This is a genomic window from Perspicuibacillus lycopersici, assembly GCF_025660475.1.
In the GTDB taxonomy this organism is placed as follows: domain Bacteria; phylum Bacillota; class Bacilli; order Bacillales; family Caldibacillaceae; genus Perspicuibacillus; species Perspicuibacillus lycopersici.
In genome coordinates, this window is record NZ_JAOUSF010000009.1 from 1 (window position 1) to 40,940 (window position 40,940).

35 protein-coding genes, 1 tRNA gene, 1 rRNA gene, 1 pseudogene and 2 riboswitches are annotated in these 40,940 nt (G+C 36.5%); of the genes and pseudogenes, 30 read left to right on the forward strand and 8 right to left on the reverse strand.

Going from position 1 to position 40,940, the window contains the following annotated elements; translation table 11 throughout:
* Positions 1-43 precede the first annotated feature (43 nt).
* The 5 genes from OEV98_RS17440 (at position 44) to tsaD (ending at position 2,919) form a co-directional block, all read left to right on the forward strand.
* Positions 44-120, forward strand: a tRNA-Asp gene (locus OEV98_RS17440).
* Between the two features lie 169 nt (positions 121-289).
* The gene (tsaE, locus tag OEV98_RS17445) at positions 290-760 is read left to right on the forward strand and encodes a tRNA (adenosine(37)-N6)-threonylcarbamoyltransferase complex ATPase subunit type 1 TsaE (protein WP_263074635.1); all 471 of its coding nucleotides are present in this window, start codon (positions 290-292) and stop codon (positions 758-760) included.
* A complete protein-coding gene (gene tsaB, locus OEV98_RS17450; protein ID WP_263074636.1) occupies positions 741-1,433 on the forward strand; it encodes a tRNA (adenosine(37)-N6)-threonylcarbamoyltransferase complex dimerization subunit type 1 TsaB in 693 nt (230 codons plus the stop codon). The genes tsaE and tsaB overlap by 20 nt, the downstream gene beginning before the upstream one ends.
* Before the next feature lie 15 nt (positions 1,434-1,448).
* A complete protein-coding gene (gene rimI / locus OEV98_RS17455) occupies positions 1,449-1,904 on the forward strand; it encodes a ribosomal protein S18-alanine N-acetyltransferase (RefSeq protein WP_263074637.1) in 456 nt (151 codons plus the stop codon).
* On the forward strand, positions 1,897-2,919 hold the full coding sequence (gene tsaD / locus OEV98_RS17460) for a tRNA (adenosine(37)-N6)-threonylcarbamoyltransferase complex transferase subunit TsaD (RefSeq protein WP_263074638.1): 1,023 nt from the start codon (positions 1,897-1,899) through the stop codon (positions 2,917-2,919). The genes rimI and tsaD overlap by 8 nt, the downstream gene beginning before the upstream one ends.
* Positions 2,920-3,266: 347 nt before the next feature.
* On the opposite strand, the gene OEV98_RS17465 is transcribed toward tsaD, so the two are convergent.
* Positions 3,267-5,204: an ABC-F family ATP-binding cassette domain-containing protein gene (locus OEV98_RS17465; RefSeq protein ID WP_263074639.1), complete on the reverse strand. Its 1,938-nt coding sequence runs from the start codon at positions 5,202-5,204 to the stop codon at positions 3,267-3,269.
* A gap of 362 nt (positions 5,205-5,566) precedes the next feature.
* Between OEV98_RS17465 and OEV98_RS17470 the strand changes: the two genes are divergently transcribed.
* The 3 genes from OEV98_RS17470 to tatC all read left to right on the forward strand — a co-directional run bounded on the left by OEV98_RS17470 (position 5,567) and on the right by tatC (position 7,296).
* Positions 5,567-6,256 carry a redox-sensing transcriptional repressor Rex gene (locus tag OEV98_RS17470; RefSeq protein ID WP_263074640.1) on the forward strand — a complete coding sequence of 230 codons (690 nt, stop codon included), beginning with the start codon at positions 5,567-5,569 and terminating at the stop codon, positions 6,254-6,256.
* A gap of 89 nt (positions 6,257-6,345) precedes the next feature.
* Entirely contained in the window at positions 6,346-6,525 is a 180-nt protein-coding gene (locus OEV98_RS17475; RefSeq protein ID WP_263074641.1) for a twin-arginine translocase TatA/TatE family subunit, read from the forward strand.
* A gap of 15 nt (positions 6,526-6,540) precedes the next feature.
* A complete protein-coding gene (gene tatC / locus OEV98_RS17480) occupies positions 6,541-7,296 on the forward strand; it encodes a twin-arginine translocase subunit TatC (RefSeq protein WP_407676529.1) in 756 nt (251 codons plus the stop codon).
* 46 nt (positions 7,297-7,342) lie between these two features.
* Here tatC and OEV98_RS17485 read toward each other — a convergent pair whose 3' ends face one another.
* The gene (locus OEV98_RS17485; protein ID WP_263074642.1) at positions 7,343-7,534 is read right to left on the reverse strand and encodes a YdiK family protein; all 192 of its coding nucleotides are present in this window, start codon (positions 7,532-7,534) and stop codon (positions 7,343-7,345) included.
* A gap of 31 nt (positions 7,535-7,565) precedes the next feature.
* Positions 7,566-8,303, reverse strand: coding sequence for a CPBP family intramembrane glutamic endopeptidase (locus OEV98_RS17490; RefSeq protein WP_263074643.1), 738 nt, complete (start codon positions 8,301-8,303; stop codon positions 7,566-7,568).
* 295 nt (positions 8,304-8,598) lie between these two features.
* Between OEV98_RS17490 and groES the strand changes: the two genes are divergently transcribed.
* The 3 genes and pseudogenes from groES to OEV98_RS17505 all read left to right on the forward strand — a co-directional run.
* Positions 8,599-8,883 carry a co-chaperone GroES gene (groES, locus tag OEV98_RS17495; protein ID WP_263074644.1) on the forward strand — a complete coding sequence of 95 codons (285 nt, stop codon included), beginning with the start codon at positions 8,599-8,601 and terminating at the stop codon, positions 8,881-8,883.
* Positions 8,884-8,962: 79 nt separating this feature from the next.
* Complete coding sequence (gene groL, locus OEV98_RS17500) at positions 8,963-10,591, forward strand: chaperonin GroEL (RefSeq protein WP_263074645.1); 1,629 nt, start codon at positions 8,963-8,965, stop codon at positions 10,589-10,591.
* Between the two features lie 561 nt (positions 10,592-11,152).
* Positions 11,153-11,418, forward strand: a pseudogene (locus OEV98_RS17505) (transposase); the annotation flags it as partial.
* Positions 11,419-11,486: 68 nt separating this feature from the next.
* Here OEV98_RS17505 and OEV98_RS17510 read toward each other — a convergent pair.
* Entirely contained in the window at positions 11,487-12,062 is a 576-nt protein-coding gene (locus OEV98_RS17510) for a nucleotidyltransferase family protein (protein WP_263074646.1), read from the reverse strand.
* Positions 12,063-12,540: 478 nt separating this feature from the next.
* On the opposite strand from OEV98_RS17510, the gene OEV98_RS17515 reads away from it, so the two are divergent.
* From OEV98_RS17515 to OEV98_RS17525, 3 genes are all read left to right on the forward strand, one after another.
* A complete protein-coding gene (locus OEV98_RS17515) occupies positions 12,541-13,080 on the forward strand; it encodes an NADPH-dependent FMN reductase (protein ID WP_263074647.1) in 540 nt (179 codons plus the stop codon).
* Between the two features lie 337 nt (positions 13,081-13,417).
* The gene (locus OEV98_RS17520) at positions 13,418-14,476 is read left to right on the forward strand and encodes an LLM class flavin-dependent oxidoreductase (protein WP_263074648.1); all 1,059 of its coding nucleotides are present in this window, start codon (positions 13,418-13,420) and stop codon (positions 14,474-14,476) included.
* Between the two features lie 11 nt (positions 14,477-14,487).
* Positions 14,488-15,054 (forward strand): NADPH-dependent FMN reductase, encoded by a 567-nt coding sequence (locus OEV98_RS17525; protein WP_263074649.1) that lies wholly within the window; start codon positions 14,488-14,490, stop codon positions 15,052-15,054.
* A 77-nt stretch (positions 15,055-15,131) separates the two neighbouring features.
* Here OEV98_RS17525 and OEV98_RS17530 read toward each other — a convergent pair whose 3' ends face one another.
* The 3 genes from OEV98_RS17530 to OEV98_RS17540 all read right to left on the reverse strand — a co-directional run bounded on the left by OEV98_RS17530 (position 15,132) and on the right by OEV98_RS17540 (position 17,758).
* Complete coding sequence (locus OEV98_RS17530) at positions 15,132-15,485, reverse strand: winged helix-turn-helix transcriptional regulator (protein WP_263074650.1); 354 nt, start codon at positions 15,483-15,485, stop codon at positions 15,132-15,134.
* Positions 15,486-15,657: 172 nt separating this feature from the next.
* Positions 15,658-16,953: a UDP-N-acetylglucosamine 1-carboxyvinyltransferase gene (gene murA / locus OEV98_RS17535; RefSeq protein WP_263074651.1), complete on the reverse strand. Its 1,296-nt coding sequence runs from the start codon at positions 16,951-16,953 to the stop codon at positions 15,658-15,660.
* Complete coding sequence (locus OEV98_RS17540) at positions 16,940-17,758, reverse strand: DeoR/GlpR family DNA-binding transcription regulator (protein WP_263074652.1); 819 nt, start codon at positions 17,756-17,758, stop codon at positions 16,940-16,942. Before OEV98_RS17540 ends, murA begins: the two co-directional genes overlap by 14 nt.
* Positions 17,759-17,990: 232 nt before the next feature.
* Here OEV98_RS17540 and OEV98_RS17545 point away from each other — a divergent pair, with 232 nt between their 5' ends.
* From OEV98_RS17545 to OEV98_RS17570, 6 genes are all read left to right on the forward strand, one after another.
* Positions 17,991-18,671 (forward strand): PspA/IM30 family protein, encoded by a 681-nt coding sequence (locus OEV98_RS17545; protein ID WP_263074653.1) that lies wholly within the window; start codon positions 17,991-17,993, stop codon positions 18,669-18,671.
* Between the two features lie 184 nt (positions 18,672-18,855).
* On the forward strand, positions 18,856-19,884 hold the full coding sequence (locus OEV98_RS17550; RefSeq protein WP_263074654.1) for a TFIIB-type zinc ribbon-containing protein: 1,029 nt from the start codon (positions 18,856-18,858) through the stop codon (positions 19,882-19,884).
* Entirely contained in the window at positions 19,884-20,651 is a 768-nt protein-coding gene (locus OEV98_RS17555) for a TPM domain-containing protein (protein WP_263074655.1), read from the forward strand. Before OEV98_RS17550 ends, OEV98_RS17555 begins: the two co-directional genes overlap by 1 nt.
* A gap of 53 nt (positions 20,652-20,704) precedes the next feature.
* A complete protein-coding gene (locus OEV98_RS17560) occupies positions 20,705-21,700 on the forward strand; it encodes an SPFH domain-containing protein (RefSeq protein ID WP_263074656.1) in 996 nt (331 codons plus the stop codon).
* Between the two features lie 199 nt (positions 21,701-21,899).
* Positions 21,900-23,285 carry a class II fumarate hydratase gene (gene fumC, locus OEV98_RS17565; RefSeq protein ID WP_263074657.1) on the forward strand — a complete coding sequence of 462 codons (1,386 nt, stop codon included), beginning with the start codon at positions 21,900-21,902 and terminating at the stop codon, positions 23,283-23,285.
* Positions 23,286-23,531: 246 nt separating this feature from the next.
* Positions 23,532-25,193 (forward strand): peptide ABC transporter substrate-binding protein, encoded by a 1,662-nt coding sequence (locus tag OEV98_RS17570; RefSeq protein ID WP_263074658.1) that lies wholly within the window; start codon positions 23,532-23,534, stop codon positions 25,191-25,193.
* A gap of 141 nt (positions 25,194-25,334) precedes the next feature.
* Here the strand turns inward: OEV98_RS17570 and OEV98_RS17575 are convergent, their stop codons facing one another.
* Entirely contained in the window at positions 25,335-26,633 is a 1,299-nt protein-coding gene (locus OEV98_RS17575) for an MFS transporter (RefSeq protein WP_263074659.1), read from the reverse strand.
* 183 nt (positions 26,634-26,816) lie between these two features.
* Between OEV98_RS17575 and OEV98_RS17580 the strand changes: the two genes are divergently transcribed.
* The 10 genes from OEV98_RS17580 to OEV98_RS17625 all read left to right on the forward strand — a co-directional run.
* On the forward strand, positions 26,817-28,064 hold the full coding sequence (locus OEV98_RS17580) for a helix-turn-helix domain-containing protein (RefSeq protein WP_263074669.1): 1,248 nt from the start codon (positions 26,817-26,819) through the stop codon (positions 28,062-28,064).
* A 268-nt stretch (positions 28,065-28,332) separates the two neighbouring features.
* The gene (locus OEV98_RS17585; RefSeq protein ID WP_263074660.1) at positions 28,333-28,935 is read left to right on the forward strand and encodes a hypothetical protein; all 603 of its coding nucleotides are present in this window, start codon (positions 28,333-28,335) and stop codon (positions 28,933-28,935) included.
* A gap of 326 nt (positions 28,936-29,261) precedes the next feature.
* Positions 29,262-30,221, forward strand: a complete 960-nt coding sequence (locus OEV98_RS17590) for an AAA family ATPase (protein ID WP_263074661.1) — start codon at positions 29,262-29,264, stop codon at positions 30,219-30,221.
* The gene (locus OEV98_RS17595) at positions 30,218-31,429 is read left to right on the forward strand and encodes a DUF58 domain-containing protein (protein WP_263074662.1); all 1,212 of its coding nucleotides are present in this window, start codon (positions 30,218-30,220) and stop codon (positions 31,427-31,429) included. The genes OEV98_RS17590 and OEV98_RS17595 overlap by 4 nt, the downstream gene beginning before the upstream one ends.
* Entirely contained in the window at positions 31,423-33,621 is a 2,199-nt protein-coding gene (locus OEV98_RS17600; protein ID WP_263074663.1) for a transglutaminase TgpA family protein, read from the forward strand. The genes OEV98_RS17595 and OEV98_RS17600 overlap by 7 nt, the downstream gene beginning before the upstream one ends.
* Before the next feature lie 55 nt (positions 33,622-33,676).
* Positions 33,677-33,778, forward strand: a riboswitch (purine riboswitch).
* A gap of 125 nt (positions 33,779-33,903) precedes the next feature.
* Positions 33,904-35,451: a glutamine-hydrolyzing GMP synthase gene (gene guaA, locus OEV98_RS17605; RefSeq protein WP_263074664.1), complete on the forward strand. Its 1,548-nt coding sequence runs from the start codon at positions 33,904-33,906 to the stop codon at positions 35,449-35,451.
* Positions 35,452-35,536: 85 nt separating this feature from the next.
* Positions 35,537-35,638, forward strand: a riboswitch (purine riboswitch).
* A gap of 159 nt (positions 35,639-35,797) precedes the next feature.
* The gene (locus OEV98_RS17610) at positions 35,798-37,096 is read left to right on the forward strand and encodes an NCS2 family permease (RefSeq protein ID WP_263074665.1); all 1,299 of its coding nucleotides are present in this window, start codon (positions 35,798-35,800) and stop codon (positions 37,094-37,096) included.
* 181 nt (positions 37,097-37,277) lie between these two features.
* Entirely contained in the window at positions 37,278-38,117 is an 840-nt protein-coding gene (gene glcT / locus OEV98_RS17615; protein WP_263074666.1) for a glucose PTS transporter transcription antiterminator GlcT, read from the forward strand.
* A 233-nt stretch (positions 38,118-38,350) separates the two neighbouring features.
* Positions 38,351-40,408 carry a glucose-specific PTS transporter subunit IIBC gene (ptsG, locus tag OEV98_RS17620; protein ID WP_263074667.1) on the forward strand — a complete coding sequence of 686 codons (2,058 nt, stop codon included), beginning with the start codon at positions 38,351-38,353 and terminating at the stop codon, positions 40,406-40,408.
* 434 nt (positions 40,409-40,842) lie between these two features.
* Positions 40,843-40,940 (forward strand): 16S ribosomal RNA (locus OEV98_RS17625); the annotation flags it as partial.

The window sequence follows — 40,940 nt, forward strand, 5'->3', positions numbered from 1 at the left end:
TAACCCGAAGGTCATAGGTTCAAATCCTATCCCCGCAATATATGGTCCGGTAGTTCAGTTGGTTAGAATGCCTGCCTGTCACGCAGGAGGTCGCGGGTTCGAGTCCCGTCCGGACCGCCATTAAAATATTTACTACATATCATTAGATAATCAAACCTTAGGAAGCACTCCTAAGGTTTTTTATATATTTATAGAAGGTCTTTAACAAAGTGAAGAAATATACGACGGTTGATATTCTATTGTGTTTTCGTTACATTTAATTAGAGTAAATTGTGAAAAGGTGACGATAATGAACCAAATGGAAGTAAATGTACATAGTTTTGAGGATACATTTCAGCTTGCAGAAAAACTAAGTAAATTTTTAAAAGCAGGAGATGTGATTGCATTAGAAGGGGACTTAGGAGCTGGCAAAACCTCTTTTACGAAAGGCTTAGCGAAAGGGTTAGGAATTCAAAGAAATGTTAATAGCCCTACTTTCACGATAATTAAGGAATACCACGGGAGATTACCTTTATATCATATGGATGTTTATCGAATGAAAGACTCTATGGAAGATTTAGGATTTGATGAGTATTTCCATGGAGATGGAATATGTGTAGTGGAATGGGCACACATCATAGAAGATCAGCTACCAAATAATTTATTAATCATTGAGATTCAATATGTAGATGAAACATCGAGGAAAATACAATTACGACCAATTGGCGAGCGTTATAAACAAGTATGTGAGGAGTTTTTTCATGAATATTTTAGCGATTGATACTTCAACCGATGTATTAGGAATCGGTTTAGTTAGTGACGAAAAAGTAATTGGTGAATATATAACTAATATAAAAAGAAATCACTCGACTCGCGTCCTACCTGCAATAGAGTATTTGTTAAAAGACTGTGGAATTCAGACGAAGGATATTAATAAAATCGTTGTAGCGGAGGGCCCAGGTTCTTATACAGGATTACGAATTGGTGTAACGATTGGAAAGACACTCGCGTGGACGTTAAAGATTCCGCTAGTTGGGGTATCCAGTCTGAAGGTGATGGCAGCTTCGGGAAGATATTTCGATGGATATATATCACCAATCATTGATGCAAGAAGAGGGAATATTTATACTGGCTTATATAAGTTTGAGAATGGAGAAATAATAGAAGTTCTCGAAGACCAGCACATTTCCACAGAAGATTGGGTGTTAAAGCTAAACGCTATGGAAAAGCCAATTTTAGTTTTAGGTAGTGATGTACCTCAGCATAAAGAAATATTTACAGTACGTTTGAATGAATTTGCATGTTTTGCTCCAATTACTGATAATATACCAAGACCAGGGGAACTAGCACTTTTAGGGAGGCAGCTAGTAGAAGAGAATATCCATTCATTTGTACCAAACTATACACGTCTGGCAGAAGCAGAAGCGAAGTGGAGAGAACAAAACCGGAGATAAATGAGAGGATAGCTTATGGAGAATAAACCATTATTTCGGATTTTAACTATTAATGATTTAGATGCAATCTTAGCGATTGATCATGCTTCTTTTTCTGCTCCATGGAGTAGCGAGGCATTTATTCGGGAGCTTACGATGAATCCGTATGCACTTTATATCGGATGTGAGTTAAATGGGAAAATTGTCGCGTATGGTGGCGTGTGGATTATAGCAGATGAAGCACATATTACAAATATTGCGGTATTACCTGAGTATCGTGGGCGGAAATTAGGCGAACAATTGATGATGAAAATGATGGAAACACTTATTGTAAAAGGTGCCAAAAAGGCAACACTAGAAGTACGTGTTTCAAATATTGTAGCGCAAAATCTTTATCGTAAATTTGGCTTTATGAACGGTGGTATTCGGAAAGGCTACTATTCGGATAATCACGAAGATGCTTTAATAATGTGGGTGAATTTATATGAATGATCTATATATATTAGGAATTGAAACAAGCTGTGATGAAACAGCAGTTGCTATCATAAAAAATGGTACAGAAATTATTTCCAATGTCGTAGCTTCCCAAATTGAAAGTCATAAACGCTTTGGTGGGGTGGTACCAGAAATTGCGTCGCGCCATCATGTGGAGCAAATGACAATTGTCTTGGAAGAAGCAATGAATGAATCGAAATTAACTTTTCAAGATTTAAGTGCGATTGCGGTAACTGCTGGACCAGGTTTAGTAGGTGCGTTATTAATTGGAGTTGAAGCAGCAAAATCATTAAGCTTTGCACATTCTCTCCCATTAGTGCCAGTTCACCATATTGCCGGCCATATTTATGCAAATCGTCTTGTAAAAGAAATGCAATTTCCATTGCTAGCACTTGTAGTTTCAGGTGGTCATACCGAGTTAATATATATGAAGGAGCACGGCCACTTCGAAGTGATTGGTGAGACAAGGGATGATGCAGCTGGAGAAGCGTATGATAAAGTTGCAAGAACATTAAATCTTCCGTATCCTGGTGGTCCACATATTGATCGTTTAGCCCAAGAGGGTGAGGCAACAATAGACCTACCAAGAGCGTGGTTAGAAGAGGGCTCGTATGATTTTAGTTTTAGTGGACTGAAATCTGCGGTAATAAATACCGTACATAATGCCGAGCAACGAGGTGAAACCATTAAGCCAGAGGCATTAGCTGCAAGCTTTCAAGCGAGTGTAGTGGATGTCCTTGTGGAAAAAACAATTCGCGCTGCTAAACAATATAATGTAAAACAAGTATTATTAGCAGGTGGCGTTGCAGCCAATCAAGGCTTACGCGTCCGTTTAGAACAAGCTATTGGTACATTGGACAATGTGGATTTAATCATTCCTCCATTAAAGCTTTGTACGGATAACGCTGCGATGATTGCAGCTGCAGGGAGTATTTTTTACGAAAAAGGAATCCGTGCAGACCTTTCATTAAATGCAAATCCAGGGTTAGATTTAGAGGCATTTAGTAGATAATGCGAGCAAAAATCATGACTCCTGCTTAGTCAAGGACTGGCAGGAGTTTTTTTGTAGTAAAAAGGGAATACGAAAAAACGTAACAATATTAAAGCAGAGGAAAATGTATATAGTTAATATGTGGATAACTTTGTGGATAAAAAACTATAAATGGTTAATTAGTAATTGATATATACAGGTATTACGCAAATATGCACAACTTGTTAATAACTTGATTGTATTTTGTGGATAATGTGGAAAAAACGCTTTAAATATGATAAAAGTCATGTGTATACTGTGGGTAATGTTGTGGATAAAAAATGTGGATAAAAAAGGGGAAGCAATTTTGCCCCCCTATCTACAAACTATTAACTCATTTCTTCCTCGAGTAATGTCCATTCCTCTAATAATGCTTCTATTTCTTCTATAGCTTGATTAATTTCAGTTGTTAACGCAGCGACCTTTGTATGATCTGTGTATACTTCTGGATCCACTAATTGCAGTTCTTTATTTGCTACCTCAACCTCTAGTGTTTCAATCATTAATTGAATTTCATCAATGCGACGTTTCCGTTGCCTTTCTAGTTTCTTTAATTCTTTATCCTGTTCATAACTATTTTTCCGTTGCTTTGATTCCTGCTCACGAGCTGCCAGGCTCTTTTGTTCTGTCGTTCCTTTTTGTAATTCCAATAGTTCTTCTTTTTTCTCTAAATAGTAATCGTAGTCCCCTAAATATTCTACGATTCCATGATTGGAGAGCTCAAATACTTTTGAGGCAAGGCGATTAATGAAATAGCGGTCATGTGATACAAATAAAATTGTACCAGGATAATCAATCAATGCGTTTTCTAATATTTCCTTACTATCTAAATCTAGATGGTTGGTTGGTTCATCTAATATTAGGAAATTAGCATTTTTCATCATTAGCTTTGCTAGCGATAGTCTAGCTTTTTCCCCACCACTAAGAGTAGAAACTGGCTTTAGCACATCATCCCCGGAAAATAGAAAATTACCTAATATGTTTCTTATTTCCTTTTCCGGCATTGTCGGATAATCGTCCCAAAGCTCGTTCAATACACGCTTATTGGAAGTTAGATTTGCTTGCTCCTGATCGTAATAAGCAACCGATACGTTTGTACCAAAGCGAATGCTGCCGTTTAATGATGGAAGCATTTGAACAATTGTTTTTAATAGCGTCGATTTTCCGACGCCATTAGGACCAAGGAGCGCGACACTATCAGCTCTTGTAATACGAAAATTAATATTTTTTGAAATAGGCTCTGATTGATAGCCAATTGTTAAATCGGAGGCACTTAATACTTCGTTCCCACTTTGTTTTTCAATGGTAAAGGAGAAGGAGGCTGATTTTTCATCCCCTTGTGGCCGATCCATCACATGAATTTTATCTAAAGCTTTTCTCCGACTTTGAGCTCGTTTCGTAGTAGAGGCACGAGCTAAATTTTTCTGAATAAAATCTTTCATTTTTGCGATTTCATCCTGTTGTTTCTCATACATCTTTAATTCTCGTTCATAGTTTTCTGCCTTTTGGATTAAGTATTGGCTATAATTACCGGTAAACTTTGTGAGCGTGCGCTGGGAGCATTCGTATACTTGATTTACGACTTTATCTAAAAAGTAACGATCATGGGATACGATTAATATTGCCCCATCATACATTTGCAAATATTGCTCGAGCCATGTTAATGTCTCAATATCTAAATGGTTGGTTGGCTCGTCCAAAATTAATAAATCAGGTTTGGATAATAATAATTTACCAAGTGCTAAACGGGTCTTTTGCCCACCACTAAGTGTCGATATTTTTGTACTATAGTCAAAGTCATGAAAATTTAATCCATGGAGCACGGAGCGAATATCTGCCTCATACTGATAGCCACCTTTATCTTTAAAGTCAATTTGCAATTGATCATATTCAGATAAGATTTTTTGATAGCGGACTTCATCAGCGTAATTTGCCTCATCTGCCATTTGAAGTTCTAAAGAACGTAGCTTTTTTTCCATTACAAGTAGATCCGCAAAGACGGTTAGCATTTCATCCCAAATTGAGCTATCTGATTGTAATCCCGTATGCTGGTCTAAATAACCAATCGTAATATCCTTTGGTTTAATTATGTCTCCAGAATCGTAGGATAATTGACCAGAGATTACCTTAAGCAGCGTAGATTTCCCGGCACCGTTACGACCAACAAGTGCCACGCGGTCTCTTGTTTGAATTTCTAATTTTATATTCGATAAAATAAGTTCCGCTCCAAAATATTTTGTGAGCTGGTTCACTTGTAGTAAAATCATGTTATACACCTCAATTAAATGACAAAAAACATCAAAAAAGTTGTTATTCCTATTCTAACAGAAATAGAATTACCCTATAGTAAAATAGTACATGATAGCGGGGAAAAATAGCAACTGCATGGATTCGATTAAAAAGGAGACAATTTCGGAAAAATCGTGTATGATAAAAAGGGAGTAAAAAAGTTAATACTTACCAATCTTTGCAATAATCAATCATGTAAGTTTTTTTATGTAATGAATCTTGGAAGCGTTAACACAGGGATGGGATGAATTTTTACCTATGCTATTATGGATGAATAAGCAATAACTTGTGCTTATCATGATAATTGCAAAATAACATTATCAACGTTGGAGGAAGAAACATGTCTACAGATCAATTAAAAATACCAAAAGCCACAGCGAAGAGACTTCCGTTGTATTATAGATTTTTGCAAAATTTATATCAATCTGGAAAACAACGCGTTTCTTCTGCAGAGCTAAGTGAAGCTGTAAAAGTAGATTCCGCTACCATTCGCCGCGATTTTTCGTATTTTGGTGCCTTGGGGAAAAAAGGCTATGGGTATAATGTGCAGTATTTATTATCATTTTTTCGTAAAACATTAGATCAAGATGAGTTAACGAAAGTTGCCTTAATTGGTGTCGGTAATCTTGGTACGGCATTATTGCATTATAATTTTACGAAAAATAATAATACAAAAATTGTCATTGGCTTTGATGTAAATAAAGAAAAGATTGGTAGTAATATTGGAGAAATTCTCATTTATAGTATGGATGAATTAGAAGAAAGACTTATCTCAGAAAATATTCAAGTTGTTATATTAACGGTTCCGGCTGTCGTTGCACAACAAATTACGGACCGTCTATTAAAAACAAATGTTAAGGGAATTTTGAACTTTACGCCTGCTCGTTTAACAGTACCTTCATCTATTAGTGTACATCATATTGATTTAGCAGTGGAATTGCAATCATTTGTTTATTTTATTAAGCATTATTCGGAAGAAGAAACAGATATGGAAATAGTAGAAGAAAACGGTGTTGTTATCGAGGACTAAGGGTTCTTTGGGATGATAAAATGAATTTGCAATAATATTTAAAATTATGCTAAAGTACGTTATGATAGTTTGAAGGGGGTGGTCGTAGGATGATAGGTCCTATGAGTTTGATTATTATCTTAATCGTAGCTTTATTAATTTTCGGTCCGAAAAAACTACCTGAATTAGGGAAAGCGGCAGGAAATACGTTACGAGAATTTAAAAATGCGACAAAAGGTTTGGCTGATGAAGATGAGGAGCCAGCGAAAAAAAATAATGATGTAAACTAGTTAGGATGAAGCAGTGTGAATCAGGATAACATGACTATTTTTGAACATATTGCAGAGATAAGAAAACGGCTGATTTATATCGTCGTTTTTTTCGTCCTTGCCATGGTTGGTTCCCTGTTTATAGCGGAGCCAGTTATCGTTTTTTTGCAGCATACCGAGGAGGCAGCCGTTCTGCAATTAAATGCTTTTCGCCTTTCCGATCCGTTAAAAATTTATATGCAAATGGCATTTGTTATTTCATGTGTGATTACCGCACCAGTTATTTTATATAATATTTGGGCATTTATTGCTCCAGGGTTATATGAAAAGGAGCGGAAAGTAACATTATCCTATATTCCAATATCGGTTTTGCTTTTTATCGGAGGAATATCTTTTTCCTACTTTATTCTTTTTCCTTTTGTCATTCAATTTATGACAAATTTAGGAGAACATATGCATATTCAGCAAGTAATTGGTATTAATGAATATTTTGAATTTCTCTTTCAAATTACGATACCATTTGGATTATTGTTCCAAATGCCTGTTATTATCTTATTTTTAACGAGATTAGGTATTATTAGCCCAGCATTTCTATCAAAAATAAGAAAATATGCTTATTTCGTCTTATTAGTAATTGCTGCGCTCATTACACCACCTGATCTACTATCCCATATGATGGTAACTGTCCCATTACTGCTTCTATATGAAATTAGTATAGGAATTTCGAAAATTGCTTATCGAAAAGCAATGAAGGAACAAGAATTACAGGAGCAATTGGAAACAAGTCAATAAAAAAATAGAAGAGGCTGTCATTACGACAGCCTCTTTGTTTTACCGCTTATTTTTTTCGTTTTTGAAATAAAGTGAGAAACAACATCCGGATGCCTGAGCCAAAATCTAATGTTGCCAAAAAAATAAGTACAAAGGCAAAAAAGCCCCATCCGTTCATTTGGACTTGTTGGATTGCAAAATATGTAAATACGATTCCTAATATCATATATATTATTGCAAGGGAAAGGGGTGATCTCATTAAATAGTGTCCTCCAGTATTACTAGCAAATTTAATTGGAAAAAAGATTATTCAGTATATGTATCAAAAAGCCCCCGATAAAGTGAATCGATTCTGCTTGTTGATCGTGATAAGAAAGCTGAATAATAACTACATATGTATTCATTAAAATATGTGTTAGTATCGGTACAATAATCCTTTTAGTTTTAACATATAAAAAGGCAAATGTAAAACCAATTGCCGCATATAACAACGTATGCTCTAATTCCAAATGGGCAACGGAAAAAAGAAGTGCGCTAACTAGTGCGGACACAAAAAAATTAAAGTACTTATACAATGTGCCAAAAATTATTTTCCGAAAGACAATTTCTTCTAAAATTGGACCGACAACGGAGCTGACAATAATGATGATTGGCGCTTTATTGATTAGCTCTAAAATATTTTGTGTGTTTTCTGATCCCGGACGTACTCCAAATAAATATTCAATTTGTGCCGCGATAGCTTGTGCGAAGAGTGCCAAAAAAACGCCAAAAATAGCCCATAGTAACGATTTCGGTAATGATGTGGCAAATTTATCACGTAAATAGAACTCGTCTCGTAAAAGGAGTAAAATAATGATAAGCGTGGCACCAAAGCTAAAAACGAGCCAAACGGCAAGTGCGGTAAGCTTTAAATTTTCATCAGCAATCCCAAAACCTTGCAATATAGCCGCAGTCAATTGGACGCCAAAGCCAGAAAATAGTTGCATGGCGATATACGTATATACAATTAATTGATAGTTTCTTTTCAAATGGTTTCCCTCCACCTTTTTTGGCAGAAATATTTATCAGAAAATAATTTTCCCAATCTTACCGTAACATGTTATAAGTTTCTTCTCAAAGAATATGAATAGAAGGTAGAATATTTTTAGACAATCCTGCCATAATATATTTGTTTTGAAGCTATGAAAAAAAATTACTAAATTTTAATGGTTGAGACTTGAAAAAAGAATCTCGATTCATTATTATAATAATTGGAATTAGCACTCAAGTATAGAGAGTGCTAACAAAAATATTTTAGGAAAAATATTGAGGAGGTTGTTCATTGTGTTAAAACCACTAGGTGATCGCGTCGTCATTGAACTTGTAGAAACTGAAGAAAAAACAGCAAGCGGTATTGTATTACCAGATACTGCGAAAGAAAAACCTCAAGAAGGTAAAATCGTTGCTGTTGGAACTGGCCGTGTACTAGAAAGCGGTGAAAGAGTTGCATTGGAAGTGAGCGTTAACGATCGCATTATCTTCTCAAAATATGCTGGAACAGAAGTTAAATACGAAGGTAAAGAATACTTAGTTTTACGTGAAAGTGACATTCTAGCGATTGTTCAATAATCTTAGTTTTTTAGTCACTATATATCATAATCTCAAAAAGTAAAATCTATGCAAAAATGATGTAAGGGGGCTTTTAAAAATGGCAAAACAAATTAAATTTAGTGAAGAAGCTCGTCGTGCAATGCTTCGCGGTGTAGACCAATTAGCAGATGCAGTTAAAGTAACTTTAGGACCAAAAGGACGTAACGTTGTTCTTGAGAAAAAATATGGTTCTCCGTTAATTACAAATGATGGTGTTACTATTGCTAAAGAAATCGAATTAGAAGATGCATTCGAAAACATGGGTGCAAAACTAGTTGCTGAAGTTGCAAGCAAAACAAATGATGTTGCTGGCGACGGTACAACAACAGCAACAGTTCTAGCACAAGCGATGATTCGTGAAGGCTTGAAAAACGTAACTGCTGGCGCAAACCCAATGGGTATCCGCAAAGGTATGGAAAAAGCAGTTCTAACTGCTATTGAAGAATTACAAGCAATTTCTAAACCAATTGAAGGCACTGCTTCTATCGCACAAGTTGCATCTATTTCTGCAGCAGACGAAGAAGTTGGACAATTAATTGCGCAAGCAATGGAACGCGTTGGAAACGACGGTGTAATCACAATCGAAGAATCTAAAGGATTCACTACAGAATTAGATGTAGTAGAAGGTATGCAATTTGACCGTGGATATGTTTCTGCATACATGGTAACAGATTCCGATAAAATGGAAGCTGTTCTAGAAAATCCATACATCTTAATTACTGACAAAAAGATTACTAACATTCAAGAAGTATTACCAGTGTTAGAACAAGTTGTTCAACAAGGTAAACCATTACTTCTAGTTGCAGAAGATATCGAAGGGGAAGCTCTTACTACCCTAATCGTGAACAAACTACGTGGAACATTCAATGCAGTAGCTGTTAAAGCTCCTGGATTTGGTGATCGTCGTAAAGCAATGCTAGAAGATATTGCTGTCCTAACTGGTGGAGAAGTAATCACAGAAGATTTAGGATTAGACTTAAAAACTGCTAGCCTTGGACAACTAGGCCGCGCTGCAAAAGTTGTTGTAACAAAAGAAAATACAACAATTGTTGAAGGTGCTGGCGAATCTAGCAAAATTGCAGCTCGCGTAAATCAAATTAAAGCACAAATCGAAGAAACTACTTCTGAATTTGATAAAGAAAAATTACAAGAACGCTTAGCAAAATTAGCTGGTGGTGTAGCAGTTATTAAAGTTGGTGCAGCTACTGAAACTGAGCTTAAAGAACGCAAGCTTCGTATTGAAGACGCATTGAACTCTACTCGTGCAGCAGTAGAAGAAGGTATTGTTTCTGGTGGTGGTACTGCACTAGTGAACGTATACAACAAAGTTGCTGCAATTGATGCAGAAGGTGACACACGTACAGGTGTAAACATCGTTCTTCGCGCATTAGAAGAACCAATCCGTCAAATCGCGCACAATGCAGGTCTTGAAGGTTCTGTTATTGTAGAACGCTTGAAAAAAGAAGAAGTTGGAGTTGGATTCAACGCAGCTACTGGCGAATGGGTAAATATGATCGAAGCTGGTATCGTAGACCCTACAAAAGTAACTCGCTCCGCACTTCAAAACGCTGCATCTGTTGCTGCAATGTTCTTAACAACAGAAGCTGTTGTAGCTGACCTACCTGAAGAAAACAAAGGTGGCATGCCAGACATGAGTGGCATGGGCGGAATGGGCGGCATGATGTAATAAGCCGCTTCACCCCTTGATATATAAGGGTTTTATGTAAGATGAGAGTGGAATGTTAACATTGTTGTTAACATGAGGTTCTTAACGGAGGCTTCTCATGAGTTCAGCAAACTTGTGGGAAGCTTCTTTTTTCATTTCTTGTGCGACGTGGTGAAAGACATTTTTTTGTGATTTGGGTATCTGTTTGACCGAAGCGATTCATAATTTATTCAAGCGTGCAAGCTATTCTTCTACTTTTAAATCATTTTCTTATCAATTCTCGTCACTATCAAGCCAAGCTAGAACATCTTCTATATAGTCCCATTTTTTTGTTAAGCCTTTTTTTATCTTCTTCAGCTTCTTTTTCTCCTTGATGCCATTCTTTGCTCCAAAACCATTCTTGATCCTTTGGAACTTGAATCCATCCTTTTTTATTTTTAATATAGACTCAAACATATTCCATTGTTTTCACTTCCTTATAAATTATGTTGTCTTAATAAAAGGCTCTTTTCGTATAGATTGTTGCTTTTTTAACCAAACTCTTTAGAGGTGGTAATACATCTCTCAGGAGGTATATAGAATGTGGGAAGACGTTTCGTTTATACCGCCTTTTCGGACTTACCTAAACACGAGCAAATAAAGCTATTTAAACTTCTAAAAGAAAATTTCTTTTCAGATGAAGAGGAAATAATGAGAGATGCTTTTACGACCATCAGGGAAACACGCTTTAAAGAAGGGTTAGGTTATATTCATTGTGGAAGTGTAAAGGTAAAACAAAACGGACATATAGAGCTAGACAAAGATATCTCTGTCGTGACTGTGGGAAGTCTTTCAACGATTTAACAAATTTTCTCCACAAATTTTCTCCGTGATGTATAAAAAGCCATTTCATAAAATGAAACGGCTTATTTCCTAATCAGTTTTTTAATATGTGCTGGACTTTAATTTTATGCCAAATAGCCTTCCAATTCTTTTTTATAATTCGCTCCTCATAAATTGCACCAAGTTCTTCTGTTTCGATAAAATGGGAAGTCGGTTTCAGTTCTAAATTAATGACATCATCTATTCCACAAGGAGAAGTAAGAACTAAATTGTTATCCTTGTCTAGCTTTACTCCGAGAGCAGTTGCAGTTTCTGGAAACTTTGAAATAGCATCTTCCGAAGAAGTATAAGGAGGAAGATTATTAATGACGTGCATCCTTGCTTCATTTTTAACAGACCAAGGTATATTAGGCATTATGCTTTTCAACTTATTCTCTAATTCCTTTTCAAAATTCTCATCAATGTTTGCGTTATCAAAATAAATAACATCTACATCCGGGGTCTCAGTTCTTTCATTAAACCCGTGCAATGTGTCCCAGATTTTTGAACGTACAAATCCTGCACATATCCACCAATCAGGCAAATTTAATGTACTCGCTACCTTTATAATCTCCATCATTTTTTCATCGCTTTGGATTAGCTTTATTACATCTTCTTTATTCTTTAACATCTTAACGTTATCCCCCTTTTGATATCCGAACGTATATTCCTATTCTAACACAACAAAATGTGAAGGGAGAATATACCAATAAGATTTTTAAACATACTTAATCCTTAATTTTTAGGTTATTAAGCTCTAAGTTTATATGAACAAAAATTGCTTATAGTTCTATAGGCAATGAGCCCGTGCTATAAATAAATGATTTATATATTTTTCCCTTTTCACAATCTTGTATTTTACAATCATCTCCCATTCACACAATTTAAATAAAAATTTTATATGGTTTGAACTTTATTCACTCAAAATAGATAAATAATAAAAGTTAAAAACTTTTTACTGTTTGTCTTCGATGCCCTAAAACTTGTCACCTTTTCCTAACTTTTGGTAAGGTAGAGATAGAAAGAGGTTCGGAAAAACTCATGAACTTGGGAGAAATGTAAGTTCCACCTCAAGTATATGGATTCAACGTGAAAGGGGGCTTTTTTTAGTGAAAATAGTGGGTGTTTCAGGGACATTAGCTGGTGGAAAGACGTCACAAATGGTATATGATGTTTTACATGCAGCAAAGCTAGTAGACACTTCTGTCGAAACAGAATTAATGGATATAAAGGATTATGATATCGAGTTTATGCGAGGGGTACCATTATCGTATTACAATGACGAAACGGTTGAGGTAGTTAATAAAATTTTAAATGCCGATTGCATTGTTATTGGTACACCGGTTTATCAGGCTTCGATTGCTGGTGCTTTAAAAAATTTATTGGACTTAATGCCGGAGCATGCCTTTCGAAATAAGGTAGTTGGCTATATATCTACTGCAGGGTCTGAAAAGCATTTTCTCGTGGCAGAGTATAATTTACGGCCGATTTTGCAATTTTTAGGAGCGACCGTCCCTTCACGAAATGTTTTTGTACCTGATGATCATTTTGATGAGGAAAATGTGATTGTAGATAAATGGACGAAAGACCGAATCCAGAAAATGGCAAAAGAAATGGTTCAACTGACAAAGAGTGTAAAGGATTTCTAATGTCGTTCAATGCTCAACGTAGCTCAGCTAAACAAAACGAAAGAAACAAACGAGAATGAGTTGATTCTCGTTTTTTGTAATTGTAAGGAAAAAGCATATGTTACATCTTCCATATTTGATAGGGAATTATAACAAATATGATTTTCAAACGCTTGCCTACATTTCACTAGCATTTTCTCTTTAGTATCTTTTTGTATACTAGAGCACTTATAAGTAAGTACTTATATTATTTTCAGTCCCATTCTATAATAACGATGAAGCATGAAAATGAATAATCGATCCATAAAGGCAAGCTAATATAAATTAAATAAAAATGAGCATTGGGAGGAATTTTATCTTGGAAAAATATCGAATCGATCCTAGTGAAGGATTAGAATTTGGATTATATACATTAGGGGATCATTTAGCGAATCCAGCTACAGGCGAACGGATTTCCGCCCAGCAGCGAATTAAAGAAATAATTGAGCTTGCAAAGCTAGCGGAGCAAGCTGGCATCCATTTCTTTAGTGTCGGGGAAAGCCATCAGGACTATTTTGCAACACAGGCACATTCTGTTGTTTTAGCAGCCATTGCACAAGCAACAGAGAAAATTAAAATTGGTAGCTCCTCTACGATTATTAGTACGTCCGATCCAGTTCGTGTGTATGAGGATTTTGCAACCATTGATTTAATTTCCGGTGGTCGCGCTGAAATTATTGCTGGTCGTGCATCACGTGTTGGGCTTTTTGAATTACTTGGCTATAATCTTCGTGATTATGAAGAATTATTTGAGGAAAAATTTGATCTGTTACTACAAATTAATGAAAATGAAGTTGTCAATTGGAACGGCGAATTCCGTGCACCATTAAGAAATGCCAAAGTATTGCCACGTCCAACAGGTGGATCGATGCCAATTTGGCGAGCGGTTGGTGGAACTCCAGCAAGTGCGATGAAAGCTGGTTTCCAAGGAGTGCCAATGGCGTTAGCAATGTTAGGTGGGCCAGTTTCCCACTTTAAATTAACGATTGATGCTTATCGCCAAGCACTCAAGCAAGGTGGACATAATCCAGAAGAATTTCCAGTCGCAACAACCGGCTTCTTCTATGTAGCGGAGACAACACAACAAGCATTGCGAGAATACTATCCACACATCAATGAAGGCATGAAGCTTACAAATGGCGGTGGATTTCCGAAACAGCTATTTGCACAAGGAGCGGATCCGCGCAGTGTCATGAATGTCGGCAGTCCACAGGAAGTAATCGAAAAAATTCTTTATCAGCATGAGCAATTTGGTAACCAACGCTACATGGCGCAATTAGAATTCGGTGGAGTACCATTTGAAAAAGTAATGAAAAATATTGAAATCATTGGTACGGAGATTTTACCAGCAATCAAAAAATATACAGCGAAAAAATGAGGGGGAGCGTCATGAAAATTGTCGGATTGTCTGGTTCCAAGGTAGGCTCGAAAACGAGAACAGCAATGAACTATACGATAAAGGAAATAAACGGAAAATATCCTGACATTGAAGTCGATTTAATCGATTTAGCGGATTATGATGTGCAATTCAGTGATGGACGCTCCTATTGGGAATACACAGGGGATACGAAATATGTTGCGGAAACATTAATGGGAGCAGATGCAATAATTATTGGAACGCCAATTTTCCAAGCATCAATTCCAGCAACATTAAAAAATATTTTTGATTTACTACCAGAAAAGGCATTACGTGACAAAGTCGTCAGCATTTTAGTGACAGCTGGATCTGCTAAGCATTTCTTAATTGTCGAGCAACAATTAAAACCAATCTTATCCTATATGAAGGCACAAGTTGTTCAAACGTATGTGTTTATTGAAGAGAAGGATTTTTATCGAAAAGAAATTATCAATAATGATATCATTTTCCGAATTCAACGATTAGTGGAGGACACGGTAGTTTTAGCTGAAACGTATGCGAAGGTTCGTGAGGCAAAAGAAGCGGAATATGGATTTTAATATGATCTCAAAAAGATGACCTCGGTACAATTGCCGAGGTCATCTATTGTGGTTAAAATGTATATTCAACTATGGAATTAAATGGTTTTCGTTTGATTCACTAGTTTTTGTTTTTTATGAACGGTATGCTTTGTTCCCCATTCATGCATTGCTGCTAAAATTGGCTCCAAGCTTTTACCGTATTCGGTAATCGAATATTCTACCTTTGGTGGAACCTGTGGATAAACAACTCGCTCAATAATATCTTCTTCCTCTAATTCCCGTAAATGCTTCGTTAACATTTTTTGCGTAATTTCCGGGACACTCCGTTTAATTTCACTAAATCGCATCGTCCCATTTTTCAAAAGGTGCAATAAAATGATGGGCTTCCATTTACCGACAATAATTTCTAGTGCATCCTCCACCCGACATAAATCTGGTTCAATATTCATGATTAATGCCTCCTTAGTATCTTTTAGTATACTATAGAAAATAAAGGGAGTACATTAATTACTCGCTATATAGAACTGTAAAAATAGACAAACATCCAAATTGGTATAGAAAAAACTCTTCGATAACACGAAGTACTGTTTTTAGAAACAATACTTCGCATTACCTAAGAGTTTATAACACATCACGTAACAAATCCTCTGTACTAACATCGTCAGATTCCAGTACATTTATCTTAACCCCTATGGATCGAAATGCTGCTACAGCATCTTCATATCCTCGTTCGATATGTTCGATTCCGGTAATGGTAGTTTTTCCTTCTGCGGTAATACCAGCGAGAATTAAAGAAATACCTGCGCGAATATCTGATACATGGACATTCGTTCCTTTTAGCGGTGTTTTCCCTTTTATAAAGGCAACCCCATTGCGGACATCGATATCTGCTCCCATGCGTGCTAATTGCTGTACATGATTGAAACGATTCGGATAAACTTGCTCATTAATAATACTTTTTCCTGGCGCTTGTGTTAACAAGGAAGTCAGTGGTTGCTGTAAATCGGTAGCAAATCCAGGATACATGCCTGTTCTAACACGAGTAGCTTTTAATTTTCCAGTAGCGTAAGCGGTAATGGATTGGTCACCTTCGACAATGGCAATTCCGATTTCTTGTAACTTCGAAATACAGGAGCCTAAATGTTCGGGAATTACATTGTTCACCGTTACCGAACCAGTTGCTAGTCCGGCAGCCATTAGGAAGCTTCCAGCAATTAACCGGTCGGGAATTACTTGATGGGTACAGCCGGTTAAATGGGTTACACCAACAATTTTTATTGTACTTGTTCCTGCACCGGTTATTTTTGCCCCCATTTTATTTAAAAGAATGGCGGTATCACTCACTTCAGGGTCGCAAGCAGCATTAAGCAGCACGGTAGTACCTTTGGCGCGAGCGGCTGCTAACATAATGTTAATTGTGCCCCCAGAGGTAATTTTGTCAAAATAAATTGTTTCTCCTCTTAATTCTGTTGCTTCGACCTCGTAATAGTCCTCATGAAAGGTAAATGTTGCCCCTAACATTTGCAATGCTTTAATATGTTGGTCAATTGGCCGACTGACAAAATTATCCCCACCAGGATACCCGACAGAAACTTTTCCGAATTTCGCCAGCAATGCCCCAACGAAATAATAGCCAGTTCGGATAGATGAAGATTTTTTTGGATCGAAACTCGTATGATTAATTGAATTTGGGTTAATATGAACGGCGCCAGCATCATCTATCGTAATGTGACAGCCTATTTCTTTTTCCATTTGGCAAATTACCCGGAAGTCAGATATATTCGGAATGCCTAATAATGTAACAGATTCATCTGTTAATAGGGCAGCAGCGAGTAATGCTAACGAACTATTTTTTGATCCAGGGATAGTAACATTCCCTTTAATTTCGGGGGTATGCTCGACATTAATCCATCTCATTTCGTACACTCCTATTCGTTTCTATTTCATCTGCATAAATTATTTCGATTTGTTTGTTTTCCATTTCCTTCATGACTGCAGCAGGTGCGGCTGAATCGGTTATAACTAAATCAATGCTATCCATTGGAACGGAGGTTACAAACATTTGATGGCCGACTTTTTCATGAGGGGCTAAGCAAATATTTTTCCGAGATGATTGTGCTACTGTCCGTGCGAAAGCGGCTCCTTCTGGAGTAGCAGTGCTAATCCCAGTGGATGTCAACCCGCCCCCAGTTAAAAAACTAATATCTAATGTAAACTTTCGTATCATTTCAATGGCTAAAATATCGATCATGCTGCCTGCGGATTCTGCTTTTCGTAATTTTCCACCGATGAGGTATGCAGTTATATTTTCTTTCCTTCGAATTGATTCGGCAATTTTAATCGAATTAGTGATGACAGTAAAGGGTATGTCTGTTGGAAGATATTTAAGCATTCCAAATTGAATTCCAGCTCCACCAATATACACGGTATCATCTGACTGAATGTAGGAGGCAGCTATCCTAGAGATAGCATTTTGGTGTGGCGCTCCTTCACCATAGCGTTTTGCCTCAGGCTGAGGTAACGAACGAACTTTTGGCTTTGGAGAAACTAAAATTGCACCACCATACGTTTTTTGTAGTAATCCTTGTTCCTCCATTATCGTTAAATCTCTTCGAATCGAGTCAATGGACATTTGAAATAAATCCGAGAGGTCTTTGGCGATAACACGACCTTCCCTTTGAATCATTTCCAATATTTTTTTGCGACGTTCTTCGGCTAACATGACTGACTTCCATCCTCTCAATCGTCGATACGATTATAAATCATTACTAACATGTTATTCTGTATCCTTCGTCTTTGTCAAATAAATAATTCATGTTCTTTCAATTTTATTCATGTTCTTTCAGTTTTTTGGAAAAGTCTATGGAATTGCTAAAATTTACATTAGAAAATGAATCCTTTTGATACAATAAACAGTATATAAGGTATGGAAAAAAACGAAGGAGGATCTGTAAATGAGTATATTGGCAAGATTTAAAGATATTATGGCTAGTAATATTAATGCGTTATTGGATAAGGCGGAAGATCCTGAGAAAATGATTGATCAGTATATACGAAATATCAATAGAGATTTAGGAAAAGTGAAAGCAGAAACAGCATCGGTAATGGCGGAGGAGCAACGGGCAAAGCGTGTATTAAATGAGTGCCAATCAGATATGGAAAAAATGGAAAATTATGCGATAAAAGCGTTAGAAGCTGGAAATGAAGCAGATGCCCGTGAATTTTTAGCAAGAAAAACGACAATAGCTACGAAAGAGGCAGAGCTACAACAAGCATATGACCTTGCTTCTGCTAATGCACAGCAAATGAGACAAATGCATGATAAATTAGTTGCAGATATTCAAGAGCTAGAATCACGAAAAACAATGCTAAAAGCAAAATGGTCGGTTGCAAAAACACAGGAGCGAATCAATAAAATTGGCTCTGGTGTAAATGATGCAAGTAATTCGATGTCTGCATTTGGACGAATGGAGGATAAGATTAATCAAGCCATGGATCGCGCTAATGCTATGGCAGAACTAAATGCACGTCCAAAAGATGACATAGAAGAGCTTACGGCAAAATATGATAAAAAAGTAGATGTCGAGGATGAGCTAGCAGCGCTAAAGGAAAAGTTAAAAAACAAACAATCGTAAGGAACCCTGTAAAAAAGAGGATGGGACATAACAATTGATGTTTAAATGTAAGACGAACAATACTTCGGATAGCGAAGTATATTTCCGGAGCGAATTTACCTACTTAACTTTGTTCGGATTCTCTTACATAAAAATACTTTTGTCCCAGCCTCTTTTTCAAGGATAGAAGGATGAGGTGAGCCGGATGGTAATCCATTATAAATGTCCGAACTGTGGGGACGATATGGTTTTCGATAGTGAATCGGGAATGTTATCGTGTCATTCCTGTGGTAGAAAGGATAATATTGAAAATTTTTCTGAGGAATATATTACTACCGCATTTTCTGATGGGGAGGCAAAGGAATATCAATGTGAAAACTGTGGTGCGGTGTTAATTACGGATGCCGATACAACAGCCACGACTTGTAGCTTTTGTGGTGCAGGGGTAGTGCTTGCAGATCGGTTATCTGGAACGCTCGCTCCGACTAAGGTTATACCTTTTTCCATTAGTAAAGAAGAGGCAATTCAAGCATTTCATGCATGGTGTAAAAAGGGATTGTTAACGCCAAAAGGCTTTATGTCGGCTGATCGGATTAAGAGCATCACCGGAATGTACGTTCCTTTTTGGTTTTATGATTTAAATAGTGATATTAAAGTACAAGCGGTTGGAACGAAAGTACGCCACTATTCGCGTGGTGAGTATGACTATACAGAAACATTGTATTTTGAAGTGTTTCGTGATATTACATTAGATTACGTAAAGGTACCTGTTGATGCTTCAGAAAAAATGCATGATGAATTAATGGATCGATTGGAACCATATCATTATGATCAATTAAAGGATTTTAAGACACCCTATTTAGCTGGATATATTGCGGAAAAATATAATTATGATGCAAATGAATTGCTTCCGAGAGCAAAAGCAAAGGTGGCGGATTATATCGAGTCATTTATACAATCAACGATGGCTGGGTATACAGGAGTAAATTATCGTAAAAAAGAGATCTCGACAGAAAAAACACAGAGCTTCTATGTATTGCTGCCAGTTTGGATGGTTAGTTATGATTATCAAAAGGCAGAGCATATTTTTGCGATGAACGGGCAAACAGGTAAGGTCGTCGGAAAACCACCAATTAGTGCAGGGAAAGTGGCAGCTTGGTTTGGTGGTATTGCTGGAACCTCCTTTATTGCGCTGAAGCTAATCCAATTTTTACTTGGAGGAGGAATCTGGTGATGAGAAAACGTTTATTAACAGGTATCATAATGGTTATCTCCCTTTTTACCTTTGGTTTTTTCCAAAGCCATGTATTCGCAAGTACCCAGCATGTATATGATTATGCGAACCTTTTAACAAGTACAGAAGTAAAGCAACTGGAGAATTTAGCGGCAGAACTTGGCGCGGAGCGGGAAACGGATTTTATTATATTAACGACGGATAATACGGATGGAAAAGACGTCGTGCAATATATGGAAGATTTTTATGATGATATGGCTCCTGGGTATGATAAGCCGCATGGTAATACGGCGATATTAACTGTTGACATGGAGCATCGCGATGTTTATTTAGCGGGTTTTTATAAAGCAAAGGAATATTTGGATGACAGTCGTCTAGAATCCATTCGAGAAAAAATCACCCCTGATTTAACGGAAGGCAATTATTATGATGCTTTTGCCTCTTTTATGGAGCTATCACACGACTACATGGGCTATCCACCTGGGGTAAATCCAAATAATATTTTCTTTCAATGGTGGTTTCAGATTGGTGTCTCCCTGATTATTGCAGCAGGAGTAGTAGGAATGATGCTCTATAATTCTGGTGGCAAGGTTACGGTAAATGAACGGACATATTTAAATTCGAAAGCCTCAAAAATCAATCAGCAACGAGATCAATATATTCGAAAAACTGTAACGAAGCATAAACGCCCATCATCCAATAATGGTGGTGGCGGTGGTGTCACTGGTGGCGGACACTCACATAGTGGCAGTCGCGGTAGCTTTTAGACGCCAGATTTTGCTAGTAGCTTGATATTATTTCGAAAGGACTGGAAAACAATATGGCATTTTTTAAAAATCAATTTGCGAATGTAGTGGAATGGGAAGAATTTAGAGATGATATGATTTTCTGGAAGTGGAGTAATCGCGAAATTAAAAAGGGGAGTAAATTGATTATTCGACCTGGTCAGGATGCTGTCTTTTTATATAATGGGAAAATAGAGGGAATTTTTACCGATGAAGGAGACTACAATATAGAATCCGAAATCATCCCATTTTTATCTACCTTAAAAGGCTTTAAATTTGGTTTTAATAGCGGGATGCGGGTAGAGGTTTTATTTGTAAACACTAAGGAATTTACCGTGAAATGGGGAACGAAAAATGCCATTTTGATTCCGACACTAGGGCTTCCAGGCGGATTGCCGATTCGTGCAAACGGTACGTTTCAATTTAAAGTAAATGATTATATTGCTTTAATCGATAAAATAGCAGGTGTAAAGCAAAGCTATGTAGTAGAGGATATACAAATCCGGATAACCTCAATTCTTGATCAGTTACTTATGAAGTGGATTTCCAAAGAAGGAAAGGACATGTTCAATCTGCAAGCTAATGCCTATGATATTGCGAAAGGTATTAAAGAAGACCTCGATATGGAAATACTCCAAGATGGCATGACAATTACGGGCTTTAACATTATGAGCTTTAATTATCCAAAAGAAGTTCAAGATATGATAAACAAAACAGCGTCACATGGAATGATTGGTGATTTGAAGAAATATCAGCAAGTTTCCATGACCGACGGAATGGCTTCTGGAAAAATGAGCGGTAGTGGCGCGGCATCTGATATGGCAGGAATGATGATGGGAATGAACATCGCTAAAGAAATGATGAAAAATATAAACGACGATGATGCTCAGCAAGCTGCTCCCAGCCATGCAAATCAACCAAAACAAGAAGCAGCTCCAGGAGGGAAAAAACTCCCCAACTTCTGCCCGAACTGTGGGGAAAAAACAACTGGCTCCAATTTCTGTCCTAATTGTGGTCATAAATTAGTATAAGAAGTAAAAAAGAGTTCCATCTTGCAATTGAACAGGTGCGAACTCTTTATTTATGAAAAACAACAAAAAAAGTGTTAAAAAACCGAAGTATGCACGAAAAAAGATTTTTCCCGTTAAATTAATAGATTAATAAAAATAAATTTAATATAATAAAAGTGTTTGAAAACGCTTTTTGCGATATAAACAGGAGGGGATTTGCGTGGAATACCGGATTGAGAAAGACACAATGGGAGAAATTAAAGTTCCTGCGGATAAATATTGGGGTGCACAAACGCAAAGAAGTTTAGAAAACTTTGCAATTAGCAATATTACAATGCCTGTGGATCTAATTGATGCATTTGCTATTTTAAAAAGAAGCTGTGCGATTGTAAATAACAAGCTTGGCAAATTAAATCAAGAAAAAACGGAGGCAATTGTTCAATCCGCTGATGAAATATTAGAGGGCAAGTTCGCGGATAATTTTCCGTTAAAGGTTTGGCAAACAGGAAGCGGTACGCAATCAAACATGAATTTAAATGAGGTTATCGCAAATCGGGGAAATGAAATATTACGGGAAAAAGGTTCGGAAGAAAAGCTTCACCCAAATGATGATGTTAATATGGGACAAAGCTCTAATGATACCTTCCCGACAGCAATGCATGTGGCTGCCGTCGTATATGTAAAGACAAAATTAGTTCCGGAAATTGAACGATTAAAAGCTGTTCTTGAGGAAAAATCAAATCAATTTATGGATATCGTAAAAATTGGCAGAACCCATCTTCAAGATGCTACTCCGTTAACACTTGGCCAAGAAATCAGTGGTTGGGTACATATGCTGTCCCGTTCATTAACCTTTATTACGGAAAGTACAGATAAAGTAAAGGCATTAGCAATTGGTGGAACAGCAGTGGGAACAGGAATCAATACACATAAGGATTTTGGTGCAATGGTTTCGAGTGAAATTGAAGCATATACCGGGATTGATTTTTATTCCTCTCCAAATAAGTTCCATGGGTTAACTAGCCATGATGAAATCACATATGCACATGGTGCGTTAAAGGCACTGGCTGCTGATTTAATGAAAATTGCCAATGATGTTCGTTGGCTAGCTTCTGGTCCAAGATGTGGCATTGGGGAGCTAACAATACCTGAAAATGAACCAGGCTCATCCATTATGCCAGGAAAGGTGAATCCGACACAAAGTGAGGCAATTACGATGATTGCAGCACAAGTGATGGGCAATGATGCTACGATTGGATTTGCTGCCAGCCAAGGGAATTTTGAGTTGAATGTATTTAAACCGGTCATTATTTATAATTTCCTTCAAAGTGCAGAGCTGCTTGCTGATGGTATCCGTTCCTTTACGGATAATTGTGCAGTCGGAATAGAGCCGAATTATGAAGTCATTACAAAGTATTTAAATGAATCATTGATGCTCGTGACCGCATTAAATCCACATATCGGTTATGAAAAAGCAGCAAAAATTGCGAAATTGGCACATAAAGAAGGTTCAACATTGAAAGAGGCGGCATTACAATTAGGCTACTTAACGAGCGAAGAATTTGATCGAATGGTAAAACCTGAAGAAATGGTAACACCAAAATAAGCAACATAATGGTAAAGGGAAGAGCTGTGTTCCTATAGGAGCACAGTTTTTTATTTTGCCAAATTAGTTTCCTAAAATAGTAACCGCTTACAATGTTATAACCACAAGAAAAGGAAACGTGACAAAAAATTAAATTAATAGAATTATGAGAAAACAGTTTACATATAATATTCTAATAGATTATAATATTCTATAATTTAGCTATTCTAGAATAATATAGGAATAGATTAAAAGGGGGAAAAGAATATGAAGCTGAAGAGATTAGTGTTCTTATTAGTACTAGCATTTGTTCTAACATTTGTAGCAGCTTGCTCAGAGAAAGGGACAGAACAGTCTAGTGGAACAGAAACACCGAAGGACGAAGAAAAGGTGCTGAACTTTACGAATCTAGAAGCAATCCCATCTATGGATCCTTCACTTGCAACGGATGAATCTTCCTTTGTATATTTAGCAGCTACTATGGAAGGTCTTTATCGATTAGATGCAAGTGCAAAACCAGTTGAAGGTATAGCTCTGAATCATGAAGTTAGCGAAGATGGACTTACATGGACATTTCATTTGCGTGAGGATGCTTTTTGGGAGAACGGCGATCCTGTAACTGCTAATGATTTCGTATATGCTTGGAGACGTGCCGTTGATCCAGCAACAGGATCTGAATATGGCCCCTATATGATGAATGGTGTGATTAAAAATGCCTCCAAAGTAAGTGCAGGGGAGCTTGCTCCGGAGGAATTAGGGGTATATGCAGATGGTGATTATACTTTAGTAGTAGAATTAGAAAATCCAACAGCATATTTTGAATCATTGACCACTTTTGGCACATTTTTACCATTAAACGAAGCTTTTGTTGAGGAACAAGGAGATAAATTTGCAACAAGTTCTGATACATTATTAGCAAATGGTCCATATACAATGGAAAACTGGGAGAGCACAAGCAACTCTTGGGAACTTGTAAAAAATGATAAATATTGGGATGCGAGTACTGTCCAAATGGATAAGTTAACATTCCAAGTAGTAAAAGAAGTGCAAACAGCCGTTGATTTATATGAAGAGGGTACAGTGGATCGTGTAGATTTAACCTCAGATTTAGTAGATTTATATTCAACAGATGATAATTATCAAATTACACCAGATACATTTGTTTACTACATTAAATTTAACCAAACAACAAACGAAGCGCTAGCGAATAAAAATATTCGTGCAGCCTTAAGTCGGGCATATGATAAAGAAGCGTTAGTGGATGAAATCTTAAATAATGGTTCACTTGTGGCAAATGGTATTGTTCCTGCTGACTTCACTCCACTACCAGATACCGGAGAAGATTTCCGAGAGGTTAGCGGAGATTTAGTAACATATGATTTAGAAAAAGCAAAAGAATTTTGGCAAAAAGGTTTAGATGAGCTAGGTACAGATGCGGTGGAAATTGAATTATTAACTGATGACGATGATACTACAAAATTGATGGTGGAATATATCGCGAATCAGCTTGAAACAAATCTTACAGGATTATCCGTCAATATTAAACAAGTGCCAAAAGAACAACGACTTGATTTAGATAGTAAGATGGATTTTGAAGCACAAGTAACTCGCTGGGGACCAGATTTCCTTGATCCGTACACATACATGAATTTATTCGTAACAGACAGTGGAAACAATAAGATGGGCTATTCTAATCCAAAGTATGATGAACTTGTATTTGCAACAGCTTCTGAGCTTGCAACAGATAATGCTGCAAGATATCAAAACTTTTTACAAGCAGAGAAAATCTTATTCGAGGATGCAGCAATTGCACCAATTTATCAGTCCTCCAGAGCACAATTAGTTTCTCCAAAAGTGCAAGGTGTGCATATTAACCCATTTGGCCCAACATATGAATATAAATGGGCATATGTAGGATCAGAGGAGTAAATTTTCATAACAGAAGAAAAATAAAAATGGCCATTCCTAATAAAAGGAATGGCTATTTTTCATGAAGGAAAGCGATGAATATATTCCCTTCCTTGCACCATGTAATCTTTAGAAAGGAGTACATGGTTATCGAATGATTAGTTAAGAAATCGTCTCTGCTTCTACTTTCACACGCTTCTTATCCAGCTCTGGGTATGCCATCCGGACGATGGAAGGTCTTGCAAGATATAGTACGACAATGATTAAAATGACGGAGGAAATGATTAATACCCATTGCGCAGGGAAGTAATCATACAAGAAGCCGTATAGGACAGTACCTAATGGCATAAGTGCCATTGCCATCGTTTCTAAGACAGAAAATACCCGACCTTTATAATCGTCATCAATCGTCTTTTGCATCATTACGCCAATTGGTGTATTTACTAGCATACCAAGACAGCCAAAAGTAAACATAATAGCGATGTAGAAAATAAACATCATATTATAAGAAAGCTCTACTAAAAGTGGAAGCGCCACTGCCCCCATTGTAATTCCCATGCAAATAATGCCCCGTTTGGATGTTAATAATGGATATTTCACTTCTTTTCCCATCGAGAAATACAAGGATAGTAATAGCATGCCAATTGCCCAAGCCCCTTCTGTCAAGCCATAATGCTCGGAAGGCATTTTTAGCTTTTCTATTAAAATAAAGGAATAGCCGACCTGAAATGCTCCGAATAGGAAATTGATAATTAAGGAAATCGAAATTATAATCATAAGAATTTGTTGCATTTTTATATAGGAAAATCCTGCCTTCATGCTTTGCCACATCGATTCCTTTTGTTCATCAACAGCTACTTTCTTACGTTTAGCATATAATTTGAAGTTCATCGTCGATTCAAGAATGACTGCAATAATAGATGCACTTAAATAAATGGTAAGAAATACTGGCATGGATACTGTTCCATATAGAATACCGCCAATTGCAGGACTACCAATGGAAGCGAACGAAAGGGACATCTGGTTAAGGGACATCGCACGTTGAATACGCTTTTCATCAATTAGACCACTTATGGAAGAGGTAAAGGTAACTGTCGTAAAGGTAGATGCTAAAGATAATAAACAAGTAGTAATATAAATTGCCGGTAAAGATAGCCCAAATGACAAGCTATACAGTAAAAGTCCAGCAATCGCTAATGAAGAGCCAATTTGTGAAAAAATAATTATTCGTTTTCGAGAAAAATTATCTGCTAAATAACCAACAAATGGTGCAACAATGGTTCGCGGTAAAATACTGCAAATTAAGTTCATAGCAAAATTCGTAGCAGAACCTGTTAACTCTAAAATATAAAAACTAATTGCAAATGCATACACTTGTGCACCGAAGGAAGAAATTAGCTTACTAGTGAAAAACGTCCATAAATGGTAGGTGGCACGCTTTAATTTTAGTTGTTCATCCATTTTTTTATCCCCTTTGTTTTGGAAAAGTTTAATTTAATTAAACAAATCATAACATAGCGATGGATAGAACACAATAATTAAGTTTAATTTAATTAAACTTTTTTTAAGGTAGTGGCTGAGACCCTTTTCTTTTTTGTGTATGTTTAATATAATTAAACACAAAGATTGACCAAAAAGTTGGAGGTGTCTCCTATTACTACGGTTGGAGAACGAATTCGCAAAATCCGCAAGGAAAAAAAACTAACACTCGAGGCATTGGCTGGAGAAAAGATAACAAAGGGGATGCTGAGTTTAATTGAAAATAATAAAGCAAATCCTTCGATGGAAAGCTTAACCTATATTGCAGAGCAGCTTGGAGTTGCAGTAGCAGAGCTTTTAGAAGAGGTAAGCAGTCAGGAGCTGCAAGGACTTCTAGAGGAAGCGGAAAGGCTTTTTAATGAGGACTTTGAGGAATATCCAAATAAATATAAAGATATTGTTTCAATAATTCGTCCAATTTCAGATAAATTAGTGCAAGGCTATGAATCCGCCAGATTATTAGATATTTATTGCCGCTGTATTTATCAGGAGGAAAAAACGGGATGGGAAGAATATGCCGAACGAGCTGCGCAAATATATGATGAAATGAATTTAACTACAAGGCGTGGAAATCTAGGTCGGTTCCGTGCGATTGTAAAGTTTATGGAGCATGACTACGAAAAAGCACTACAAATCCTCATTCGCGAGCGAGAGTACGTAGAATCGCATCATGCGTATATCGATCCGATTACTCGGCTAGATTTTGACTATCATGAAGCGATTCTCCACTTTGCCGTTGGTGATACGGAATCTGCTATACGTGTGATGGAAAGTGCCATTGACTTTTCTAAAAAGCATCGTATCTTTTACTTAATTGATGATTTGTATCGATTGGCTGCTGGATATGCAATGCTCTCAAACGATAAAGAGAAAATGATTGAATACTCCAATAAGCTAAAGCTATATGGAGAATTTGCAGATGATGAAAACTCGATCCTTTTTTATCACTTAATTAGGACGCAAATATTAATTGTTCTAGAAAAACGGTATTTAGATGCAATCCAAATTATTGATGAAATACTACAAGCACATTCTTCTTTTATATGGCCATATTTTGCATTACAAAAAGGAGCGGCACTTTATTTGTTAGGTCGTTATGAGGAAACGATTCAAGTGTTAGGGAAAGTAGAAATTTCATCGTATGTACATCATCCTTTTGATTTATCGATGTTATATGCAAAGGATGCCTATATTGCATTAAGCTATTGGAAGCTTGGAGAGGAAGAGGCAGCATTGCAGCATGCAAAGCAAGCAGTAGATAATATTTCTCCACTCCCACATTCTGTAAATACGGATTTCGTTTTAGAAACGTATAATGAAGTGAAAAACAAAATGACAAAAAATCGCTCATGATGGATGAGCGATTTTTTTATATGCTGTTATTTAAATGGTTGTATATATTAAATGAGATAGAAAATTTGTCTAATAGCTTTTACTAAAGCAACAAACTAACGATAACAGTATTTTAAGAAAACGGTACAAATTAACTAACAAATTGCTGAAACGTATCTCATATAATTTACACAAGACAAAAAATGCCCGTTGTATAATCGATAGAAACTATGCTCTCCTTAGTATCAATAGTGTAGGAAGTGTTAAAAAATACCAAAGGAGGAGACTAATGCAGGAATACTACTATGGTGGTCAATACAAAGGACAAACAAAAGTTAGCTTTTACGTGGAAGATGGCGTGGAGCGTATTGTCATTCGGTGGCTAAGTCAGAACAAACATACGAAACTATCATTTGTTGGACCAAATGGACAATCATCGATAGGCTTCTCAACGACAAAAGATTCCACGCTTTTTGAAGGGGGATACCTGCACCGCACTACAATTGACGAACCAGAAGCAGGAAAGTGGTCCGTCCAAGCTAAAAGTCCTAAGGAGCAATACATTCTAAATGTCACCTTCCAAAGCCCGGTGAATGAGCATCTAATGATGAATTTAGAAAAAGAAGATAACATCCAGCTCTCCTTTTCCGGAAATGAACACTATGTAATGCAGGACAATATCACAGCAACCGTAGCGGTAGAATTTTTAGATGTGAAAAATAAAATTATTAAAAAACTATCGATAACAAAAAGTCGTGATACGAACACTCTTACCATTCCAAATTTAGGCGCAGGAATTTATAACGTAACAATCAACATAAAAGGAGAAACAAAAAACGGACAAATCTACAACCGCACGATTTTAGATTCTATTTATCTAGGAAATCAATGACAGAAATATAGACGAATGAAAGGCAAGCTATCGAGCAGATGCTTGCTTTTTATTTTTTGAAAGAGATACTGGAAGATTAGATTAGTGGGGAGGAGATTGCTTACGTTCGTTGGAATCATTACTACGAAAATGCATTAACCTCTAATGCACTTTCGTTAAAAAAATACTGTTAATAAATTGTGAAACTACTAGAAAAATCCATTTGTCGAATGGTAAAATTTATTATCATATTATAACAAATAATGATACAATTAAAATGAATCTGTCAATTTATTGATAGATTCTGAATCTATCCTACCTAGGATATCAGCATAAGGAGGCGTCGTATGATAGCAGAAGCACTACAACCTAAATTGGCGAAAGTTTTAGAAAATATGGATAAAGTGATGATCGGAAAACGTAAAGAAGCGACATTAAGCTTAACTGCATTATTAGCAGGTGGCCATGTATTACTTGAGGATGTACCAGGTGTCGGAAAAACGATGCTAGTAAAAACCCTTGCGAAATCCGTAAGCTCATCCTTTAAACGAATACAGTTTACACCAGATTTATTACCATCAGATGTTCTTGGGGTTTCCATTTATAATCCGAAGGAAATGGAATTTGAGTTCCGCCCAGGTCCTATTATGGGAAATATCGTTTTAGCTGATGAAATCAATCGAACATCTCCGAAAACACAATCCGCATTATTGGAAGGAATGGAAGAAGGAAATGTAACGATAGACGGGTTCACCTATCAGTTACCAAAGCCTTTTTTCGTTATGGCTACGCAAAACCCCATTGAATACGAAGGTACTTATCCATTACCTGAAGCACAATTGGACCGTTTTCTATTAAAGCTAAAAATGGGTTATCCATCGTCAGAAGAGGAAATGGAAATTTTAACTCGAGCACAAAACCGAACAACTGTAGAAGAACTTGAATCGGTAATTACAGTTCAAGAATTGGTTCAGCTACAGGATGATGTGAAAAATGTCTTCGTCGACACTACAATTAAAGAATACATAATTAATATTGTGCTTCGTACAAGACAGCATTCCCAAGTATATCTAGGCGTGAGTCCACGTGGTTCGATCGCGCTGCTTAAAGCAGCACAAGCTTATGCATTTTTACGAGGTCGTGACTTCGTTATTCCAGATGATGTACAATTTTTAGCACCATATATTTTTGCTCATCGATTAATTTTACGATCGGAAGCTAAATATGAAGGTGTAGCAGCAGAGGATATTATTCTCTCAATTTTATCGAATATGCAAGTTCCTATTCAAAGGTTTGTGAAAAAATGAAAAAGCTAAAAGGTCGTACAAGAAATATTTTTCGTTTTATCTTCCTCTGTACATTATTATTAGGTTCCTTTTCTTATGCAATGTTTCAGGGAGGATTTGTTAGTTGGTTCCTATTTGGCAGCTTTCTGCCACTTGCATGTTATTCGGTCATTTTGTTGTTCTACCCACTTTTCGATCTATCGGTTCATCGAGAGTTTAAGCAAAAAGAATTTAATGCTGGTGAAAAAGTGGAAGTAACATTAAAGGTTACGAGAAGAAATCGATTTCCACTATTTTTTTTACTAGTGGAGGACGAGGTTTCGGAAAACTTAAAAAGAAAAACAAATGTACCATTCAAGTTTTTATTGTTTCCAATATTTTCAAAGCAATTAACCTATCGTTATGTTATTGATAAAATGCCCCGTGGAGAATATTTCTTTTATGGAATTAAAGTAAAGGTTGGAGATTTATTCGGTTTCGTTCAAAAGGAAATCTCTTTTCCGGAAGAAGATTATGTACTCGTCTATCCATCCTATATAGAAATGGTGTATGAGCCGTTTGAAAATCAATTCGAACAAGGGATGACGGCGACTAAAGATAAAGTACAACGGGACTCCACAATGGCTATTAGTATTCGGCAATATGTGCCTGGTGACCGCTTTTCTTGGATAAATTGGAAGGCGACTGCAAGAAATAACGATATAATGACAAAGGAATTCGAGCAAAGACAAACACATGATGTCTTATTAATTTTAGATCGAACACCGCATGAGCAATTTGATATAGCAGTGTCATTTGCAGCTTCTATTATCCGTTCCGTGTTAAAAAAAGGAGCGGAGATTGGACTATTCTCTGCAGGTGATAAGAAGGAATTTTTCCCGGTGCAGCGAGGAGAGTTTCAACAGCGCACCTTGTTTTACCATTTAGCTAGTGTCGAAGATAATGCAACACTTGAGTTTTATAAAATTATTGAATCAGAGAATATATTTCAAAATCAAAACCGGGTCCTTATGTTTATCGTGAATACATTACATCAAGCAACAGTAGAAAAAATAAGCGCTATTTCTCTGAAAAAGGGTCAGGTCATTTTATTTGTAGTCAAGGGGAAAAATGAAAAAATTTCCGCGCAAGAACTAGAATTAATCGAAACAGCGAAAAGAAGAGGCGTTATTACAAAGAGCATTTACGACGGTGAATTTAAAAATGCATTCGGGAGGGAGGAATGGTGAACATCATCAGACAAAGAAGTATAGAATCCCTTTTATTAAATATCATCGGCTTCCTATTAGTATTCGAATGGTTAAACCCACTGGAATCCATTGCAAATGTAAACAATTTATCAGTATTTGTTTGTTTTTTAGCAATCTGTTTCCTTTTTTCTTATTTACGATTGCATTGGAGTATTAGTCTTGTTGTAAATGTGGTATATGTTACCACCATTCTGCATTACTTCTATTTTCAAAAATCATTTCTTGCCCTCTTTTGGCCAGCAAGGATAGTAGAAGATATCTTTCGTAATATTAAAATATTGTTCAATGGCGAATGGATGTCGATAACCGATTCTTTTCGTACATTATTAATGTTTGTTTTACTCTGGTTATTAGTGTATTTGCTTCATTATTGGATTGTTGTTCAAAAAAATATTCTCTTCTTTTTCTTGTTAACCGTTATATATCTTTCGATTATTGATACATTTGCTGCCTATAATGCAACATTTGCTATTTTACGAACAGTTATCATCGGCTTTTTTGCACTAGGTATTCTTACTTTTTATCGGTTCGTTGAAAAAGAACAGCTATCAATGAAGAATATCGTGAAAAAGCGATGGATCATCGCACTTGTTGGTGTGATTATTATTAGTTCTTTTGTTGGTGTACTAGTTCCGAAGGCAGGACCAATTTGGCCAGATCCAGTACCATTCTTTCAATCATTTGCGGATCATCATGAGGATAACGGAAGCGGAAGTGGCGTTAGAAAAATTGGCTACGATACAGATGATACGAATCTCGGTGGACCATTTGTTGGTGATAAACGGGTGGTATTTACAGTAACCTCGGAAAACAAGGAATATTGGCGTGTAGAAACGAAGGATTTATATACTGGAAAAGGTTGGGAATTATCTGCGCGAGATGATATTGAATTTGTCGATGGGAATGTGAGAGAAGTACCGATTTATTCCGTCGAGGATGCATTGCTAAGTGAGGAGAATTCCAGTGTTTCAATCGATTTGGCGGACAATCGAACACATCTTATTTATCCACAAGGAATTACTAATATTTATTTTAATGAAGAAAATATTTATCAAGTAAACCATACGAATGAAAAAATTAGTACGAGCTATTTAAGCTCCTTATCCAATTATGAAATATCTTATCGGAAACCATCCTTTGAAGTGTATACACTTCGAAAAGCAATCGACACGACAGGTGTTGATCAGGAATTCCTCGCACGCTATACGCAAGTACCTGACAATCTACCTACTCGAATCCAGGAGCTGGCAGTCTCTATTACAGCAGGTGCAGAAAATTTATATGATAAAGCGAAGGCTATCGAATCTTATTTGAATAGTTATCGGTTTACGTATGACACGCAAAATGTAGCGATTCCTAAAGAGGAACAGGATTACGTTGACCAGTTTTTATTTGAAACAATGGTCGGTTATTGCGATAATTTCTCTAGCTCAATGGTTGTTCTTCTACGTACGATTGGTATTCCGGCACGATGGGCAAAAGGCTATACACCAGGTAATGAAATTCAAACCAATGATACGTTTTCGGTTTATGAGGTGACCAATAATAATGCCCATTCATGGGTAGAAGTATTTTTCCCAGAAATCGGTTGGGTTCCATTTGAACCTACGAAAGGGTTCGAGAATCCTGCAGAATTTTACTATAACTTAGACAATCGCCCGGAACAAACAGACTCGGAAACGAGTGAACCAGCAACTCCAGAGCAAGAAGAACCAAAAGAAAAACCAGAGGCAAATAACACATCCGCACCGGATAAGGCTGATGCGAGCATCTTCTCGTTGGAGGCTGTTGCAAAATTTGCAAAAACATGGCTACTTGGTGCGATAGTTGTCATTGGAATCCTAGCAGGAATAGTATTCTTATTCCGTAAACGATTGTACCCGTATTGGTTACAATTTAAGTATAAGAACAAAACAGACAATAAATCGTTTGCAACTGCTTATTTATCATTGATTAGGCAATTACAGTGGAATGGGTTTATTCGAAAAGAGGGGGAAACATTACGGAGCTTTGCACAATATGTTGACCATTTCTTAGAAAGTAACTCGATGAGCAGGTTGACTAATCAATATGAACGAATTTTATATCGGAATGAAATAGATGGAAATGATTGGGAAGAAATTAGAATGGACTGGGACAAAATATTACGACTATTGAATGAGCGAAATTAATCCTTGACCATCATTGTTTTTCATTGCTAAAATAGGGTGAATTAATTCTACATGAAATTTATGATAGATTGTCCTTCGTATATCCTCGATAATATGGTTCGAGAGTCTCTACCAAATCACCATAAATGATTTGACTATGAAGGCAGATACTCTATTTTGGTATATACAAAACCCGAAAATAGAATTCTGCCTTTCTAGGTAGGATTCTATTTTTTTTTATATTGTATACTATTACTTTCATGTTCGGATAATATAAATATCTATTAATATGAGGTGAAACCAATGGTCAATTCAGTAAAAGATACAGATAAAATCATCGTATTGGATTTTGGTAGTCAATATAACCAGCTAATCACAAGAAGAATTCGTGAGTTTGGTGTGTATAGTGAACTACATCCGCATACCATTACTGCAGAAGAAATTAAAGCAATGAATGTAAAAGGGATTGTTTTTTCTGGCGGTCCGAATAGTGTGTATGACGAAAATGCCTTCCATTGTGATGAAAATATTTTTTCATTAGGCCTTCCGATTTTAGGAATTTGTTACGGAATGCAATTGATGGCACAGCATTTTGGTGGGAAAGTGGAAAAAGCAGCAACACGTGAATACGGGAAAGCAGAAATTACTGTTTCTCCAGAGAAAGTTTTATTCAATGGTCTTCCTGAACAGCAAGTAGTATGGATGAGTCATGGTGATCTCGTTGTTGAAGTACCAGAGGGATTTTCTGTTGATGCGGTAACACCAACTTGCCCAATTACTGCGATGAGTGATGAGTCAAGAAAACTGTATGCTGTTCAATTCCATCCAGAGGTTCGTCATTCGGTTTATGGTAATGACTTACTGAAAAATTTTGTTTTCCAAGCATGTGGTGCAGAAGCTAATTGGTCGATGGATAATTTTATTGGTATGGAAATTGAAAAAATCCAACAAACCGTTGGTGATAAAAAAGTATTATGCGCATTAAGTGGTGGAGTGGATTCTTCTGTAGTTGCAGTTTTAATTCATAAAGCAATTGGTGATCAATTAACCTGTATTTTTGTTGATCATGGTTTATTGCGTAAAGGCGAAGCAGATAGTGTGATGAAAACATTCAAGGATCAATTCCATATGAATGTAATCAAAGTGGATGCGAAAGAACGCTTCTTATCCAAATTAGCAGGAGTAGCTGACCCAGAGCAAAAACGGAAGATTATCGGTAATGAATTTATTTACGTATTTGATGATGAATCGGAAAAGTTAGCAGGTATCGAATTTTTAGCACAAGGTACTTTATACACAGACATTATCGAAAGTGGTACAGCGACTGCTCAAACGATAAAATCGCATCATAATGTCGGCGGACTTCCGAAGGATATGAAATTTAAGCTAATTGAGCCTTTGAATACATTATTTAAAGATGAGGTTCGTTCACTTGGAACAGCATTAGGAATTCCTGATGAAATTGTTTGGCGCCAACCATTCCCAGGTCCTGGATTAGGAATCCGCGTTCTTGGAGAAGTGACAGAGGATAAATTAGAGATTGTTCGTGATTCAGATTATATTTTACGTGAGGAAATTAAAAAAGCTGGTCTTGATCGCGACATTTGGCAATACTTCACCGTTCTTCCAAACATTCGTAGCGTAGGTGTAATGGGAGATGCAAGAACATATGACTATACTATCGGAATTCGTGCGGTTACATCGATTGATGGAATGACTTCTGATTGGGCTAGAATTCCTTGGGACGTCTTAGAAAAGATTTCTACAAGAATTGTCAACGAAGTAAAGCATGTCAATCGGGTCGTGTATGATGTAACAAGTAAGCCACCTGCAACAATTGAGTGGGAATAAAAGACGAACGTTCGATTAGAAAATTAATAAAATAATTCGTTCTTGCTATTGACGCTTCTGTCGAAAATTGTTACGATAAACATAGAAAAAATGAATAAAAAATACTCGTATAATATTGAGGATATGGCTCAAAAGTTTCTACCAAGCTACCGTAAATAGCTTGACTACGAGGTAATTGTAACGATTGGAGATACTTACTCCATTCGTTATTTACCTTTTTGTCAAGCTCCGTTCTCTTTCGGAGCTTTTTCTATTGGTTTGGAAGAATCACAGTAATTCCTTTTGAGTTAGTCCTTGCAGAAAAAAATAGAGAAAATCTATCAAAAAAAGGAAGGTCAGGGGAAACATGAAGAAATACTTTCAATTTGAGGAATTAGGTACAAATTTTAGAACAGAATTTATTGCGGGTTTAACTACTTTTTTAGCGATGGCATATATCTTATTTGTTAATCCGCAAACACTAGCTCAGACTGGAATGGATCAAGGGGCAGTCTTTACTGCTACAGCACTTGCAGCAGCGATTGGATCATTGATAATGGGGATTGTTGCAAAATATCCGGTGGCTCTTGCACCTGGAATGGGGCTTAATGCATTTTTTACCTATACAGTTGTTATTGGCTTTGGTATTCCATGGCAAACAGCTTTAGCCGGTGTATTAGTATCTGGTGTAGTTTTAGTTATTCTGACATTAACTCGTATTCGGGAAGTTATTATTAATGCAATTCCAAATAACTTGAAATTAGCAGTGGGAGCCGGAATTGGTCTATTTATTGCATTTATTGGTTTAATCAATTCAGAAATAGTTGTAAATAATGATGCAACGCTAGTTGGAATCGGAAATCTTTCTTCACCAACTGTTTTATTAGCAATTTTTGGACTTATTATTTCTATTATTTTGTTAACTATTGGGGTAAGAGCAGCCATTTTTTATGGTATGATTCTTACTTCGATTGTTGGTATGATTTTTGGTATTATTGATCATCCGAAGGGGATCCATGACATTGTTGGGAATGTTCCTAGTTTATCGTCAACGTTTGGACAAGCGTTTAATCACTTAGGTGATATTTTCACGTTGCAAATGCTAGGTGTTATTTTAACGTTTATGTTCGTTGACTTCTTTGATACTGCTGGAACATTAGTTGCAGTTGCATCACAGGCGGGAATTATGAAAGAAGGAAAATTACCACGTGCGGGTAGAGCTTTAACTTCTGATTCAGCAGCGACTGTTGTTGGGGCAGTTCTTGGTACATCAAGTACTACTTCTTATGTAGAATCTTCTGCAGGTGTTGCTGTCGGAGGGAAATCTGGGTTTACAGCAGTAGTTACCGCTGCATTTTTCTTATTGGCATTATTATTTTCACCATTATTAAATATTGTAACTAGTCAAGTAACAGCTCCTGCACTAATTATCGTTGGGGTGTTAATGGCTACTAACCTGAAAGATATTGAGTGGAATAAAATTGAAGTTGCAGTTCCTGCCTTTTTTACGGTTCTTATGATGCCTCTTACTTATAGCATCGCAACAGGTATTGCGGTAGGATTTATTTTCTACCCTATTACAATGGTAGTAAAGGGACGAATAAAAGAAGTACATCCGATTATGTGGTTTTTAGCAATTGTATTTATTCTCTACCTATTTATTTAATAAGGAATCAGAAGGTAGTAATAAGTATGAATAAATTTTAGGTAATAGGAAGCTGATTGTCGGCTTCCTTTTTGCTATAGGAAAAGTTTTCAATTGCATTTTTAATAGGTTAACAGTAGTATAGATATGATATCGACCAGAAAAGTTTTATTAACTGGTAAAAACGGATAGGGTGCTACTTATGGAGAAATGTATCGTAAAAAAAGCATTGAATAATAATGTGCTAATTGCAGAACATGAATTGTATAATGAAGTGGTTCTCATTGGTAAAGGAATTGGCTTTAATAGAAAAGCAGGAGATCTATTGGAACCAAGTCTAGTGGAAAAGATGTTTATATTAAAAGATAAACGAGAGCAAGAACAATATAAACAATTACTACCACAAATGGATGAGGCTATCTTTGATACGATTGTTGAAGCATTTGAAATCATACAAAAGCGTACCCAATCAATGTTAAATGAGCATATTCATGTTTCTTTAACGGATCATTTACTATTTTCAGTCCATCGATTTATGAAAGGGATGTCAATAAAAAATCCATTTTTAATGGAAACGAAAACATTGTATCCGATGGAATTTGAAGTAGCGCAAGAAGTGGTGGATATAGTGAACCAATCGCTACATATTAATTTACCGATAGATGAGGTTGGTTTTATCACACTTCATATTCATAGTGCACTGACAGATAAAGAACTTTCAGAGGTGAATCGGCACTCGAAGCTAGTAAGTGAATTGATTGATATAATCGAGCAGGAGCTTCATTTGCAAATCGACAAGGAAAGTATTGATTACATGCGGCTCATTCGCCATCTTCGTTTTGCAATTGAACGAGTAAAAAGGGGAGAGATGTTAGGAGAAAATCCAAAAATTGCTTTACTGCTGCAAATGGAATATCCTATCTGTTACAACCTTTCCTGGAAGTTAATAAAAATCATGCAAAACACCTTGAAGAGACCAGTTGATAATGCGGAAGCAGTTTATTTAACAATGCATTTACAGCGTATTCAAAATAAGGGATAACTGCTAAGGGAAATTTTACATTCGTAGGTAATCTACCATTCGAATATATGTTACCGATATGATTAGGCGTGAGTAATAGATAGTGAATTACATAAAATGGAGACAACTATTTTTGTAATTCTATCTTTTTCTCATGCCTTTTTTATTTACAATTACTTCGGGAAGCTAGAGACAATAGATTTTCTCACTTGGCTTATCCGTTAACTTGAGTGTTGAATTAGGAGGATAATCGAATGTTCAAGAAGATATTCGGTACTTTACAAAAAATCGGTAAAGCTTTGATGCTGCCGGTTGCTTTGTTGCCTGCTGCCGGTTTATTACTTGGAATTGGTAATGCGATTGGACAAGAAAATATGCTTGATTTTCTTCCGTTTCTAGAAGCGGACTGGATTCAGTTGGTCGGAAATGTTATGGAAGATGCAGGGAATATTATTTTTAGTAACCTTGCTTTAATTTTTGCGACTGGGGTTGCGATTGGATTAGCAGGGGATGGTACTGCAGCACTTGCCGCTATCGTTGGGTACTTAGTATTAAACCAGGTAATGGGTTCTTGGATAGGATTAACTGCTGATAATATTGTAGGATCCCCAAGCTATGCATCTGTATTAGGTATTCCGACACTACAAACAGGTGTATTTGGTGGTATTATCGTTGGTTTGATTGCGGCATTTGCTTACAATAAATATCATAATATACAAATGCCATCCTTCCTTGGATTCTTTGCTGGTAAACGGTTTGTGCCGATTGCTACAGCAGCAATCTCCTTTGTCATCGGATTGTTGTTATTGGCCGTTTGGCCACCAATCCAAATTGGATTGAACTCAGTATCCCTTTGGTTAATTGATGAAGGAACATATTTTGCAGTATTTATGTTCGGCTTTGTTAAACGATTACTTATTCCGTTTGGTTTGCATCATATTTATCATGCGCCATTCTGGTATGAATTCGGTTCCTACACTACTGCTGCTGGGGAACTAGTGCGTGGGGATATGACAATATTCTTTGCTCAATTGAAGGACGGAGTAGATATTACGGCGGGTAACTTTATGGCGGGTGAATTCCCAATAATGATGTTTGGATTACCTGCTGCCGCGTTAGCGATGTACCATACCGCGCGTCCGGAACGGAAAAAGCTAGTAGCAGGTTTATTAGGTTCTGCTGCATTAACTTCTTTCTTAACAGGTATAACAGAACCATTAGAATTTACCTTCTTATTCTTATCACCAGTACTATTTTTTGTACATGCAGTATTAGATGGTTTGTCCTTTGTGTTAATGACATTTTTAAATGTTAATATTGGTTATACCTTTTCTGGTGGATTTATTGACTTCTTATTATTTGGTATTTTACCAGGAAGAGAGCCATGGTGGATTACCATTATCCTTGGTCTTATCTTTGGTGTACTTTACTACTCCATCTTCCGTTTCTTTATTAAAATATTTGATTTAAAAACTCCTGGTCGAGAAGCTGTGGAAGAAAGTGGGGAATTGGCTGATATGAAGAGGCATGTTGGTGATCTTCCTTACAATATTCTTGAAGCGATGGGTGGAAAAGAAAATATTGCACACTTAGATGCATGTATTACTCGTTTACGTGTATCGGTTAATGACATAAAAAATGTGGATAAAGAAGAATTGAAAAAATTAGGAGCTTCTGGAGTAGTAGAGGTTGGTAATAATATTCAAGCGATTTTTGGTCCTGAATCTGATTCGTTGAAGAGTCAAATACAAGCTATTATTAGTGGAAGAAAACCAAGATCTATCAACACAAATCAACAAACAGAGGTTATGCAACAAATTGAAGAGGTAAATCCACAAGTGTTTCAAAATAGATTGGTTAAAGAAACGTATATCGCTCCATTAAAAGGTACAGTAAAATCTATTACTGAAGTACCTGATCGAGTATTTTCCGGAAAAATGATGGGGGATGGTTTTGCAATTGAACCTACAGATGGTATGGTTGTAGCACCGGCGGATGGTAAGATTGTTAATGTATTTCCGACAAAACATGCTATTGGGTTACAGTCTAAGGGAGGACGTGAAATACTAATTCATTTTGGTATTGGTACGGTTCATTTAAAAGGTGAAGGCTTTGAAGTATTAGTAAATGATGAAGAAGAAGTAAAAGCTGGACAACCTTTATTGAGAGTAGATCTTGATTTCATTAAACAAAACACATCATCAACTATTACGCCTGTTGTATTTACAAACCTAAAAGAAGATGAATTTGTCGTTCTTAACAAAACTGGTGAAGTTGAAATAAAAGAAGAAAATGTAATTACTATTCTGTAATCATGTACTGTACAATTTAAATGAAGAGATGTCCTGATATATTTATGGCGTCTCTTTTTTTGTATCGGTTTACGATGGATAAGGATGTCTATTCGATTATTTCACGTTATGAATTTTTTTTAAAAAGTTGTTGACTTATGTTAGGGAAGGGAGGTATAATTACAAAGCTGCTTCATTAAGGGAGTGTGCAAGTTTAAGAGATTAATAAGTTTAAAAAACTTATTGACTTCTTAGTTTTAAAATGATATTATATCTAAGTCGCTTTTAAAAATGAATTTTATTTTTTGTTCTTTTTAAAAAAGTTGACATAAGATTTTGAATGTGATATAATAATTGAGCTGCTTTAGAAAAAGCAGTAATTGAACCTTGAAAACTGAACAAGACGAAGCGTTTAATTAAACTATTTTTTAAACATTTTTGAGCTAATCAAACACTTTTTGGAGAGTTTGATCCTGGCTCAGGACGAACGCTGGCGGCGTGCCTAATACATGCAAGTCGAGCGAATAAATTAGAAGCTTGCTTCTAATTTATT

Bases quoted from the DNA above. Each gene is read 5' to 3' on its own strand.
- tsaE (WP_263074635.1), top strand. From the start codon at position 290: ATGAACCAAATGGAAGTAAATGTACATAGTTTTGAGGATACATTTCAG.
- tsaB (WP_263074636.1), top strand. From the start codon at position 741: ATGAATATTTTAGCGATTGATACTTCAACCGATGTATTAGGAATCGGT.
- rimI (WP_263074637.1), top strand. From the start codon at position 1,449: ATGGAGAATAAACCATTATTTCGGATTTTAACTATTAATGATTTAGAT.
- tsaD (WP_263074638.1), top strand. From the start codon at position 1,897: ATGAATGATCTATATATATTAGGAATTGAAACAAGCTGTGATGAAACA.
- OEV98_RS17465 (WP_263074639.1), bottom strand. From the start codon at position 5,204: ATGATTTTACTACAAGTGAACCAGCTCACAAAATATTTTGGAGCGGAA.
- OEV98_RS17470 (WP_263074640.1), top strand. From the start codon at position 5,567: ATGTCTACAGATCAATTAAAAATACCAAAAGCCACAGCGAAGAGACTT.
- OEV98_RS17475 (WP_263074641.1), top strand. From the start codon at position 6,346: ATGATAGGTCCTATGAGTTTGATTATTATCTTAATCGTAGCTTTATTA.
- OEV98_RS17485 (WP_263074642.1), bottom strand. From the start codon at position 7,534: ATGAGATCACCCCTTTCCCTTGCAATAATATATATGATATTAGGAATC.
- groL (WP_263074645.1), top strand. From the start codon at position 8,963: ATGGCAAAACAAATTAAATTTAGTGAAGAAGCTCGTCGTGCAATGCTT.
- OEV98_RS17510 (WP_263074646.1), bottom strand. From the start codon at position 12,062: ATGTTAAAGAATAAAGAAGATGTAATAAAGCTAATCCAAAGCGATGAA.
- OEV98_RS17525 (WP_263074649.1), top strand. From the start codon at position 14,488: ATGAAAATTGTCGGATTGTCTGGTTCCAAGGTAGGCTCGAAAACGAGA.
- OEV98_RS17530 (WP_263074650.1), bottom strand. From the start codon at position 15,485: ATGAATATTGAACCAGATTTATGTCGGGTGGAGGATGCACTAGAAATT.
- murA (WP_263074651.1), bottom strand. From the start codon at position 16,953: ATGAGATGGATTAATGTCGAGCATACCCCCGAAATTAAAGGGAATGTT.
- OEV98_RS17540 (WP_263074652.1), bottom strand. From the start codon at position 17,758: ATGTTAGCCGAAGAACGTCGCAAAAAAATATTGGAAATGATTCAAAGG.
- OEV98_RS17545 (WP_263074653.1), top strand. From the start codon at position 17,991: ATGAGTATATTGGCAAGATTTAAAGATATTATGGCTAGTAATATTAAT.
- OEV98_RS17550 (WP_263074654.1), top strand. From the start codon at position 18,856: ATGGTAATCCATTATAAATGTCCGAACTGTGGGGACGATATGGTTTTC.
- OEV98_RS17555 (WP_263074655.1), top strand. From the start codon at position 19,884: ATGAGAAAACGTTTATTAACAGGTATCATAATGGTTATCTCCCTTTTT.
- OEV98_RS17560 (WP_263074656.1), top strand. From the start codon at position 20,705: ATGGCATTTTTTAAAAATCAATTTGCGAATGTAGTGGAATGGGAAGAA.
- OEV98_RS17570 (WP_263074658.1), top strand. From the start codon at position 23,532: ATGAAGCTGAAGAGATTAGTGTTCTTATTAGTACTAGCATTTGTTCTA.
- OEV98_RS17575 (WP_263074659.1), bottom strand. From the start codon at position 26,633: ATGGATGAACAACTAAAATTAAAGCGTGCCACCTACCATTTATGGACG.
- OEV98_RS17585 (WP_263074660.1), top strand. From the start codon at position 28,333: ATGCAGGAATACTACTATGGTGGTCAATACAAAGGACAAACAAAAGTT.
- OEV98_RS17590 (WP_263074661.1), top strand. From the start codon at position 29,262: ATGATAGCAGAAGCACTACAACCTAAATTGGCGAAAGTTTTAGAAAAT.
- OEV98_RS17595 (WP_263074662.1), top strand. From the start codon at position 30,218: ATGAAAAAGCTAAAAGGTCGTACAAGAAATATTTTTCGTTTTATCTTC.
- OEV98_RS17600 (WP_263074663.1), top strand. From the start codon at position 31,423: ATGGTGAACATCATCAGACAAAGAAGTATAGAATCCCTTTTATTAAAT.
- guaA (WP_263074664.1), top strand. From the start codon at position 33,904: ATGGTCAATTCAGTAAAAGATACAGATAAAATCATCGTATTGGATTTT.
- OEV98_RS17610 (WP_263074665.1), top strand. From the start codon at position 35,798: ATGAAGAAATACTTTCAATTTGAGGAATTAGGTACAAATTTTAGAACA.
- glcT (WP_263074666.1), top strand. From the start codon at position 37,278: ATGGAGAAATGTATCGTAAAAAAAGCATTGAATAATAATGTGCTAATT.
- ptsG (WP_263074667.1), top strand. From the start codon at position 38,351: ATGTTCAAGAAGATATTCGGTACTTTACAAAAAATCGGTAAAGCTTTG.